The sequence below is a fragment of the Enterobacter cloacae complex sp. IR5384 genome, from assembly GCF_049237265.1.
Taxonomy (GTDB): Bacteria; Pseudomonadota; Gammaproteobacteria; order Enterobacterales; family Enterobacteriaceae; genus Enterobacter; species Enterobacter cloacae.
This window is the reverse complement of the sequence record NZ_JBMKHJ010000006.1, coordinates 115,142-172,812: the sequence shown is the minus strand read 5'-3', so window position 1 is coordinate 172,812 and position 57,671 is coordinate 115,142. Positions and strand designations below refer to the sequence as shown.

General features: G+C 54.9%; 50 protein-coding genes, 1 tRNA gene and 1 pseudogene (2 of these 52 running past the window's edge). 24 read left to right on the top strand and 28 right to left on the bottom strand.

Going from position 1 to position 57,671, the window contains the following annotated elements:
• From trpCF to ACOTX3_RS08120, 7 genes are all read left to right on the top strand, one after another.
• Window positions 1-697: the 3' portion of a bifunctional indole-3-glycerol-phosphate synthase TrpC/phosphoribosylanthranilate isomerase TrpF gene (trpCF, locus tag ACOTX3_RS08150; RefSeq protein ID WP_058679379.1), read on the top strand. 662 nt of this gene lie to the left of the window's left edge; the window shows 697 of its 1,359 coding nt (coding positions 663-1,359); its start codon lies off the left edge, out of view; the stop codon is at window positions 695-697.
• Between the two features lie 10 nt (window positions 698-707).
• Window positions 708-1,901, top strand: a complete 1,194-nt coding sequence (gene trpB, locus ACOTX3_RS08145; protein ID WP_013096356.1) for a tryptophan synthase subunit beta — start codon at window positions 708-710, stop codon at window positions 1,899-1,901.
• On the top strand, window positions 1,901-2,710 hold the full coding sequence (trpA, locus tag ACOTX3_RS08140) for a tryptophan synthase subunit alpha (RefSeq protein ID WP_057071252.1): 810 nt from the start codon (window positions 1,901-1,903) through the stop codon (window positions 2,708-2,710). Before trpB ends, trpA begins: the two co-directional genes overlap by 1 nt.
• 182 nt (window positions 2,711-2,892) lie before the next feature.
• Window positions 2,893-4,104 carry a selenium metabolism membrane protein YedE/FdhT gene (gene yedE / locus ACOTX3_RS08135; RefSeq protein ID WP_029883576.1) on the top strand — a complete coding sequence of 404 codons (1,212 nt, stop codon included), beginning with the start codon at window positions 2,893-2,895 and terminating at the stop codon, window positions 4,102-4,104.
• The gene (gene yedF, locus ACOTX3_RS08130; RefSeq protein ID WP_013096288.1) at window positions 4,101-4,334 is read left to right on the top strand and encodes a sulfurtransferase-like selenium metabolism protein YedF; all 234 of its coding nucleotides are present in this window, start codon (window positions 4,101-4,103) and stop codon (window positions 4,332-4,334) included. The genes yedE and yedF overlap by 4 nt, the downstream gene beginning before the upstream one ends.
• Before the next feature lie 131 nt (window positions 4,335-4,465).
• Window positions 4,466-4,900 (top strand): universal stress protein UspF, encoded by a 435-nt coding sequence (gene uspF / locus ACOTX3_RS08125; protein WP_013096287.1) that lies wholly within the window; start codon window positions 4,466-4,468, stop codon window positions 4,898-4,900.
• Window positions 4,901-4,986: 86 nt separating this feature from the next.
• The gene (locus ACOTX3_RS08120) at window positions 4,987-5,391 is read left to right on the top strand and encodes a cell envelope integrity TolA C-terminal domain-containing protein (protein WP_058679380.1); all 405 of its coding nucleotides are present in this window, start codon (window positions 4,987-4,989) and stop codon (window positions 5,389-5,391) included.
• Window positions 5,392-5,444: 53 nt separating this feature from the next.
• Here ACOTX3_RS08120 and ompW read toward each other — a convergent pair whose 3' ends face one another.
• Window positions 5,445-6,077, bottom strand: coding sequence for an outer membrane protein OmpW (gene ompW, locus ACOTX3_RS08115; RefSeq protein ID WP_013096285.1), 633 nt, complete (start codon window positions 6,075-6,077; stop codon window positions 5,445-5,447).
• A gap of 281 nt (window positions 6,078-6,358) precedes the next feature.
• On the opposite strand from ompW, the gene ACOTX3_RS08110 reads away from it, so the two are divergent.
• The 4 genes from ACOTX3_RS08110 (at window position 6,359) to yciA (ending at window position 8,629) form a co-directional block, all read left to right on the top strand.
• Window positions 6,359-6,763, top strand: coding sequence for a YkgJ family cysteine cluster protein (locus tag ACOTX3_RS08110; RefSeq protein WP_013096284.1), 405 nt, complete (start codon window positions 6,359-6,361; stop codon window positions 6,761-6,763).
• A gap of 25 nt (window positions 6,764-6,788) precedes the next feature.
• Window positions 6,789-7,532 (top strand): YciC family protein, encoded by a 744-nt coding sequence (locus tag ACOTX3_RS08105; RefSeq protein WP_013096283.1) that lies wholly within the window; start codon window positions 6,789-6,791, stop codon window positions 7,530-7,532.
• Window positions 7,533-7,588: 56 nt separating this feature from the next.
• Window positions 7,589-8,128 (top strand): septation protein A, encoded by a 540-nt coding sequence (locus ACOTX3_RS08100; RefSeq protein ID WP_013096282.1) that lies wholly within the window; start codon window positions 7,589-7,591, stop codon window positions 8,126-8,128.
• 105 nt (window positions 8,129-8,233) lie between these two features.
• Entirely contained in the window at window positions 8,234-8,629 is a 396-nt protein-coding gene (gene yciA / locus ACOTX3_RS08095; RefSeq protein ID WP_013096281.1) for an acyl-CoA thioester hydrolase YciA, read from the top strand.
• A gap of 38 nt (window positions 8,630-8,667) precedes the next feature.
• Here the strand turns inward: yciA and tonB are convergent, their stop codons facing one another.
• Window positions 8,668-9,387 (bottom strand): TonB system transport protein TonB, encoded by a 720-nt coding sequence (tonB, locus tag ACOTX3_RS08090; RefSeq protein WP_058679381.1) that lies wholly within the window; start codon window positions 9,385-9,387, stop codon window positions 8,668-8,670.
• Between the two features lie 220 nt (window positions 9,388-9,607).
• On the opposite strand from tonB, the gene ACOTX3_RS08085 reads away from it, so the two are divergent.
• A complete protein-coding gene (locus ACOTX3_RS08085) occupies window positions 9,608-9,904 on the top strand; it encodes a YciI family protein (protein WP_008502794.1) in 297 nt (98 codons plus the stop codon).
• A gap of 36 nt (window positions 9,905-9,940) precedes the next feature.
• Here the strand turns inward: ACOTX3_RS08085 and leuE are convergent, their stop codons facing one another.
• Both leuE and ACOTX3_RS08075 read right to left on the bottom strand, forming a co-directional pair.
• The gene (leuE, locus tag ACOTX3_RS08080; RefSeq protein ID WP_013096278.1) at window positions 9,941-10,576 is read right to left on the bottom strand and encodes a leucine efflux protein LeuE; all 636 of its coding nucleotides are present in this window, start codon (window positions 10,574-10,576) and stop codon (window positions 9,941-9,943) included.
• A 107-nt stretch (window positions 10,577-10,683) separates the two neighbouring features.
• Window positions 10,684-10,857: a YciY family protein gene (locus ACOTX3_RS08075; RefSeq protein ID WP_086528096.1), complete on the bottom strand. Its 174-nt coding sequence runs from the start codon at window positions 10,855-10,857 to the stop codon at window positions 10,684-10,686.
• Window positions 10,858-11,001: 144 nt separating this feature from the next.
• Here ACOTX3_RS08075 and cls point away from each other — a divergent pair, with 144 nt between their 5' ends.
• The gene (cls, locus tag ACOTX3_RS08070) at window positions 11,002-12,462 is read left to right on the top strand and encodes a cardiolipin synthase (RefSeq protein WP_020690926.1); all 1,461 of its coding nucleotides are present in this window, start codon (window positions 11,002-11,004) and stop codon (window positions 12,460-12,462) included.
• 33 nt (window positions 12,463-12,495) lie between these two features.
• Window positions 12,496-12,825 (top strand): HI1450 family dsDNA-mimic protein, encoded by a 330-nt coding sequence (locus tag ACOTX3_RS08065; protein WP_013096276.1) that lies wholly within the window; start codon window positions 12,496-12,498, stop codon window positions 12,823-12,825.
• Between the two features lie 27 nt (window positions 12,826-12,852).
• On the opposite strand, the gene ACOTX3_RS08060 is transcribed toward ACOTX3_RS08065, so the two are convergent.
• From ACOTX3_RS08060 to ACOTX3_RS08030, 7 genes are all read right to left on the bottom strand, one after another.
• Window positions 12,853-13,722 (bottom strand): ion transporter, encoded by an 870-nt coding sequence (locus tag ACOTX3_RS08060; RefSeq protein ID WP_058679382.1) that lies wholly within the window; start codon window positions 13,720-13,722, stop codon window positions 12,853-12,855.
• A 14-nt stretch (window positions 13,723-13,736) separates the two neighbouring features.
• Window positions 13,737-14,741, bottom strand: a complete 1,005-nt coding sequence (gene oppF / locus ACOTX3_RS08055; protein WP_020690924.1) for a murein tripeptide/oligopeptide ABC transporter ATP-binding protein OppF — start codon at window positions 14,739-14,741, stop codon at window positions 13,737-13,739.
• Window positions 14,738-15,751, bottom strand: coding sequence for an ABC transporter ATP-binding protein (locus ACOTX3_RS08050; RefSeq protein ID WP_013096273.1), 1,014 nt, complete (start codon window positions 15,749-15,751; stop codon window positions 14,738-14,740). The genes oppF and ACOTX3_RS08050 overlap by 4 nt, the downstream gene beginning before the upstream one ends.
• 11 nt (window positions 15,752-15,762) lie before the next feature.
• Entirely contained in the window at window positions 15,763-16,671 is a 909-nt protein-coding gene (gene oppC, locus ACOTX3_RS08045) for an oligopeptide ABC transporter permease OppC (RefSeq protein WP_013096272.1), read from the bottom strand.
• 12 nt (window positions 16,672-16,683) lie between these two features.
• On the bottom strand, window positions 16,684-17,604 hold the full coding sequence (gene oppB, locus ACOTX3_RS08040) for an oligopeptide ABC transporter permease OppB (RefSeq protein ID WP_013096271.1): 921 nt from the start codon (window positions 17,602-17,604) through the stop codon (window positions 16,684-16,686).
• A gap of 83 nt (window positions 17,605-17,687) precedes the next feature.
• Window positions 17,688-19,319 carry an oligopeptide ABC transporter substrate-binding protein OppA gene (gene oppA, locus ACOTX3_RS08035; protein WP_020690922.1) on the bottom strand — a complete coding sequence of 544 codons (1,632 nt, stop codon included), beginning with the start codon at window positions 19,317-19,319 and terminating at the stop codon, window positions 17,688-17,690.
• Between the two features lie 770 nt (window positions 19,320-20,089).
• Window positions 20,090-20,737, bottom strand: coding sequence for a YchE family NAAT transporter (locus ACOTX3_RS08030; protein ID WP_020690921.1), 648 nt, complete (start codon window positions 20,735-20,737; stop codon window positions 20,090-20,092).
• 478 nt (window positions 20,738-21,215) lie between these two features.
• Between ACOTX3_RS08030 and adhE the strand changes: the two genes are divergently transcribed.
• A complete protein-coding gene (gene adhE, locus ACOTX3_RS08025) occupies window positions 21,216-23,894 on the top strand; it encodes a bifunctional acetaldehyde-CoA/alcohol dehydrogenase (protein ID WP_013096268.1) in 2,679 nt (892 codons plus the stop codon).
• Window positions 23,895-23,967: 73 nt separating this feature from the next.
• Here adhE and tdk read toward each other — a convergent pair whose 3' ends face one another.
• Window positions 23,968-24,582, bottom strand: coding sequence for a thymidine kinase (tdk, locus tag ACOTX3_RS08020; RefSeq protein ID WP_013096267.1), 615 nt, complete (start codon window positions 24,580-24,582; stop codon window positions 23,968-23,970).
• 549 nt (window positions 24,583-25,131) lie between these two features.
• Between tdk and hns the strand changes: the two genes are divergently transcribed.
• On the top strand, window positions 25,132-25,545 hold the full coding sequence (gene hns, locus ACOTX3_RS08015) for a histone-like nucleoid-structuring protein H-NS (RefSeq protein WP_008502781.1): 414 nt from the start codon (window positions 25,132-25,134) through the stop codon (window positions 25,543-25,545).
• Window positions 25,546-25,744: 199 nt separating this feature from the next.
• Here the strand turns inward: hns and galU are convergent, their stop codons facing one another.
• The 3 genes from galU to rssA all read right to left on the bottom strand — a co-directional run bounded on the left by galU (window position 25,745) and on the right by rssA (window position 28,861).
• Window positions 25,745-26,653, bottom strand: coding sequence for a UTP--glucose-1-phosphate uridylyltransferase GalU (galU, locus tag ACOTX3_RS08010; RefSeq protein ID WP_029883446.1), 909 nt, complete (start codon window positions 26,651-26,653; stop codon window positions 25,745-25,747).
• A 200-nt stretch (window positions 26,654-26,853) separates the two neighbouring features.
• Complete coding sequence (rssB, locus tag ACOTX3_RS08005) at window positions 26,854-27,867, bottom strand: two-component system response regulator RssB (protein ID WP_013096265.1); 1,014 nt, start codon at window positions 27,865-27,867, stop codon at window positions 26,854-26,856.
• Window positions 27,868-27,958: 91 nt separating this feature from the next.
• Window positions 27,959-28,861, bottom strand: a complete 903-nt coding sequence (gene rssA, locus ACOTX3_RS08000) for a patatin-like phospholipase RssA (RefSeq protein WP_013096264.1) — start codon at window positions 28,859-28,861, stop codon at window positions 27,959-27,961.
• A 115-nt stretch (window positions 28,862-28,976) separates the two neighbouring features.
• On the opposite strand from rssA, the gene ACOTX3_RS07995 reads away from it, so the two are divergent.
• From ACOTX3_RS07995 to ACOTX3_RS07985, 3 genes are all read left to right on the top strand, one after another.
• On the top strand, window positions 28,977-29,435 hold the full coding sequence (locus ACOTX3_RS07995) for a YchJ family protein (RefSeq protein ID WP_029883447.1): 459 nt from the start codon (window positions 28,977-28,979) through the stop codon (window positions 29,433-29,435).
• A gap of 48 nt (window positions 29,436-29,483) precedes the next feature.
• Complete coding sequence (purU, locus tag ACOTX3_RS07990) at window positions 29,484-30,326, top strand: formyltetrahydrofolate deformylase (protein ID WP_013096262.1); 843 nt, start codon at window positions 29,484-29,486, stop codon at window positions 30,324-30,326.
• 156 nt (window positions 30,327-30,482) lie between these two features.
• Window positions 30,483-30,567, top strand: a tRNA-Tyr gene (locus ACOTX3_RS07985).
• A gap of 84 nt (window positions 30,568-30,651) precedes the next feature.
• On the opposite strand, the gene ACOTX3_RS07980 is transcribed toward ACOTX3_RS07985, so the two are convergent.
• Window positions 30,652-31,095, bottom strand: coding sequence for an Lrp/AsnC family transcriptional regulator (locus tag ACOTX3_RS07980; RefSeq protein WP_058678633.1), 444 nt, complete (start codon window positions 31,093-31,095; stop codon window positions 30,652-30,654).
• Window positions 31,096-31,202: 107 nt separating this feature from the next.
• Between ACOTX3_RS07980 and ACOTX3_RS07975 the strand changes: the two are divergent.
• Window positions 31,203-32,098: pseudogene (locus tag ACOTX3_RS07975) on the top strand (DMT family transporter).
• Here the strand turns inward: ACOTX3_RS07975 and narI are convergent.
• From narI to ACOTX3_RS07950, 5 genes are all read right to left on the bottom strand, one after another.
• Entirely contained in the window at window positions 32,095-32,772 is a 678-nt protein-coding gene (narI, locus tag ACOTX3_RS07970) for a respiratory nitrate reductase subunit gamma (protein ID WP_013096259.1), read from the bottom strand. The pseudogene ACOTX3_RS07975 and the gene narI overlap by 4 nt on opposite strands.
• Complete coding sequence (gene narJ, locus ACOTX3_RS07965; RefSeq protein ID WP_013096258.1) at window positions 32,772-33,482, bottom strand: nitrate reductase molybdenum cofactor assembly chaperone; 711 nt, start codon at window positions 33,480-33,482, stop codon at window positions 32,772-32,774. Before narJ ends, narI begins: the two co-directional genes overlap by 1 nt.
• Window positions 33,479-35,014, bottom strand: coding sequence for a nitrate reductase subunit beta (gene narH / locus ACOTX3_RS07960; RefSeq protein ID WP_013096257.1), 1,536 nt, complete (start codon window positions 35,012-35,014; stop codon window positions 33,479-33,481). Before narH ends, narJ begins: the two co-directional genes overlap by 4 nt.
• Window positions 35,011-38,754 carry a nitrate reductase subunit alpha gene (locus ACOTX3_RS07955; protein WP_038419839.1) on the bottom strand — a complete coding sequence of 1,248 codons (3,744 nt, stop codon included), beginning with the start codon at window positions 38,752-38,754 and terminating at the stop codon, window positions 35,011-35,013. The genes narH and ACOTX3_RS07955 overlap by 4 nt, the downstream gene beginning before the upstream one ends.
• Window positions 38,755-39,135: 381 nt before the next feature.
• Window positions 39,136-40,533, bottom strand: coding sequence for a NarK family nitrate/nitrite MFS transporter (locus ACOTX3_RS07950; RefSeq protein ID WP_013096255.1), 1,398 nt, complete (start codon window positions 40,531-40,533; stop codon window positions 39,136-39,138).
• A 309-nt stretch (window positions 40,534-40,842) separates the two neighbouring features.
• Here ACOTX3_RS07950 and narX point away from each other — a divergent pair, with 309 nt between their 5' ends.
• Entirely contained in the window at window positions 40,843-42,639 is a 1,797-nt protein-coding gene (narX, locus tag ACOTX3_RS07945) for a nitrate/nitrite two-component system sensor histidine kinase NarX (protein WP_127869001.1), read from the top strand.
• Window positions 42,632-43,282, top strand: a complete 651-nt coding sequence (gene narL / locus ACOTX3_RS07940; RefSeq protein ID WP_058678632.1) for a two-component system response regulator NarL — start codon at window positions 42,632-42,634, stop codon at window positions 43,280-43,282. Before narX ends, narL begins: the two co-directional genes overlap by 8 nt.
• A 3-nt stretch (window positions 43,283-43,285) precedes the next feature.
• Here narL and ACOTX3_RS07935 read toward each other — a convergent pair whose 3' ends face one another.
• The 7 genes from ACOTX3_RS07935 to nasR all read right to left on the bottom strand — a co-directional run bounded on the left by ACOTX3_RS07935 (window position 43,286) and on the right by nasR (window position 55,649).
• Window positions 43,286-44,692, bottom strand: a complete 1,407-nt coding sequence (locus ACOTX3_RS07935) for a YchO/YchP family invasin (RefSeq protein WP_058678631.1) — start codon at window positions 44,690-44,692, stop codon at window positions 43,286-43,288.
• Between the two features lie 137 nt (window positions 44,693-44,829).
• Window positions 44,830-47,307 carry a nitrate reductase gene (locus ACOTX3_RS07930; RefSeq protein WP_058678630.1) on the bottom strand — a complete coding sequence of 826 codons (2,478 nt, stop codon included), beginning with the start codon at window positions 47,305-47,307 and terminating at the stop codon, window positions 44,830-44,832.
• Window positions 47,304-51,293, bottom strand: coding sequence for a nitrite reductase large subunit NirB (gene nirB, locus ACOTX3_RS07925; protein WP_072205104.1), 3,990 nt, complete (start codon window positions 51,291-51,293; stop codon window positions 47,304-47,306). Before nirB ends, ACOTX3_RS07930 begins: the two co-directional genes overlap by 4 nt.
• Before the next feature lie 13 nt (window positions 51,294-51,306).
• A complete protein-coding gene (locus tag ACOTX3_RS07920) occupies window positions 51,307-52,095 on the bottom strand; it encodes an ABC transporter ATP-binding protein (protein ID WP_013096250.1) in 789 nt (262 codons plus the stop codon).
• Window positions 52,096-52,104: 9 nt separating this feature from the next.
• Window positions 52,105-52,986 (bottom strand): nitrate ABC transporter permease, encoded by an 882-nt coding sequence (gene ntrB / locus ACOTX3_RS07915; RefSeq protein WP_058678629.1) that lies wholly within the window; start codon window positions 52,984-52,986, stop codon window positions 52,105-52,107.
• Window positions 52,987-52,988: 2 nt separating this feature from the next.
• The gene (locus ACOTX3_RS07910; protein WP_058678628.1) at window positions 52,989-54,236 is read right to left on the bottom strand and encodes a CmpA/NrtA family ABC transporter substrate-binding protein; all 1,248 of its coding nucleotides are present in this window, start codon (window positions 54,234-54,236) and stop codon (window positions 52,989-52,991) included.
• Window positions 54,237-54,464: 228 nt separating this feature from the next.
• The gene (nasR, locus tag ACOTX3_RS07905) at window positions 54,465-55,649 is read right to left on the bottom strand and encodes a nitrate regulatory protein NasR (protein ID WP_058678627.1); all 1,185 of its coding nucleotides are present in this window, start codon (window positions 55,647-55,649) and stop codon (window positions 54,465-54,467) included.
• Window positions 55,650-55,721: 72 nt separating this feature from the next.
• Here nasR and ACOTX3_RS07900 point away from each other — a divergent pair, with 72 nt between their 5' ends.
• Window positions 55,722-56,075 (top strand): DsrE/DsrF/TusD sulfur relay family protein, encoded by a 354-nt coding sequence (locus ACOTX3_RS07900; RefSeq protein ID WP_020690905.1) that lies wholly within the window; start codon window positions 55,722-55,724, stop codon window positions 56,073-56,075.
• Window positions 56,076-56,181: 106 nt separating this feature from the next.
• Window positions 56,182-57,671 carry the 5' portion of a methyl-accepting chemotaxis protein gene (locus tag ACOTX3_RS07895; protein ID WP_048972371.1) on the top strand. Its footprint extends 295 nt past the window's final position, so the window shows 1,490 of its 1,785 coding nt (coding positions 1-1,490); the start codon lies at window positions 56,182-56,184; its stop codon lies beyond the right edge, outside the window.

Sequence of the window (57,671 nt, the reverse complement as noted above, 5' to 3'; positions counted from 1 at the left end):
CCAGGTGCGTGAGCTGAGCCACTTTGCCAACGGTTTTCTGATTGGCTCCGCGATGATGGCACATGACGATCTCAATGCCGCAGTGCGTCGGGTGCTGTTGGGTGAAAACAAAGTGTGTGGCTTAACCCGCGAACAGGATGCCCAGGCCGCCTATGAGGCGGGGGCTATTTACGGCGGGTTGATCTTTGTGGACGCCTCACCGCGTGCGGTGAGCGATGAACAGGCACGCAAGGTGATAGCGGCAGCCCCCCTCAGCTATGTGGGCGTCTTCCGTAACGCTGATATTGCGGACGTTACGGCAAAAGCCGAAGCGTTATCACTGAGTGCAGTACAACTGCACGGTGATGAAGATCAGGCATACATCGATGCCCTGCGTGCCGGGCTGGCTCCTCAGGTTCAGATCTGGAAAGCGCAGAGCGTGGGCAGCACCCTGCCAGCACGTAACCTGAATCATGTTGATAAATACGTGCTCGATAACGGCCAGGGCGGTACAGGCCAGCGTTTTGACTGGTCACTGCTGAACGGCGAAGTGCTGGACAATGTCCTGCTGGCGGGTGGACTTAGCCCGGACAACTGTGTGGAAGCAGCCAAAACCGGCTGCGCGGGCCTCGATTTCAATTCAGGCGTAGAGTCGCAACCGGGCATCAAAGATGCCAGTAAGCTGGCCTCGGTATTTAAAACTCTGCGTGCATATTAAGGAAGAAAAAATGACGACATTACTAAACCCGTATTTTGGTGAGTTCGGTGGGATGTACGTTCCGCAGATCCTGATGCCCGCACTGCGCCAGCTGGAAGAAGCGTTTGTGAGCGCACAGAAAGATCCAGCGTTTCAGGCTGAATTTACCGACCTGCTGAAAAACTACGCGGGCCGTCCAACTGCGCTGACCAAATGCCGTAACCTGACTGCCGGCACCAAAACCACGCTGTACCTCAAGCGTGAAGACCTGCTGCACGGCGGCGCGCATAAAACCAACCAGGTGTTAGGACAGGCGCTGCTGGCAAAACGGATGGGCAAAACCGAGATCATCGCCGAAACCGGCGCGGGTCAGCACGGCGTGGCATCAGCACTGGCAAGCGCCCTGCTTGGCCTGAAATGCCGTATCTATATGGGGGCGAAAGACGTTGAGCGTCAGTCTCCGAACGTATTCCGTATGCGTCTGATGGGCGCAGAAGTGATCCCGGTTCACAGTGGTTCAGCCACGCTGAAAGATGCCTGTAACGAAGCGCTGCGCGACTGGTCTGGTAGCTATGAAACCGCGCACTACATGCTCGGCACAGCCGCTGGCCCGCACCCGTTCCCGACTATCGTGCGTGAATTCCAGCGCATGATTGGCGAAGAGACCAAAGCGCAGATCCTTGAAAAAGAAGGCCGTCTGCCGGACGCGGTGATTGCCTGCGTGGGCGGGGGATCAAACGCCATCGGGATGTTCGCTGATTTTATCGACGAAACCCGTGTTGGCCTGATCGGGGTGGAGCCAGCGGGTCACGGGATTGAAACCGGTGAGCACGGCGCACCGCTGAAACATGGCCGCGTGGGGATCTACTTCGGCATGAAAGCGCCAATGATGCAGACCGATGAAGGTCAGATTGAAGAGTCGTACTCCATCTCTGCCGGTCTGGATTTCCCGTCCGTCGGGCCACAGCATGCATTCCTGAACAGCACCGGACGCGCGGACTACGTCTCCATCACCGATGACGAAGCGCTGGAAGCGTTTAAGACGCTGTGCCGCAGCGAAGGGATCATCCCGGCACTGGAGTCCTCGCATGCTCTGGCGCATGCGCTGAAAATGATGAAAGAAAACCCGGAAAAAGAGCAACTGCTGGTCGTTAACCTTTCCGGTCGCGGTGATAAAGATATCTTCACCGTTCACGATATTCTGAAAGCACGAGGGGAAATCTGATGGAACGCTACGATAACGCATTTGCACAACTGAAATCCCGCCAGGAAGGCGCGTTCGTTCCCTTCGTCACGCTGGGCGATCCGGGCCCGGAGCAGTCGCTAAAAATTATCGACACTCTGATTGAAGCCGGTGCCGATGCGCTGGAGTTGGGGATCCCGTTCTCTGACCCGCTGGCGGATGGCCCGACCATTCAGAACGCCACCCTGCGTGCCTTTGCCGCGGGCGTCACCCCAACGCAGTGTTTTGAGATGCTGGCCGCGATCCGTCAGAAGCACCCGACCATTCCGATTGGCCTGCTGATGTATGCCAACCTGGTGTTTAACCGCGGAATAGACGAATTTTATGCCGAGTGCGCGCGGGTCGGCGTTGACTCCGTGCTGGTGGCCGACGTCCCGGTTGAAGAATCTGCACCGTTCCGCCAGGCGGCTATGCGTCATAACGTGGCGCCGATTTTCATCTGCCCGCCAAACGCCGATGACGAACTGCTGCGCCAGATTGCCTCTTACGGCCGTGGTTACACCTACCTGCTCTCCCGCGCGGGCGTGACGGGTGCTGAAAACAAAGCCGCGCTGCCGCTGCATCATCTTGTAGAAAAACTGGCTGAATACCACGCAGCACCTCCGCTGCAGGGATTCGGGATTTCATCCCCGGATCAGGTTACGGCGGCAATTGACGCAAAAGCGGCAGGCGCGATCTCCGGCTCTGCTATCGTCAAAATCATTGAGAAGAACGTGGACAAACCCGATCAGATGCTGGCTGAACTCAAAGCATTTGTTACGGCGATGAAAGCCGCAACGCGTAAAGCCTGATCCTTCCACCGTCTGGCGACTCAGCCAGACGGTCTTCCTCTTATATTCCCGCTATCACTTAAGCGTTACGCCAAAATTGATCCCATCGATATTTTCGGCGTGAATGGCTTTTCAAACCTTGCCGTAAGCGTATGATTTGGTCTCTTTTCGGCTTTAAACCTTCTGAGTTCAGAGGCTTACTCATGTCATGGCAATACTTCAAACAGACTTACCTGGTTAAGTTCTGGTCACCAGTACCGGCCGTCATCGCGGCGGGGATCCTTTCCACCTACTATTTCGGCATTACCGGCACCTTCTGGGCCGTAACCGGCGAATTCACCCGCTGGGGTGGGCAACTGCTGCAGCTCGCTGGCGTACATACCGAGGAGTGGGGTTACTTTAAGCTTATTCATCTGGACGGCACGCCGCTGACCCGCATCGACGGTATGATGATTATCGGCATGTTCGGGGGCTGTTTTGCCGCCGCGCTGTGGGCTAACAACGTTAAGTTGCGAATGCCTAAAAGCCGGATACGCGTTATGCAGGCGATTGTCGGCGGCATGATTGCCGGGTTCGGCGCCCGTCTGGCGATGGGGTGCAACCTGGCCGCTTTCTTTACCGGCATTCCACAGTTTTCGCTGCACGCCTGGTTTTTTGCTGTCGCCACGGCGATTGGCTCTTACTTTGGCGCGAAGTTTACCCTCCTGCCGCTGTTCCGCATTCCGGTCAAAATGGTGAAGGTCAGCGCTGCCTCGCCGCTGACGCAAAAGCCTTCTCAGGCGCGTCGTCGTTTTCGTCTTGGCATGCTGGTCTTTTTCGCCATGGTCGCCTGGGCGCTCTGTACGGCGCTCAACCAGCCTAAGCTGGGTCTGGCCATGTTGTTCGGTGTCGGTTTCGGCCTGCTGATAGAACGTGCGCAGATCTGCTTCACCTCGGCGTTTCGCGATATGTGGATCACCGGCCGTACAATGATGGCCAAAGCGATTATTGCGGGCATGGCGGTGAGCGCCATTGGCATCTTCAGCTATGTGCAGCTGGGTGTTGAGCCGAAAATCATGTGGGCTGGTCCGAACGCGGTGATTGGCGGTCTGCTGTTTGGCTTCGGAATTGTACTGGCTGGCGGGTGTGAAACCGGCTGGATGTACCGCGCGGTTGAAGGTCAGGTGCATTACTGGTGGGTAGGTCTGGGGAACGTCATCGGCTCCACCCTGCTGGCCTGGTACTGGGACGATTTGTCTCCGGTGCTGGCCACGAACTGGGACAAGGTGAATCTGCTCAGCACGTTTGGCCCGCTCGGTGGACTGCTGGTGACCTACGCCCTGCTGCTGGTCGCTTTTTTACTGGTTGTCGCGCAAGAGAAACGCTTCTTTCGCCGTGCCACGGTTAAACCTGAACCCCAGGAGAATGCAGCATGAAAGAGATTGTGCCTGACTACCGCCTTGATATGGTCGGTGAACCGTGTCCTTACCCGGCTGTCGCCACGCTTGAAGCGCTCCCGCAGCTTCAAAAAGGGGAAATTCTGGAAGTGGTGAGCGACTGCCCGCAGTCCATCAACAACATTCCTCTGGATGCCAAAAACCACGGTTACACCGTACTGGATATTCAGCAGGATGGCCCGACCATTCGCTATCTTATCCAGAAGTAAACCGCCAGGTGACGGGGGGCGTCCCCCCGTCAAAAAAGCTGCCTCACCTCCCATTTTGATGGCGAACACAGCGCCTCTGTAAATGGTAGCACTACACTTAAAGTGGATAAAAAACAAACAGGAGGTGAGGTATGTTTAATTCAATTTTAGTCCCTGTCGATATCTCTGAAAGTCGTCTGACCGAACAGGTGATTCCCTATGTTCAGGCAAACGCAGCAATCGGTAACGGAAAAATCCATTTTCTGACGGTAGTGCCTTCTTTCCCTTACTATTCATCGCTTGGGCTGGCGTATTCGGTTGAAATGCCAAAGCTGGCGGAGATTCAGGAGGAAGCCCTTACGAAGCTCAAAGAGATGGTTAAGCAGTTTAATTTACCTGCCGATCGTGTGGAGACACACGCCATTTCAGGTGCGCCTAAAGATCAGATCCTGAAGCTGGCTGACAGTATCAACGCTGACCTCATTATCATTGCATCCCATCGACCTGATATCACAACCTACCTTTTAGGTTCAAACGCGGCGGTTGTGGTACGCCATGCAAAATGCCCGGTGCTGGTTGTACGCTAGCGAGGCTGGTGAGAAACTTAAGCCCCGGTATACCGGGGCTTATTTAAAACGTTTTACAATAAAATTTTCGATAAACGGACTTAACAATGAAAAAAGTAGTGATGCTGGTATGCCTTGCCACAGCAATAACGGGCTGTGCTCCTCTCGCGCCTGAAGGTTGTCAGAAGAAAACCGCTCTCGACTCGTGCTCCTATAAGCAGTCCGGTAAAGTCTCCGATAAGGATATCTATGGTCAACAGGCTGCCGCGATAAAGAAAGCGCTGGACTCGGCGCTGGCCGATCCACACGCCTGGAATGGTAAGCAATGCAACATGCATCTCGAATTTACCGTCGACGGGCTACTGCAGAACCTGGAGATAAAAGGCGGAGACAAAGCGTATTGCCAGGCTTTAGCCGACGCGGCAACACGGGCCACCTTCCCGCCCTTCACAGACGAGCGTGTATTTCAGGATATGGGTTCTGCCCGCTGGAACATGGAGGGGCAACCGTAGAGGTAAGCCGGTAGAAAGACTGGCCATGTTCTGGCCAGTCCCGGAAAGTAGAATCAGAAACGATAACCCGCAGAGAACATAAATACCCACGGATCCAGACGGGTACTGATGCTTTGTTGCTGTCCGCCTGCCTTGAAGCGGACATCGGTATCGATATCCATATACCAGACCGAGGCGTTAATTAACCAGTCGCGGTTAATGAGATAGTCCATCCCCACCTGTCCTGCCACGCCCCATGAATCTTTCAGGCTGAGATCGGTCAGTCCGGCCTCTTTACCGGTATCGTTGAATTTCTCATCAAAGAAGGTGGTGTAGTTCACGCCCGCGCCAATATAGGGGCGCAGTTTGCTGCTTGAGTCACCAAAGTACCACTGCGCCATCAACGTTGGCGGCAGATGGTGCACCGTGGCGATATCACCGGTTGGGCCTAAACCTACGCGATGACGGAATGGCGTCGCTGCCAGAAGCTCAACGCCAATGTTATCCGTCGCCATATACGTGAATGTTAAACCTAACTGGGTATTGTTGCTGACGTTAAAGCCACCCATTCCCAGCACGTTATCAGAACCTTCAGTTGGACGTACCGTTGCCGAACCGGCACGAATAAAAAATTCACCTGCTTCATGCGCATACGCGCCGCCAGAGAGACTGCTTAAGATAAGGGCTGCCACCGCTAATTTTTTCATATCCGCTCCATCGTTGTGGTTTTAGCTGCGGATGAGAATATACTCACAAATGAGTAATAAGTGATCTGTCACAGATCACATTAAAACCAGTAACTTAACATTCATTGATCTGGGTTAATTTTTGGTGACACACCGTAAGGCCAAAAGTTGTTCTTACGTCAATTTTTGGCATTTCCCGGTTACAAAATTTTCTGTTTCCCCCCTCTTGCTCTTCGAATGGCGGCTGGATAATTTAGCGCTCTCACAATGTGATTTGATGCGTTCTTTTTTGCAGGTGTGCCATGAGTGATATGAACCCGTGCATGACGTGCGGAGCCTGTTGTGCGTATTTTCGAGTCTCTTTCTACTGGGCCGAAGCCAGCGATGGCGGCGGCACCGTTCCGGTTCATCTCACTGAACCGTTATCCCCCTTTCTGCGCTGCATGAGCGGTACGAATCAAAAGCAGGCCCGCTGTGTGGCGTTACAAGGCGAGCCAGGTGTGTCGACCCGCTGCTCCATCTATGAGGATCGCCCCAGCCCGTGTCGGGACTTTACGATGTCTGGCGAAGAGGGTCAGGTCAACGAAGCCTGTAATCGCGCCCGCGCGCGCTTCGGATTACCGCCGCTTTACAAAGATATGCTTTTCCATACAAGCCTTGATGCTGCCACGACCGCGTTATCCGGTGTACAATTGCCGGCTAATTAACACCTGCAATACTCAAGGAGAGTGCATGTCTATCACGGCGAAGTCTGTCTACCGTGACACGGGAAACTTTTTCCGCAATCAGTTCGTAACCTTTTTACTGATCGCGTTGTTATGCGCCTTTATTACGGTGGTGCTGGGTCACGCGTTCTCTCCGAGTGACGAACAGATCGCCAGCCTGAGCCAGGGCGACCATCTTGCAGGGAGCGTGGGGTTGTTTGAGCTGGTGCAAAACATGACGCCAGAGCAGCAGCAAATCCTGCTGCGGGCCTCTGCGGCATCGACTTTCTCTGGACTGATCGGCAATGCCATTCTCGCGGGCGGCGTTCTGCTGATGATCCAGCTGGTTTCTGCAGGCCACCGCGTCAGCGCCTTACGGGCGATCGGTGCCAGCGCGCCGGTACTGCCTAAGCTGTTTATCCTCATCTTTTTAACCACCCTGCTGGTGCAGATGGGGATCATGCTCGTTGTGGTTCCAGGCGTGCTGCTGGCTATCGTCCTCGCGTTCGCTCCGGTGATGGTGGTGCAGGACAAAATGGGGATCTTTACTGCCATGCGCAGCAGCATCAAACTGGCATGGGCCAATATGCGCCTGGTGGCACCGGCCGTAATTAGCTGGCTGCTGGCCAAAACGCTCCTGCTGCTGTTTGCCCCAAACTTTGCAGTCTTAACGCCGAACGTCGGTGCGGTGGTAGCCAACACGCTGAGTAATCTGATTTCAGCGATACTGCTGGTTTATCTGTTCCGCCTGTATATGTTAATTCGTCAGTAATCCTGTGGCCGGGTGCATCGCAGCCCCCGGCCACACACAGAAGATGGAATCACAGAATGAAGCAGTTTCTTGATTTTTTACCGCTGGTCGTGTTTTTCGCGTTTTATAAGCTGTATGACATTTATGCAGCCACGATGGCGCTGATCGTTGCTACCGCTATCGTGCTGATCTACAGCTGGGTTCGCTATCGTAAAGTCGAAAAAATGGCTCTGATTACGTTCGCACTGGTGGCCGTGTTCGGTGGGCTGACGCTGTTCTTCCATAACGATGAATTCATTAAATGGAAAGTCACCGTGATTTACGCGCTGTTTGCCGGTGCGTTGCTGATCAGCCAGTGGGTAATGAAAAAGCCACTTATCCAGCGCATGCTGGGTAAAGAGCTGACGCTGCCACAGGAAGTATGGTCTCGTCTGAATATCGCCTGGGCGCTGTTCTTTATTCTTTGCGGCCTGGCGAATATCTACATCGCCTTCTGGCTGCCGCAGAATATCTGGGTCAACTTCAAGGTCTTTGGCCTGACGGCGCTGACGCTCATCTTCACTCTGTTAAGCGGTGTCTATATCTACCGGCACATGCCGCAGGATGATAAACACTGATGAATCCCCGACCAGAACGTGCACAACAGGCGTTCTGGTCTATTCTCTCCTGCCAAAAATCATAGTAGCATCCCGCCTGAAGTCTTCAGTTACGAGTTTAAAACAATGACAACAAATGACGCCCCTCAGGGCGAACTGGTTTTACGCACACTGGCAATGCCTGCGGACACGAATGCCAATGGCGATATTTTTGGCGGCTGGCTGATGTCGCAAATGGATATGGGCGGCGCAATTCTGGCAAAAGAGATCGCGCATGGTCGCGTTGTGACCGTCCGGGTGGACGGGATGACCTTCCTGCGCCCGGTCGCGGTGGGTGATGTGGTCTGCTGCTATGCACGTTGCGTCAAGCGCGGTAATACTTCCATTTCCATTAACATTGAAGTCTGGGTGAAAAAGGTCTCATCTGAACCGATTGGACAGCGTTATAAAGCAACAGAAGCGCTGTTTATTTATGTGGCAGTCGATAGCGAGGGCAAACCCCGCCAGCTGCCTCAGGCCTGATCTTCAGGCATAAAAAAGCCTCCTTTCGGAGGCTTTTCTTATTCCATCTGCGCCCCGCCGTTCAGGCGGAAAACAATATTAACGATCAACCCACTGCCTGGTTTGCCTGGCTCATAACGCCATCTGCGCATCGCCGATTTCACCTCACGCTCAAACATATTTGAAGGCTGAGCAGACAAGATTTCCACGTTATCAACACGCCCGTCCGGGGTGACGTCAAATTTGACCCGCACGCGACCTTCAATGCGCAACGCCTGAGCACGAGGAGGATATTGCGGCTGGTTGCGGCTCACGGCGCGCGGGCCAGCGGGCGCAGTTGGCGTCGGTTTTGCGGTCGCGGGCGTGTTATTCATCAACGGACGCGAAGGCGCTGTGTTTTCTACCCTCTGCGTAGCGCGTGGTTCAACCGGACGTTCTTCCCGTTTAGGGCGCTCCTCCACCTTTTTCACCGGTTTTGGTTTCGGCTTAGGCTTCGGTTTGGGTTCTGGCTTATGGATCACCACCGGCGCTTCCTTTGGTGGCTCCGGAACCGGCTCAGGTTCTGGTTCTGGCTCAGCAACCGGTTGCGGCGGTGGTGCAACCTGCGGCGGCTCAAGATCCGCAGGCGAGACCATCGTCACTGAAATGGGCTGCGAAGGCGCTGGCATTTCAATAACCTGATGAACCGAGGTATAGAGCAAACCCGCCACGACAGCACCGTGAATCACGACAGAAAGCAGCGTCGGCCAGGGAAAGCGGCGAGGTAAAACAAGGGTCATCGAAGTCATAATCATCAACGTTAAAAAACCGAACCCTGATTTTAAATGCAAATAGCAATCATATTCAATAAGACACTTTGTTCTGGCGCAATTTAGGCGCGGGAGAGGCCAAAAAAGAGGCATTCAGATCAGGGTATTAACATTGTTTTTATTTTACATTGCAGTCAGTTGTCCTTTCACATAACGTAACTGACACTTTTAATGGTTAAGGAGCTTCACCGTGTTTTACGTGATTTACTCTGAAGATGTCGCTGATTCCCTGGAAAAACGCCAGTCTGTACGCCCTGCTCACCTCGCACGCTTACAGTTGCTGCAGGATGAAGGGCGTTTACTGACTGCGGGCCCTATGCCGGCCGTCGACAGCAACGATCCGGGTGCTGCCGGTTTTTCTGGCTCCACGGTGATTGCCGAGTTTGAATCCCAGGAGGCTGCTCAGGCCTGGGCCGATGCCGATCCGTACGTTGCTGCAGGTGTTTATGCGAAAGTGACGGTTCGACCGTACAAGAAAGTGTTCTGATACTAAAAAAGGCTCCCTCAGGAGCCTTTCTTTCAATCAATGCAGCGATGCTAACCGCGCCGCAAACCCGACAAACAACAGTCCTATCAGGCCGTTCCCCAGCTTTGCCAGTTTCTTTTTCGTTTTCAGATAACGTGTGACAAAAGCGCCTGAGAAGATCAGGAAGCTCATATACATAAAGCTTATTAGCTCAAGCGTGGTCGCGAGGATCAGGAAAGAGGTACCGGTATTCTTCGCATTCACATCGATAAACTGAACAAAGAACGAGACGTAGAACAGAATCGCTTTCGGGTTCGTCAGGCTCAATACCAGCGAGCGTTTCATGATCATGCTGGCAGGCTCGGTACCGCTTTCATGCGTATTATTCTGACGGGTAATGACCGACCAAAGCATTTTGCCGCCCAGCCACAGCAGATAAAAAGCACCTAAATAACGTACGATATTAAACAGTACCGGTGTGGTCTGAATTAACGCGGCAACGCCCGCCCAGGCCAGGAACATCAGTACGGCATCGCCGATAAACACGCCGGTGGCGGCGAGATACCCTTTTTTAACGCCGTGACCAATCCCGGTTTTCAGCACAAACAAAGTATTCGGCCCTGGCACCAGTACGATAAAAAATGCGCCGACAACGTATGTCCAGAAATTCAGTACGCCAAACTCCGCAAACACTTCTCCCTCCTTTTGCTCAACACAACAGGAATAGCGCTGCAAAGACGCTATTCCCAACAACCAGACGCCATAAAATCATTGGGCACCTTGCGGTGCCCTGATGGTTCTCAGAAATCCTGGACTGCGAACAGCAACGCATTGCGGTGCCGGGTCATTCCACATTTCCTGATGGCGTGTATACGCATATTGCGGCGGGATTGTGCTTCCAGCCAACGAGCCTTACGACGGTTCACCTGTCGCAACATGCGCCAGCGCCCTACTTCAGTTCTACTGCGCTTCATGTCTACAACTCTTTCTTTAAAAGAGAGGCCATTATAAACCCAACCCTGCAGCAAACCAGCGCTTTTACCTGGCGTTTTTATTTGCCAGATGATTCCTGATGCGTACACTCATAACAATACGCTTTCAAAAGGATTTTTTTACCTATGACAACCTTCTACACCGTGGTGAGTTGGCTGGTCATTCTGGGATACTGGCTGTTAATCGCGGGTGTGACATTGCGCATCCTGATGAAGCGCAGAGCCGTACCCTCTGCCATGGCCTGGCTTCTTATAATTTATATCCTGCCGCTGGTAGGAATTATTGCCTATCTCTCTTTCGGTGAACTTCATCTGGGCAAGCGTCGTGCCGAGCGTGCCCGGGCCATGTGGCCTTCCACCGCCAAATGGCTGAGCGATCTTAAAGCCTGTAAACACATCTTCGCAGAAGAAAACAGCAGCGTTGCCTCCTCATTATTTAAACTGTGTGAACTCAGACAAGGTATTGGAGGGGTAAAAGGCAATCAGCTCCAGCTGCTGACCTCTTCTGATGATGTCATGCAGGCCTTGATCCGCGATATTCAACTGGCTCGTCACAATATCGAGATGGTGTTCTATATCTGGCAGCCCGGCGGGATGGCAGACCAGGTGGCGGAATCGCTGATGGCTGCCGCACGTCGTGGCATTCACTGCCGTTTGATGCTCGACTCCGCAGGCAGCGTCGCCTTTTTCCGTAGCCCCTGGGCAGGGATGATGCGTAATGCCGGCATCGAAGTGGTCGAGGCGTTAAAGGTCAATTTACTGCGCGTTTTCCTGCGCCGGATGGATCTTCGCCAGCACCGCAAGATGATCATGATCGACAACTATATTGCCTATACCGGCAGCATGAACATGGTTGACCCCCGCTTCTTCAAGCAGGACTCGGGTGTCGGCCAGTGGATTGACCTGATGGCAAGGATGGAAGGACCGATTGCCACCTCCATGGGGATTGTCTATTCCTGTGACTGGGAGATAGAAACCGGCAAACGTATTCTCCCGCCGCCACCGGATGGCAATATCATGCCCTTTGAAGAGGCCAGCGGACATACCATCCATACCATTGCCTCCGGGCCGGGTTTCCCGGAGGATTTAATCCATCAGGCGCTACTGACCGCCACTTACGCGGCGCGTGAATATCTGATCATGACCACGCCCTACTTCGTTCCGAGCGATGACCTGCTGCACGCAATCTGCACCGCAGCACAGCGCGGTGTCGATGTCAGCATCATTCTGCCACGCAAGAATGACTCGCTTCTGGTGGGCTGGGCCAGCCGCGCGTTCTTTAGCGAACTGCTTGCCGCCGGTGTAAAAATCTACCAGTTTGAAGGCGGGCTCCTGCATACCAAAAGCGTCCTCGTGGACGGTGAGTTAAGTCTGGTGGGCACGGTAAACCTGGATATGCGCAGCCTGTGGTTAAACTTTGAAATCACGCTGGTCATTGATGATGCCGGATTCGGCGGTGATCTGGCGGCGGTACAGGACGATTATATCTCCCGTTCACGTTTGCTGGATGCCCGGCTGTGGGTAAAACGTCCGCTGTGGCAGAGAATTGCTGAACGACTGTTTTACTTCTTTAGTCCGTTGCTGTAAAACGTGCCCAACGATGTTTAACAGGTAGTCATCATGGAAATGGATCTGAACAATCGCCTGACCGAAGACGAAACGCTCGAGCAGGCCTATGACATTTTTCTCGAACTGGCGGTTGATAACCTCGATCCCGCAGATGTGATCCTCTTTAATCTGCAGTTCGAAGAGCGCGGCGGCGCGGAGTTATTCGACCCTGCAGAAGACTGGGCTGAGCACGTGGATTACGATCTCAATCCTGACTTCTTTGCCGAAGTGGTGATTGGGCTGGCAGATGAAGATGGTGGCGAAATTAATGACATCTTCGCCCGCGTGCTGCTCTGCCGCGAGAAAGACCATAAGCTGTGCCATATCATCTGGCGCGAATAGTAAAAGGCTGCGAATGCAGCCTTTTTTTTAATCCGGTAGCGCACTCCCGCAACGGTTACAGAAGCGGGCGTTAAGCTCATGTTCAGCCTGGTGACAACCCGGACATTTTCGCTGCTGTTTGGGGCTCTGAAATGCGCTGCTCATATGGGTTGTGATAAGACCTGTCGGAATGGCAATCACCGAATACCCAATCAGAATCAGCACCGATGCGACGATACGTCCAAGCGGCGTATGCGGCGTGATATCCCCGTAGCCAACGGTCGTGACGGTGACAATGGCCCAATACACAGAGGCATTCAGCGTTGTGAAGCCATATTTTGGCCCTTCTATCAGGTACATCAACGCACCGAAAACAATCATGACGATCGCGATAAACGAGTAAAACAGAATGAGCTGATGCCGGGCACTGACTATTGCGCTCCAGAAGACCCGCAGAGACGGCATAAAACGCAGCAATTTCAGAATACGTAATACACGAATAACGCGCATCGCCCGCCATGCAAAGACATAGCTCAGGCTAATTTCCGGCCACAACCACATGACGTAGAGCGGCAGGACGGTGGCTAAATCGATAAATCCCCAGAAGCTGAAAACATATCTCGCCGGGTTGGGCCAGCAGACGACCCGCAGCAGATATTCGGCAGTAAAGACCAGGGTAATAATGAGTTCGATCCAGACAAAAATATGCCATTCATCATAGGTCAGGTGATACTGCGTCCCGGCTCCCGATTCAAAGAAAATAACCACCACGCTGATGAGTGCAAACAGTCCGCAGATCCCTTCGAAGCGGCGTCCGGATATCGTTTTAGGATCGAATAAAAAATGATAAAGCCGCCGACGGGCTGAGGTGAATAGACTCAACACGGTAACCTCGCAAAAAATAAGGGCTGACATCATGTCAGCCCTTGCGATTATAACGGGTCTACTTTCAGGCAGGAAACCGCATGTCGGAAACTGCCTTCCAGAACCGGTCGTGTTTTCGCACACTCCGGCCCGGCCAGTGGGCATCGCGTACGGAACACGCAGCCTGATGGCGGATTAATCGGCGACGGCAATTCGCCTTCCAGCAGCTGGATGGTTTTATTTTTTTCCAGATCGGGATCGGGAATTGGCACCGCGGACATCAGCGCTTTGGTGTAGGGGTGCAGTGGATTGTGGTACACCTCATCATAGGTGCCCAGCTCCACGGCATGGCCCAGGTACATAACCAGTACGCGGTCAGAAATGTGCTTCACCACCGCCAGGTCGTGCGCAATGAAGATCAGCGACAGCCCCATCTCACGCTGCAGCTTCTGCAGCAGGTTAACCACCTGCGCCTGAATCGACACATCCAGCGCGGAGACAGGCTCATCGCAGATGATCAGCTTCGGCTCAAGGATTAACGCGCGGGCAATACCGATACGCTGACACTGGCCGCCGGAGAATTCGTGCGGATAGCGGTTGATGAGGTTTGGCAGCAGCCCCACTTTCATCATCATCGCCTTAACACGATCGCGTACTTCCTGACGTGGCATCTTCGGATGATAGGTCCGCAGCGGCTCGGCAATGATTTCACCAATGGTCATACGCGGGTTTAAGGAGGCCAGCGGATCCTGGAATATCATCTGAATATCGCTGCGTACGTCGCGCCACTCTTCGGGCTTCATCCCCAGCAGATCTTTACCCAGCCATGCCACTTTACCGCCGGTCGCTTTCACCAGCCCGATAATGGCACGCGCAAAGGTCGATTTACCGCATCCGGACTCACCCACCACGCCCAGCGTTTCCCCTTCATACAGACGAAGCGTTACGCCATCCACAGCTTTCAGGGTCTTGGGCGGCTGCCAGAACCACTGTTTACCGTCTTTGATGTCGAAATGCACTTTAAGATCGGCAATTTCGAGCAGCACATTTCTTTTTTCATCTAATGCGTTCATACCAGCTCCTCCTGCGGCTTAAAGCAGGCGCGCAGACGGCCTGGTGCAAACTCTTCCAGCGGCGGAGCGCTGTTACAAATCTCCATCGCGTGCGGGCAGCGCGGCTGGAACGGGCAGCCTTTCGGCAGGCGCAGCAAGTTTGGCGGGTTGCCCGGAATGGTCAACAGGGATTCCCCTTCCGCATCAAGACGTGGCACCGCATTCAACAGGCCGATCGAGTACGGATGCGCAGGCTGATAGAAAACATCGCGCGCTTTGCCATATTCCATCGTACGACCAGCATACATCACCAGCACTTTGTCACAGATACCGGCAACCACGCCCAAATCGTGGGTGATCATGATAATCGCCGTGTTGAACTCACGCTTAAGCTCGTTCAGCAGGGTCATGATTTGCGCCTGGACGGTCACATCCAGCGCGGTGGTCGGTTCATCGGCAATCAGCAGTTTTGGACGACACAGCAGCGCCATGGCAATCATCACACGCTGACGCATACCGCCAGAGAACTCATGCGGGAACATGCGCATGCGCTTACGCGCCTCTGGCATTTTTACCGCATCGAGCATTTTAACGGACTCTTCAAAGGCTTCAGCTTTGCTCAACCCTTTGTGCAGCATCAGGACTTCCATCAGTTGCTCACCGACGCGCATGTACGGGTTCAACGAGGTCATCGGATCCTGGAAAATCATCGAAATCTGCTCAGCACGCAGCTTGTTCAGCTCGTGTTCAGGCAGGTTGAGGATCTCACGTCCGTTGAATTTGGCGGATCCGCCAATCACACCGTTTGCGGCCAGCAGCCCCATCAGCGCGAACGCCGTCTGAGATTTCCCGGAGCCGGATTCGCCCACGATACCCAGCGTTTCACCCGCGCGCAGGTTGAAGTTGAGATCGTTTACGGCGGTGACATCCCCGTCCGGCGTCTTAAAGGTGACGCGGAGATCGTTTACATCCAGCAGAAGGTCACTCCGCTGTTGCGCCTGTGGCGCAGTTGCCGTTTCAATAATTGTCATGACGGCGCTCCTTAACGGTCTTTCGGGTCGAGGGCATCACGCAGGCCATCGCCGATAAAGTTGAAACAGAACAGGGTCACGACCAGGAAACCCGCCGGGTATAACAGCAGCCACGGTGAAACTTCCATTGAGTTTGCGCCATCGCTCAACAGCGCGCCCCAGCTGCTCAGCGGCTCTTGCGTGCCCAGCCCCAGGAAGCTCAGGAAAGATTCAAACAGGATCATGCTTGGTACCAGCAGTGAGGCATACACCACCACCACGCCCAGCACGTTAGGAACAATGTGGCGGACAACGATATTCCCTGTTGATACACCACCCACCTGCGCCGCTTCGATAAACTCTTTGCGTTTAAGGCTCAGCGTCTGGCCACGTACGATACGCGCCATATCCAGCCAGGAAACCATGCCGATGGCCACGAAGATCAACAGGATGTTCTGGCCGAAGAAGGTCACCAGCAGGATCACGAAGAACATGAACGGGAAGGAGTTTAAAATCTCCAGCAGACGCATCATGACCGAGTCCACTTTCCCGCCGAGATAGCCGGAGAGCGAGCCATAGAGCGTGCCGACGATCACGGCCACCAGCGCTGCTGCAATCCCCACCATCAATGAAATACGGCCACCAATGGCAACGCGGACCAGCAGGTCACGTCCGGACGAGTCCGTACCAAAGTAGTGGCCGGACTCCATATCCGGCGCGCTGGACATCATGCCCCAGTCCGTATCGAAATAGGTGAATTGCGACAGCATCGGCGCCAGGGTCACAAACAGCGCGATCAGCACCAGAACAACCAGACTGGCGACCGCTGCGCGGTTATGCATAAAGCGACGGCGGGCGTCCTGCCAGAGGCTACGACCTTCGACTTCCAGTTTTTCACTGAAGTTTTCCAGCGCCTCGCTGTTTTTCTTACTCAACATCATGGCGTGCTCCAGTTAGTAACGGATTTTCGGGTCGATAACGGCATACAGCACATCGACAACAGCGTTAAAGAGAATGGTCAACGCACCCACGAGGATCGTCAGGCTCAGCACCAGAGAATAGTCGCGGTTAAGGGCACCGTTAACAAACAGCTGGCCAATACCCGGCAGACCGTAGATGGTTTCAATAACCATTGAACCGGTAATAATACCGACGAACGCCGGTCCCATGTACGAGAGCACAGGTAACAGAGCCGGCTTGAGCGCATGGCGGAAGATAATCCGGCGCATCGGCAACCCTTTCGCGCGCGCGGTACGGATGAAGTTTGAATGTAACACTTCAATCATCGAACCACGGGTGATACGCGCGATACTGGCGATGTAAGCCAGAGAAAGCGCCACCATCGGTAAAATCATGAATTTCAGTGCCCCGCCGTTCCAGCCACCGCCGGGCAACCATTTCAGCGTGATGGCAAATATCATCACCAGTAACGGCGCGACAACGAAGCTGGGGATAACCACCCCGGTCATTGCGACCCCCATTACCGTATAATCCCATTTGGTATTTTGTTTAAGCGCGGCGATAACGCCTGCGGTGACCCCGAGAACCACGGCCAACAAGAATGCCGCAGCACCCAGTTTTGCCGATACCGGGAAGCTGGACGCCACCAGGTCGTTAACGGAATAGTCTTTATATTTGAATGACGGCCCGAAATCGCCATGCGCCAGTTGCTTCAGATAGTTGAAGTATTGCGTGGAGATAGGATCGTTTAAATGATATTTCGCTTCGATGTTCGCCATCACTTCAGGTGGCAGCGTACGTTCACCCGTGAATGGACTTCCCGGCGCGAGACGCATCATAAAGAAGGAAATTGTAATTAGAATAAATAACGTTGGTATCGCTTCTAAACAGCGACGCAGGATAAATTTCAACATTGCCCGTACCTTCTGGCGTGTGCCTGATGAATGTTACAAAGTAGACACAGTGGGGCAAGCCAGGCCCGCCCCACGTATTGCCATTAATGCTTGATAATATAAAGATTCTTAACGGAAATATTATCCAACGGGTCTTTACCGGTATAGCCGCCAACCCATGGTTTCACCAGGCGGGCGTTCACGTAGTAGTAAACCGGTACAATTGCCGAGTCTTTATCGAGCTGTTGTTCTGCTTTGGCGTACAGGTCTGCGCGTTTTGCATCGTCAGTAACCTGCAGCGTTTCAGCGATAAGCTTATCGAATGCCGGGCTCTTATAGTGCGCCGTGTTGTTCGAGCTGTCGCTGAGCATGGTATTCAGGAAAGATGTCGGTTCATTATAGTCCGCACACCAGCCTGCACGCGCCACGTCAAAGGTGCCCTGATGACGGGTATCCAGGAAGGTTTTCCACTCCTGGTTTTCCAGCTTAACGTTCGCGCCCAGGTTTTTCTTCCAGATAGAGGCAACGGCAATCGCCAGTTTTTTATGCAGATCGGACGTGTTGTACAGCAGGTTAAACGTCAGCGGCTTATCTGCGGTATACCCCGCTTCGGCCAGCAGTTTTTTCGCTTCTTCATTACGTTTTTCTTGTGACCACTTGAACCACTCAGGCTCAACCAGTTTCATGCCGTCGGTGTACGGAGGAGTGTAGCTGTAGGCTGGCAGATCGCCCTGGTTTTTCACTTTGTTCACGATGATATCGCGATCCAGTGCCAGCTTCAGCGCCGTACGGACACGTACGTCGGTGAACGGTGCTTTCTGGTTGTTAATTTCGTAGTAATAAGTACACAGGTATGGATCGACATGAACTTCTTTCGGGATCTCTTTCTTCAGTTTCTGGAACAGTTCAATCGGCATGTTGTTATAGGTCATGTCGATTTCACCGCTGCGGTAGCGGTTCACGTCAGTCACTTCAGAAGAGATTGGCAGGTAGGTCACCTGGTTAATCACGGTTTTGGCGTTATCCCAGTATTGCGGGTTACGCTCCAGAACCATACGTTCGTTGACCACCCAGTCTTTCAGTTTATAAGCACCGTTGGTCACAATATTGGCAGGCTGGGTCCATTTTTCACCGAATTTTTCCACTGCGGATTTCGGTACCGGGGAGACAGACGGGTGAACCAGCAGCTTATAGAAGTACGGAACAGGTTCGCTCAACGTCACTTCAAACGTGTTGGCATCAATCGCTTTTACACCCAGATCGGTGACCGGTTTTTTACCGGCGATGATGTCATCGATATTGGCGATATGGCCATATTGCAGATAGCTCGCATACGGAGAGGCGGTGTTTGGATTCGCCAGGCGCTGCCAGCTGTAAACGAAATCTTCGGCGGTAACCGGTGTACCGTCGGACCATTTAGCATCTTTGCGCAGATGGAAGGTCCAGACTTTAAAATCTTTGTTTTCCCACTTTTCGGCGACACCCGGCGCCGGGTGGCCTTCTACGTCAGTGACCAGCAGCCCTTCAAACAGGTCGCGGTTGACGTTTGACTCTGGCACGCCCTCAATTTTATGCGGATCAAGAGACTGGACTTCCGCCCCGTTGTTACGTACCAGCGTCTGCTTCTCAGCCAGCTGTACCCCTGCAGGCACGTCCGCAGCCATTGCAGCGTTGCCCGCGATTAGCGCAGTTAAAATCCCCGCCGCTACCAGATTTTTTTTTGTGATGATGGACATTGTGTTGGTACTCCACTCATTATAATTACTGGCCTTCGCCAGCTGTGTAATCCCCTGTTGGGGCCTGTACAGCGCAGGAGTTTTTTTTGCTGCTGTCAGGTTCTTTTTTTACTTCTTGCTATCACCGACTTCTTTATTACTGACCGCTCGTATGGCCGTCTTGCGTCGATTCTTTACACGTATCCCCTGTCTGAGACATGTGTTGGATATTCGCGAAGATGACTATATGAAAATAATTCTCATCTTCTTGTTTTATGCTGCAAAATATTAGGCCGGAAAGTATCAAAAGGCGTAAACGCACGCCAATACATTTTGCAAATTTGTTAAGCAATTCTCTTTTACGAAGTGTACTAAATCGTTGAGGGCAGCCCTGCCTGACATGAAAGGACAAGAAAAATCTTTTCATTCAAAGAGATAAAGAAATCAGTCTCTCTGCGCGCGTCGCTGCGCTACCATCACGTCATTTTGTACAAAAATTTAACAACTGATTATTATTTAGCACATTCCTCTAAGGGAACGTTGAATTTACTAATATCATTTCGGTTATCACTCAGCAAGCCCCAGAGTATCGTGTGAGTAAAATAACAGAATGATCGCAGGTTTTCTGTGCAGGCGGGAAACGGTTGGATTAATAACTTGTTGAAATATAAGAATTGAACATTATTAGTAGAATTTATTATGGCAGGTAAGCATTTCAACTTTATTTATATGATTTGCTGATATTCACGTAAAAAAACGGAGCCGTTGGCTCCGTTCTTTCGTATGAAATGTCAGTGCAATAAGCCAGGGAAAATGCTTTTGATGCCGGTCACAATGAATTCGATGCCCAAGGCCATCAATAGCAGCCCCATAATACGGGTAATGACGTTGATGCCTGTCTGCCCAAGCAGACGCACCAGCCAGGGTGCCATGCGGAAAACGCCCCAACAACAAAGCGCAAAAATGGCAATGGCGACAGAAAAGCCAATCAGATGCATCCAATTGTGGTAGCGCGTACCCCAGACAATCGTCGAGCTGATAGCGCCGGGACCGGCCATCAGCGGTAACGCCAGCGGCACTACGCCTATGCTCTCGCGAATGGCGGTTTCTGATTTTTCCTGCTTGTTCTGTTTGTCTTCCCCCAGCTTACCGCTGATCATCGACATAGCGATGGTGACCACCAGGATCCCACCCGCAATACGGAAAGAATCAATCGAGATACCGAACACCTGAAGAATGGCATCCCCAAGGTAAAGGGAGGTCAGGAGAATAATCGCCACTGACAGGTTAGCGGTAAGATTGGTTTTGTTTCTTGCCGCCGCCGTCTGGTAACTGGTCATACTAATGAAGACAGGAATGATCCCCACCGGGTTGACCAATGCAAACAAACCAATAAAAAACTTAAAATATGTAGGAAAATCAAAGAGCGATAAGATCACATTTTGCTCCGCTTATGCGTATGCCCCGGGGCTGACAACTGTCAGTGAAAATCGCGCTGAAGATACGCTTTTTATCAGCATACTTCACCAGAAATCTGTGCCAAAACGTTATCAATTCATGATGTTAAATATTTGTATAAGCAATGATAGCGCCACTTCCAATAGTTACTTAATTATTTAACACTGGAATAATCTCAAAGAAATAACCCTGCTGAAAGGTATCAGCTTGGGGGAAAATTGACGCAGATCATGATTTTCGTACTCAGAAGTGAGTAATCTTGATTACGTCCCCAGGGAGATGACCTGCCAAAAAAGGATGATGCTAAGGTAAGGCTCTTTTAGTAAATTAGTGTGCTGGTGCAGGAAGTAACCCATTGTTTTACTGTGTGTTACGCAAGTCGTATTGGCTCTGTCTATACTGTCTGACGTATCGAGCGCTGGTTTACTAAAAGAGTTTAAACATTATCAGGAGAGCATTATGGCTGTTACTAATATCGCTGAACTGAACGCCCTCGTCGAGCGCGTTAAAAAAGCCCAGCGTGAATATGCCAATTTCACCCAAGAACAGGTTGATAAAATCTTCCGCGCGGCCGCTCTGGCTGCTGCAGATGCTCGAATCCCTCTCGCTAAAATGGCCGTTGCCGAATCCGGCATGGGTATCGTTGAAGATAAAGTGATCAAAAACCACTTCGCTTCAGAGTATATCTACAACGCCTATAAAGATGAGAAAACCTGTGGCGTGCTGTCTGAAGACGACACTTTCGGTACTATCACCATTGCAGAACCTATCGGCATTATTTGCGGTATCGTTCCAACCACCAACCCAACGTCTACCGCTATCTTCAAATCTCTGATCAGCCTGAAGACCCGTAACGCAATCATCTTCTCCCCGCACCCACGTGCAAAAGATGCGACCAACAAAGCCGCTGACATCGTTCTGCAGGCTGCGATTGCTGCCGGTGCACCTAAAGATCTGATCGGCTGGATCGACCAACCGTCCGTTGAGCTTTCTAACGCGCTGATGCACCACCCGGACATTAACCTGATCCTGGCGACCGGTGGTCCTGGCATGGTTAAAGCGGCATACAGTTCCGGTAAACCTGCTATCGGCGTAGGCGCGGGTAATACCCCTGTAGTTATTGATGAAACGGCCGATATCAAACGTGCTGTTGCGTCCGTGCTGATGTCCAAAACCTTCGACAACGGTGTTATCTGTGCTTCTGAACAGTCTGTTGTTGTTGTTGATTCCGTTTATGATGCTGTTCGCGAACGTTTCGCCAGCCACGGCGGCTACCTGCTGCAGGGCAAAGAGCTGAAAGCGGTTCAGGATATCATTCTGAAAAATGGCGCGCTGAACGCGGCTATCGTGGGTCAGCCAGCGTATAAAATCGCTGAACTGGCAGGCTTCACTGTTCCGGCAACCACCAAAATTCTGATTGGTGAAGTTAAAGTTGTCGACGAAAGCGAACCATTCGCTCACGAAAAACTGTCCCCTACTCTGGCGATGTACCGCGCCAAAGATTTCGAAGACGCGGTAGAGAAAGCAGAGAAACTGGTTGCGATGGGTGGTATCGGCCACACCTCTTGCCTGTACACTGACCAGGATAACCAGCCAGAACGTGTTGCTCACTTTGGTCAGATGATGAAAACTGCACGTATCCTGATCAACACCCCGGCTTCTCAGGGTGGTATCGGCGACCTGTACAACTTCAAACTCGCACCTTCCCTGACTCTGGGTTGTGGTTCCTGGGGTGGTAACTCCATCTCTGAAAATGTTGGTCCAAAACACCTGATCAACAAGAAAACCGTTGCTAAGCGAGCTGAAAACATGTTGTGGCACAAACTTCCGAAATCTATCTACTTCCGCCGTGGTTCTCTGCCAATCGCGCTGGATGAAGTGATTACTGATGGCCACAAACGTGCGCTCATCGTGACTGACCGTTTCCTGTTCAACAACGGTTACGCTGACCAGATCACCTCTGTTCTGAAAGCCGCTGGCGTAGAAACTGAAGTGTTCTTTGAAGTTGAAGCTGACCCAACCCTGAGCGTTGTGCGTAAAGGTGCGGAGCTGGCTAACTCCTTCAAACCAGATGTGATTATCGCACTGGGTGGTGGTTCCCCAATGGACGCTGCGAAAATCATGTGGGTAATGTACGAGCATCCAGAAACCCACTTCGAAGAACTGGCGCTGCGCTTTATGGACATCCGTAAACGTATCTACAAGTTCCCGAAAATGGGCGTAAAAGCGAAGATGATCGCCGTTACCACCACTTCCGGTACAGGTTCTGAAGTTACGCCGTTCGCAGTGGTCACTGATGACGCAACGGGTCAGAAATACCCACTGGCTGACTACGCGCTGACCCCAGATATGGCCATCGTTGATGCCAACCTGGTGATGGATATGCCGAAATCACTGTGTGCATTCGGTGGTCTGGACGCTGTGACTCACGCCCTGGAAGCCTATGTTTCCGTACTGGCTTCTGAGTTCTCTGATGGTCAGGCTCTGCAGGCGCTGAAACTGCTGAAAGAAAACCTGCCAGCGTCTTACAACGAAGGGTCTAAAAACCCGGTTGCCCGTGAGCGTGTCCACAGTGCAGCAACCATCGCCGGTATCGCGTTTGCTAACGCCTTCCTCGGGGTTTGCCACTCCATGGCTCACAAACTGGGTTCTCAGTTCCACATTCCTCACGGTCTGGCGAACGCCCTGTTGATCAGCAACGTTATCCGTTATAACGCGAATGACAACCCAACCAAGCAGACTGCTTTCAGCCAGTACGACCGTCCGCAAGCACGTCGTCGTTACGCTGAAATCGCAGACCACCTGGGTCTGAGCGCTCCGGGCGACCGTACTGCTGCTAAGATCGAGAAACTGCTGGCATGGCTGGAAAGCCTGAAGGCTGAACTGGGCATTCCTAAATCTATCCGCGAAGCGGGTGTTCAGGAAGCTGACTTCCTGGCACACGTTGATAAGCTGTCTGAAGATGCATTCGATGACCAGTGTACTGGTGCGAACCCGCGCTACCCACTGATCTCCGAGCTGAAACAGATCCTGCTGGATACATTCTACGGACGTGAGTTTAAAGAAGGTGACGTTGCTGCTGTGAAAACAGAAGCACCCGTCATTAAAGCTGACAAAAAAGCGAAGAAAAGCGCTTAATTGACCGCTGTTAAAAAACCCGCCTCTGGCGGGTTTTTTAATGTCTGAAGATCAGGCTTTGAGTTCTTTGGAACTACTTCCGGTTATCGTGCTGAATCGCCGTCAGGGAGCCCACAGACAACGCCTCTTTATAATGCTTACGACAGACCGACACATAGCGTTCATTGCCCCCTATCACCACCTGCTCACCGTCTGCATAGGGTTTACCAGACTGATCAAGACGAAGCACCATACTGGCTTTACGGCCGCAAAAACAGATGGTTTTCAGTTCGACCAGTTTATCGGACCAGGCAAGCAAATACTGGCTACCGGCAAATAGCTCCCCGCGAAAGTCCGTGCGCAAACCATAGCAGAGAACGGGAATATCAAGTTCATCTACGACCTCTGAAAGCGCATGCACCTGTTCACGCGTCAGGAACTGGCTTTCATCGACCAGAACGCAATGAATGGGCTGGGAAGTATGCTCGGCACGGATATCCTGCAACAGGTCCGTTTGTGGGTTAAACAGTCTGGCCGGAGACGAGAGACCAATTCTTGAACTCACCTTACCTGCACCGAAGCGATCGTCGATTTCAGCGGTGTAAACAACGGTGCGCATCCCTCGTTCCTGATAATTGTAGGAGGATTGCAGTAACGCCGTGGATTTTCCGGCATTCATTGCCGAATAGTAGAAATAAAGTTGTGCCATTGGCCGTCAAACCCTAATCAATGTGTAATATTCCCAATGATTCATTGTACCATATTTTGTCTGGTCATCAGCGATACACCACACAGAGTATGGGGTTCAAGCCGCTGTTAACCACGAGATGTACAGGAAAATAATGCGATAAAACAGGAGGTAAACGGATTCAGCATGCTCTATATGTCGCGACCCCACTAAACATAACACTTCTTTTTATACTGGAATCCACGTTCATTAAAATTCACTATTTATTAACTATTTTTGCCCTGGCAACGCTGGCAGAAACTAATACAAAAGGCTGATATTTATCCGCCGCAACTATAATTCCTGCGGTAAATGTCACAAAAAAAAGATGCAACCGAACGGGTTAAGCAGGTAAGCGTGATAACAAGCGAGCCTGTGTGGGTATGAAATTTAAGTTAGCGTAATTAATAATAGCGCCCATTATTCCGTATTTTTTGAATTCCTTACATTCCCACCTATTGCACAACTGAATTTATCGCTCTATTATTAGGACAACAAACCACCCCCCATTATAAGTTTGAGATTACTACAATGAGCGAAGCACTTAAAATTCTGAACAACATCCGTACTCTTCGTGCGCAGGCAAGAGAATGCACCCTGGAAACGCTTGAAGAAATGCTGGAAAAATTAGAAGTTGTAGTTAATGAACGTCGCGAAGAAGAAAGCGCTGCTGCTGCTGAAATCGAAGAGCGTACGCGTAAACTGCAGCAATATCGTGAAATGCTGATTGCTGATGGTATCGATCCAAATGAATTGCTGAACAGCATGGCTGCAGCGAAGACCGGTACTAAAGCAAAACGCGCTGCTCGTCCTGCTAAATATAGCTATGTCGACGAGAACGGCGAAACTAAAACCTGGACTGGCCAGGGTCGTACACCTGCTGTTATCAAAAAAGCCATGGATGAGCAAGGTAAACAGCTGGACGACTTCCTGATCAAGGATTAATCCTAACGTATTCAGAAAAATCCCGCTTAATGCGGGATTTTTTTTATCCTCAATTCCTGCAAACATCCCCTTACATGCCGTCATATTGGGACATCGTACTATTTAACGTTCCTTACAGACCGGTGTGGTTACCCTGAGTTGTGGGCATAAAAAAACCGGTGGGCATCGCCTCACCGGTCTTGATCATTTGCAGACGGGATTATTTTTTAATACCCACGCTCTCTTTCAGCCAGGCTTTAAATTCTTCACCCAGTGAATTGTGGCGGATGCCATATTCCACGAATGCCTGCATATAACCGAGTTTATTACCGCAGTCATGGCTCTTACCTTTCATATGGTAGGCTTCAACGGTCTCTTTCTCGATCAGCATATCGATGGCATCGGTCAGCTGGATCTCATCTCCTGCTCCTGGAGGCGTTTTCGCCAGCAGTGGCCAGATTTCAGCACTCAGGACATAGCGACCTACTACCGCCAGATTAGACGGCGCTACGTCGGCTTTAGGCTTCTCTACGACGCCTACCATTGGCACGCTTTCACCGGGTTCAAGATTAACGCCTTTACAGTCAACAACACCGTAAGCCGTCACGTCTTCAACAGGTTCAACCATAATCTGGCTGCTGCCCGTTTCGTCAAAGCGCTTGATCATCTCAGCAAGGTTATCCTGAGAGAGATCGGATTCATATTCGTCCAGAATGACGTCTGGCAGAATGACCGCAACAGGCTCATTACCCACAACAGGATATGCACAAAGTACCGCGTGGCCCAGACCTTTCGCCAGCCCCTGACGCACCTGCATAATGGTAACGTGCGGAGGGCAAATAGACTGAACTTCTTCTAACAGCTGACGCTTAACGCGTTTTTCCAGCATGGCTTCGAGTTCGAAACTGGTATCGAAATGGTTTTCGATAGAGTTTTTAGATGAATGTGTAACCAGCACAATTTCAGTGATGCCGGCCGCGATACATTCGTTTACGACATACTGAATTAATGGCTTATCAACCAGTGGCAACATCTCTTTAGGAATTGCCTTAGTTGCTGGTAACATCCTGGTCCCCAATCCCGCTACCGGGATGACGGCCTTTCTGACTTTCGAATTTAGGGCAGCCATTCAAATTCTCCTGAGCTGTTCAAGTTTTGAACTTTTATGCATTAAATAACGCGTTGAGTATATCAGCCTCATCACACAGTCCGGGTCTGAAAAGAACGCGTTGCCGATCAATTAGGATAAATACGCATGAATCTGGGCAGCGATAGTAGCACTCCCCACAAAACACAGGTAAGGCAATCTTAAAATTAAGATCCAACTGCTTATTCCGTGGACAACATTAACCGCAACCGCCCGCCGGCACCCCAAATTTGGCACTGCCAGGAAGAACAGCGATGGCTAATTTGATTAAGATAAGCCGTACCCAATGTCCCCAGCGGGACACCGTTGCTAACCTGAATATGATGTTCCCCGGTATTCAGAGAGGCGTTCAGACCCGCTGAAACGAGGATAAGATTTTTCAATCCACTATGGTAATAGCCAACCAGCAATGGAAATTGTCCTGGTAAATTGGCCTGGCGAAAAAGCTGGTTAACCTGTTTAAGTAAACTGCCTAACTCCGGAAGCCGTTGCCCCTGATGCGATAACTGTTCCTGCAACAGCCCGTTAAATAGCGCACGAAGTAATAATGCTGCTAATACACCATTATCCCCTGCACGGGTAACATCCAGGGAATAAAACGCAAGATCGGAATCCGATAATGGCGCAATATCCAGCACCAGACCGGGCTGATCTGCGGCCACAAGTTGGCGATAATTTATTCGACAGTGTGAAAAGGTCTGTTGTACCGGCGGCTGAAGTTCCTGCAATAGCTTGGCCGCGGCAGGCGGATTACTGACTAAAGCATCCCAGTCCTGGAAAAGGCGCTCTTCTTCCTCGACGCGGGAATTAAACATATTCGGATAAAGGCAGGCCAATACCGTTTCACGCAAACGGTTCAGATCTTTTACTGGTTTCAGCAGAATATCCTGCACCCCCAGACGCAATGCTTTGGCAATATCCGCCATATTTTCCGTCGCGGAGATCACCAGTATGGGCGTCTGGTTGCCCTCATTACGCAGATGTTCAACCAACTTCAGACCATTCATCCGCGGCATTGCAATATCACAGATCATCAGATCGGGCGTGATACTGACCATTTTTTCCAGGGCATCAACACCATCTTCAGCCAGGGCAGTGGTTGCCCCCAGCGAGGATAACCACGAATCCAGTAGCGATCGGAAAACGGGCTCGTCTTCAACAATCAAAATGTGTTTTCCGGCCAATGGCTGCGTCATGGTTCCTCCCCTGGCTGACAGTTACTAAATAGTGGCATGCTATCGGCACTATCGCCTGTCAGATTTTGCTGAAGTAGTCAAAAAAAGGTGCTCAACGTGCGGTTCGCACAAATGGCAATAATTCGTCCATTTTCTTTTCGACGGCTAAAGAGCCCGCTGCGATGGCGGCCTCAGCCCGATGGAAATCAAGGGTAGAGATTTGTGGACAATAGGGTTGAATCAGAATATCCGGTGGGTCGCCCGCCATACGGTTACGTTTGAGGCGGTTTTCCAGCACCTGGATTGAGGTGGTCATAATCTCCATTGCCGTGGGTGCAGCGACCGAGCGGCGCGCGGCTATCCGACCAATTCGCCCGCGTAAGCGCTCATGCCAGGCCAGTTTTTCCGCCTCGGCATCTTCGCTTTGCAAATTGACCGGCATGAGGTCTTGCTGCATCAGGTGAGCGTCGTGTTGTAAATCGACCGCGATCACGATGTCAGCCCCCATTGCCCGCGTCAAAGAGATTGGCACAGGGTTAACGACACCGCCATCAACAAGCCAGTAACCATTATGCGGGACAGGAGCCATAAGGCCCGGCATACTGCAGGAGGCGCGAACGGCAAGGTGGATATCCCCTTCGGTCAGCCACAGCTCACGTCCCGTACTGAGATTCGTCGCCACGGCGCCAAATGGCAGCTGACAATCGCTGAAGTCCTGAAGAGGCATAATCTGACGGAACTGGTTAAAGACGCGTTCACCGCGAAGCAAACCGCCGCGCTGCCACGAAAGGTCCATCAGGCGCAGCACGTCCCAGTAACTGAAGGATCGCACCCACGCTTCAAGTTCGGGCAATTTGCCGCACGCATAGGCGGAACCTACCAGCGATCCAATCGAACATCCTGCAACAATATCGACATCGACGCCCATCTGGTTTAAGGCATTTATCACGCCGATGTGTGACCATCCGCGGGCTGCACCTGAGCCCAGCGCCAGTCCAATTTTAACCTTTCTCATTAGCCCTGTTTTACTTCCCCTGGATTCCCGACATAGCGTCAACGCAACAGCTCAGTTAACATGGTGCTACCCGAAGCGTTTTACGCCCTTAATTTTTTGTTCCAGGAAGAGAATCGTGTCTCAACTCTGCCCCTGTGGTAGCGCTCTGGAGTATAGCCTATGTTGCCAGCGATATCTTTCTGGCGATCAGGTTGCACCAGACCCATCACACCTTATGCGTTCACGGTATACCGCTTTTGTGATCAAAGACGCAGACTACCTGATTAAAACCTGGCACCCCTCATGCCAGGCCGCCAGTTTCAAACAGGAGATCGAAGCCGGGTTCGCCAATACCCAGTGGCTCGGTCTTACCGTTTATGAATCCGCACCCGGTAGTCACGAAAATGAAGGTTACGTCAGCTTTGTTGCCCGTTTTACTGAACACAATAAACCGGGTGCCATTATCGAGCGTTCCCGGTTCTTAAAGGAAAGCGGGCAATGGTATTATATTGACGGAACGCGCCCGCAGTTTGGTCGTAACGATCCCTGCCCTTGTGGTTCTGGTAAAAAATTTAAAAAGTGTTGCGGGCAGTAACGCCCGACAACCGAGTCTTCGCAAATACTCAAACAGGATTTCCCGGCGATGCAATCACTACAACGTAAAGTTCTGCGCACCATCTGTCCCGATCAAAAAGGGCTGATCGCACGAATTACCAACATCTGTTACAAACATGAATTGAATATCGTGCAGAACAACGAATTCGTTGACCACCGTACCGGTCGTTTCTTCATGCGTACCGAACTGGAAGGTATTTTCAACGACACCACTCTGCTTGCCGATCTGGACAGCGCGCTGCCGGAAGGTTCCGTACGCGAGTTGACACCAGCAGGCCGTCGTCGCATCGTAATTCTGGTGACCAAAGAAGCCCACTGCCTGGGCGATCTGCTGATGAAAGCTAACTACGGCGGTCTGGATGTCGAAATCGCCGCCGTTATCGGTAACCACGAGACGCTGCGTACGCTGGTAGAACGTTTTGATATTCCGTTCGAGCTGGTGAGCCATGAAGGCCATACGCGTGAAGAGCACGACAACCTTATGGCAGAGGCTATTGAAGCGCACAACCCGGACTACGTTGTCCTGGCGAAATACATGCGCGTGCTGACGCCCTCCTTCGTGGCGCGTTTCCCGAACAAAATTATTAACATTCACCACTCCTTCCTGCCCGCCTTTATTGGCGCACGCCCCTACCACCAGGCCTATGAACGCGGCGTGAAGATCATCGGCGCAACGGCGCATTACGTGAATGACAATCTGGATGAAGGCCCAATCATCATGCAGGACGTGATTCATGTGGATCACACCTACACGGCGGAAGACATGATGCGTGCCGGACGCGATGTTGAGAAGAACGTTCTGAGCCGCGCACTCTATCAGGTGCTGGCGCAGCGCGTATTCGTTTACGGTAACAGAACGATCATTCTTTAATCGACAGTGAAATGAATTGGTTAGCTTTACAGCTTTGCGGGTAAAAATCAGGCAACCAGTTTATTTTTCTTGTGGTAACGCTTTACAGGGGCGTGTCATTTGATATGATGCGCCCCGCTTCCAGCAGGAAGCAGGCCAGTACAAGCATTACCCCGTGGTGGGGTTCCCGAGCGGCCAAAGGGAGCAGACTGTAAATCTGCCGTCATCGACTTCGAAGGTTCGAATCCTTCCCCCACCACCATTAATTCCAAAAATCATAATAAAACCTAACCGAGCAAACTTTCGTAGGCCGGGTAAGGCGTAGCCGCCACCCGGCGACAGACGGCTACATCGGCGGCAAGCGTCGCTTCACCGGTGAGCTCTTCACAATCGACGTATTACACTGGGCATGCTCCGCCAGCCCGTCCAGCAACACATCCAGTTCTTCAATCGACCGCACCACCAGCCGGATGACAAAACAGTCTTCACCGGTCACTTTGTCGCTTTCAATGCACTCCGGCATCGCCTGGATGTATTTATCCACTTTATGTAACAGTCCAGGCAACGGGCGAACCCGCACCAGCGCCTGCAGCGTATAACCTAACGCCGCCAGATTGACCCGCGCACCGTAACCCTGAATCACTCCACGCTCTTCCAGCCTTTTCAGGCGTTCTGCCGTGCTGGGCGAAGTCAGACCGATACGGCCGCTGAGCACCTTCAGCGACATACGCGCATCCTCGACCAGACAAGCCAAAATTTGCCGATCGATATCATCGAGAAGGTATTCCATCGTTTTCACCTAATTTTAAAAAGCCATTCGCGTATTTAACCTTATCTCAACCCTGTAAAACCCGACAGCAATTTTCGACAATAGCGTCATCAACCAGGAGGTGAATGATGCGTGACTTACATAAAGGCGTCTGGCAAATGAGCCTGGCGATGTTAATTTCCGGCTCGATTGGCGCGTTTGTTTTACTCTCCGGACTGCCAGTGTCAGAAGTGGTTTTCTGGCGCTGTCTGATCGGCGCAATCGCACTGTTCATTTTCATTCGAATGAGCCAAAAGCCCTTTAGTCCCCTCACCCGCACCTCTCTGCTGCTGGCTATTCTCGGCGGGGTAGCATTAGTGGTGAACTGGCTGCTGCTGTTCGCTGCCTATGAACGTATTTCGATTGGCCTTTCCACTGTGGTTTATAACACTCAGCCCTTTATGCTGGTGATGATGGGTATGTTATTAGGCGAACGCGTCAGTCTGGTCAAATGGGGCTGGCTGTTTCTTGCCTTCGGCGGGGTGATAATTTTGCTCTCAGGTGAACTGTCCGGTTCCCATGGCTCAGCCTGGCTCGCGGGGATCGGTCTGGCACTGGGTGCGGCGTTCTTCTATGCGTTGACGGCGATTATTGCCCGCAAACTGAAATCCATCGCGCCACAGCATATAGCGTTTATTCAGGTGCTGACAGGCGTGGTAATGCTACTGCCGTTTGCCCGTATGCCCGCCTTGTCCGCTGATTTTCCGTGGCCAATTTTACTGACGCTGGGCATTGTCCATACCGGTATCATGTATCAGCTGCTGTATAGCGCCATCCAAAAACTTCCGACGCCCATTACCGGTTCATTGTCCTTTATCTATCCGGTAGTAGCCATCGTTGTCGATAATGTGGTCTTCGGGCATTCGCTGGATATTACCCAACTGGCGGGCGGCGCGCTGATCCTGTTTGCTGCGGCAGGCAATAATCTGGGCTGGGGCGAAAAAAACCCCGCGAATGCGGGGTTAGTATCAAAATGACAAATTAGCGACGGGCACGCACAATCTGGTATTTGCGCGTCAGGTACTCCACCGGCGCGCTCCAGATGTGCACCAGACGAGAGAACGGGAACAGCACAAACAGGGTCATACCCAACACCAGGTGCAGGCGGAAGATAAACGCCACCCCGTCCAGATGTTCAGATGCACCACCGTGGAAGGTCACTACGGACTGCGCCCATCCCACCAGCTTCATCATCTCGCTGCCGTCCATATGCTGCGCCGAGAATGGAATGGTCAGCAGACCCAGTGCGCACTGAACCATCAGCAGAGAGAGGATCAGGATATCCGCCGTGGTAGTGGTAGCCCGCACGCGCGGACTGAACAGACGGCGTTTCAGCAGCAGCAGACCACCCACCAGGGTCATCACGCCGCAAGCGCCACCGGCGATCATCGCCATCTTCTGCTTCACTTCGATGGGCAGCCACGCTTCATACATCCAGTGTGGCGTCAGCATTCCCAGGAAGTGACCGGCAAAAATCCCCAGAATACCGATGTGGAACAGGTTAGACGCAACGTGCATCCCTTTACGATCCAGCATCTGGCTGGAGGCAGCACGCCAGGTGTACTGGCCATAGTCATAACGCAGCCAGCTTCCCACCAGGAACACGGTGCCCGCGATATACGGGTAAATGTCAAAGAAGAACATATTCAGGAAGTGCATTAGTGCCGTCCTCCGTTAGAGATATTCAAATATTGCGGGGCAACCGCGCCGGCAAAACGACGCTGGTGAGCCGAAATTTCAGATTCGCCGCAGCTCTGGTCAGCAAAGAATTTCACCTGCTCTTCTTCCCAGACCGCATCCAGCGCCTGTGGCGTGTCGTCGCGGGCTTCGTCCGCAATTTTCTCCGCCACTTTTTCACTGTCGACCGAGGCATTCGCCAGCTTCACCAGCACCCCAAACAGCACCGCATAGCGGCTCTCGCGCTGCTGAAGACGGGCGCTGAGCAACGCCAGAATCGGCGCGATGTCCTGCAGACCACCCAGCGCTTCTTCTTTTGGCAACTGCGCCAGATACTCCAGGTACAGCGGCAGATGATCCGGCAGCTCGCGGCTGTCGAGCTGCAGGCCGTGCTGCTCGTACTGGGCCATCAGGTCCACCATCGCCTGCCCCCGATCGCGGGATTCACCGTGAACGTGTTCAAACAGCAGCAGCGAGGTTGCGCGACCGCGATCAAACAGCTGGCTGTAATCCGCCTGCGCATCGAGAAGATCGCGCGCTAACAGGTCGCGGAGGAAAACGCCCAGTGTCTGGGCATCTTCTTTATCCAGGTTTTCAGAGGACGCGAGCGCATCAAAGAGTTCCTGCTGATGCTGCGCCAGCGCAGCATCCGGGTACTCCAGCAGACGCGAAACAATCACGAGTTCAATCATGGGTGCGGCTCCGTTTTGCTGGTCACATCCATGGCATCGATGCGGCGGCTGTTGAACAGGTTGAATTTGCTGTCAGACCCGTGGCAACCGTCGCCAAAGCTAAAGCCACAACCGTTTTTCTCCGGGAAGGCTTCGCGGGCCAGTTCACGGTGGCTGCTTGGTACCACGAAACGATCTTCGTAGTTGGCAATGGCCAGGTAGCGGTACATCTCCTGCGCCTGCGCTTCGGTCAGGCCGACCTCTTCCAGCGCACGGGTGTCGGTCACGCCGTCCACGGTTTCCGCACGTTTGAAGTGGCGCATCGCCAGCATACGTTTCAGCGCCAGCAGTACCGGCTGGGTATCGCCTGCGGTCAGCAGGTTTGCCAGGTACTGAACCGGGATACGCAGGCTCTCCACGTCCGGCAGAATGCCGTTGCTGCCCAGCTCGCCTGCATCCGCGGCTGACTGAATCGGCGACAGAGGCGGTACGTACCAGACCATCGGCAGCGTGCGGTATTCCGGGTGCAGCGGCAGGGCCAGCTTCCAGTCCATCGCCATTTTGTATACCGGAGACTGCTGCGCCGCGTCGATTACGCTCTGCGGAATGCCGTCTTTCAGCGCCTGCTCAATCACTTTCGGATCGTTCGGGTCAAGGAACACGTCCAGCTGACGCTGGTACAGATCTTTCTCGTTCTCGGTGCTCGCGGCATTTTCAATCGCGTCCGCGTCATACAGCAGCACGCCGAGGTAACGAATACGGCCTACGCAGCTCTCGGAGCAGACGGTCGGCATACCGGCTTCGATACGCGGGTAACAGAAGATGCACTTCTCAGACTTACCGCTCTTCCAGTTGAAGTAGATTTTTTTGTACGGGCAGCCGGTGATGCACATACGCCAGCCGCGGCACTTGTCCTGGTCGATCAGCACGATGCCGTCTTCTTCACGCTTGTAGATGGCACCGCTCGGGCAGGTCGCCACGCACGCCGGGTTGAGGCAGTGCTCACACAGACGCGGCAGGTACATCATGAAGGTGTTTTCAAACTGGCCGTACATCGCCTTCTGCATGTTCTCGAAGTTCTGGTCTTTGGCGCGTTTTTCGAACTCGCCGCCCAGAATTTCTTCCCAGTTTGGACCGCTGGTAATTTTGTCCATGCGCTGACCGGTGATCAGCGAGCGAGGACGGGCGATCGGCTGGTGCTTACTTTCCGGCGCGTTATGCAGGTTCTGGTAGTCATAGTCAAACGGCTCGTAATAATCTTCGATACCCGGCAGATGCGGGTTGGCGAAGATTTTACCCAGCAGCATCGCACGGTTACCCATGCGCGGCTGCAGCTTACCGTTGATTTTACGGATCCAGCCACCCTTCCACTTCTCCTGGTTTTCCCAGTCGGTCGGGAAGCCGGTACCCGGCTTACTTTCCACGTTGTTGAACCAGGCGTATTCCATCCCTTCACGGCTGGTCCAGACGTTCTTACAGGTGACTGAGCAGGTATGACAGCCGATGCATTTATCCAGATTCAGCACCATGCCGACTTGTGAACGAATTTTCATTTTACGCTCTCCTGTACCTGGTCATTACCTTCGCCATCTAACCAGTTAATATTTTTCATCTTACGTACCACCACGAACTCATCGCGGTTAGAACCTACCGTACCGTAGTAGTTAAAGCCGTAGGCCAGCTGTGCATAGCCACCGATCATGTGGGTCGGCTTCGGCGTAATACGGGTCACGGAGTTGTGAATACCGCCGCGCTGCTCGGTGATCTCTGAACCCGGCAGGTTCACGATACGTTCCTGCGCGTGGTACATCATGGTCATCCCGGCCGGTACGCGCTGGCTCACCACCGCACGCGCCGTCAGGGCGCCGTTGCTGTTGAACACTTCGATCCAGTCGTTATCTTCAATACCCAGATCTTTGGCGTCCGCTTCACTCATCCACACAATCGGACCACCGCGGGACAAGGTCAGCATCAGCAGGTTGTCGCTATAAGTAGAGTGGATCCCCCACTTCTGGTGCGGCGTCAGGAAGTTCAGCGCCTTCTCCGGGTTGCCGTTCGATTTCGCGCCCATCACCGCTTTCACGGAGCGGGTGTCGATTGGTGGACGGTAAACCAGCAGGCTTTCACCGAAGTCACGCATCCACTGGTGATCCTGATACAGCGACTGACGACCGGACAGAGTACGCCATGGGATCAGCTCGTGAACGTTGGTATACCCGGCGTTATAAGAGACATGTTCATCTTCCAGGCCAGACCAGGTCGGGCTGGAGATAATTTTGCGCGGCTGCGCCTGAATATCGCGGAAGCGGATTTTTTCGTCTTCTTTGTTGAGCGCCAGATGCGTATGGTCGCGGCCGGTGAATTCACTCAGCGCTTTCCAGGCCTTCACGGCAACCTGGCCGTTGGTTTCCGGTGCCAGGGTCAGGATCATTTCTGCCGCATCAATCGCCGTATTCAGCATTGGCTGGCCTTTGGCCGGGCCGTCCGCTTTGGTGTAATTGAGCTTGCGCAGCAGATCCATTTCGCTCTGGGTGTTCCAGGCAATCCCTTTCCCGCCGTTGCCGATTTTCTCCATCAGCGGGCCGATAGAGGTAAAGCGCTCGTAGGTCGCCGGGTAGTCACGTTCCACCGGAATAATGTGCGGTGCCGTTACGCCCGGGATCAGGTCACATTCACCTTTTTTCCAGTCCTTCACGTCCAGCGGCTGCGCCAGTTCGGCAGCTGAGTCGTGCTGGATAGGCAGCGTCACCACGTCGGTCTCTTTGCCCAGGTGCCCTACGCAGACTTCAGAGAACTTCTTCGCGATGTCTTTGTAGATATCCCAGTCGCTTTTTGATTCCCACGCCGGATCAACGGCCGCAGACAGCGGATGAATAAACGGATGCATATCCGAGGTATTCATGTCGTCTTTTTCGTACCAGGTGGCGGTAGGCAGCACGATATCGGAGTACAGGCAGGTGCTGGAGAGACGGAAGTCGAGAGTCACCACCAGATCCAGCTTGCCGTCGAGACCGTTGTCTTTCCACTCCACCTCTTCCGGCTTCACGCCGCCCTGCTTGCCGAGATCTTTACCCTGGATACCGTTTTCGGTACCGAGCAGGTATTTCAGCATGTACTCGTGGCCTTTACCGGACGAGCCCAGCAGGTTGGAACGCCAGATAAACAGGTTACGCGGATGGTTTTTACCGTTTTCCGGCTGCTCGGCCGCAAAACGGATTGAACCGTCTTTCAGAGACTTAACGGTGTAATCCACCGGCGACATCCCTGCCTTCTTCGCCTCTTCTGCAATACGCAGCGGGTTAGTGCCCAGCTGAGGCGCGGACGGCAACCAGCCCATGCGTTCAGCGCGGACGTTAAAGTCGATCAGATGACCGCTGTAGCGGGATTTATCTGCCATCGGTGATAGCAGCTCCTGCGCGGTAACCGTCTCATAGCGCCACTGGCTGGAGTGGTTATAGAAGTAGGAAGTGCTGTTCATATGACGCGCCGGACGCTGCCAGTCAAGGGCAAACGCCAGCGGCTGCCAGCCGGTCTGCGGACGCAGTTTTTCCTGGCCCACGTAGTGCGCCCAGCCGCCACCGCTCTGACCGACACAGCCGCAGAAGATCAGCATATTGATCAGGCCACGGTAGTTCATATCGAGGTGATACCAGTGGTTCAGACCGGCACCGACAATAATCATTGAACGACCGTGGGTTTTGTCAGCGTTTTCTGCGAATTCACGGGCGATACGAGTGATCTGCGCACGCGGTACGCCGGTGATCTGCTCCGCCCAGGCTGGGGTGTACGCCTTCACATCGTCATAGCTGGTCGCGCAGTTTTCATCGTTCAGACCGCGCTCCAGGCCGTAGTTGGCCAGCGTCAGGTCATACACGGTGGTCACCAGGGCGCTAGAGCCGTCGGCCAGCTGCAGGCGTTTCACCGGCAGTTTATGCATCAGGACGTTCTGTAGCTCAACCTTGTTGAAGTGCTCAGAACCTTCACCGCCGAAGTACGGGAAGCCCACTTCTGCGATCTCATCCTGGCTGCCCAGCATGCTCAGGCGCAGCTCGGTCTCTTCGCCGGTTGTACCGTTACGTTGTTCAAGGTTCCATTTGCCCTTCTCACCCCAGCGGAAGCCGATTGAACCGTTTGGCACCACCAGCTCACCGTTGCTGTTATACGCGACGGTTTTCCACTCAGGGTTGTTTTCCTGGCCCAGCGCGTCCACCAGATCCGCCGCACGCAGCGTACGGCCTGCTGCGTAGTAGCCGTCACGCTCTTCCAGCATCACCAGCATTGGCATGTCGGTATAACGACGCACGTAATCGGTGAAGTACTGGCTTGGTTTATCGAGGTGGAATTCACGCAGCATGACGTGGCCCATCGCCAGCGCCATCGCGGAGTCAGTACCCTGTTTAGGCGCCAGCCACAGGTCACACAGCTTGGCAATTTCGGCGTAGTCCGGGGTCACCGCAACGGTTTTGGTGCCTTTGTAACGCACTTCTGTAAAGAAGTGGGCATCCGGGGTACGGGTCTGCGGTACGTTGGAGCCCCAGGCGATAATGTAGCTGGAGTTATACCAGTCGGCGGACTCCGGCACGTCGGTCTGCTCACCCCAGGTCTGTGGAGACGCTGGCGGCAGGTCGCAGTACCAGTCGTAGAAGCTCAGACAGGTTCCCCCAATCAGGGAAAGATAGCGCGCGCCAGAGGCGTAAGAGACCATCGACATCGCCGGGATCGGCGAGAAGCCTGCCACGCGGTCAGGACCGTAAGTTTTGACGGTATAGACGTTAGAGGCGGCAATCAGCTCATTCACCTCTTTCCAGGAGGAGCGAACAAAACCACCGCGGCCACGCGCCTGCTTGAAGCTTTTCGCTTTGTCGGCGTCTTCGATGATGGATGCCCACGCCTCTACCGGATCGCTGTGCTGCACCTTGGCTTCACGCCACATTTTCATCAGGCGCTTGCGCATCAGAGGATATTTAAGACGGTTCGCACTGTAGAGATACCAGGAGTAGCTGGCACCACGCGGGCAGCCACGTGGTTCATGGTTCGGCATATCCGGGCGGGTGCGCGGATAGTCGGTCTGCTGCATTTCCCAGGTCACCAGACCGTTTTTAACGAAAATCTTCCAGCTACACGAGCCAGTGCAGTTTACACCGTGGGTTGAACGGACGACTTTGTCATGCTGCCAGCGCTGGCGGTAACCGTCTTCCCAGTCCCGGTTGGTATCCAGAACCTGGCCGTGCCCATCGGCAAAAGTTTCACCCTTCTGTTTGAAGTAGCGAAACCGGTCCAAAAATTTGCTCATCGGGTATCTCCTGTGTGGAGCCTGTGGCTCTCTAAATCGACATTGCTGATTTGCAGCGAAGGTAACGTCCTGTAAGAGAGGGAGAATTGATAACGATCAAGACGGAGGGGGACTATGAAGTGAGGTGTTATAACGAATACCACCAAAGCGGTAGAATTTTTATTTTTATATCTCAATGATTTTAAAGGGTATTTTTTATTTATCGTACAATAAGTCCGCCTGTTTTTAACATCTCGGGTATTAAGGGGTAGGCTCGGCTGAAAAGCGATGGCGATCACAGAGTTACCTGCGGGCGGGACGTTAGAAAAGCCAGGAGTATGTTGTAACTACTGAGGAAACAAAAAAACGCGACCCGAAGGTCGCGTAAACGGATAATCAAACTTACTTATTTTTCTTGGAATTACGGCCATATACCAGCCACGTGATGGCGACACAGGCGATATAGAAAACGAGGAATACTTTCATTGCTCCTGCCGGAGAGCCGGTCAGGTCCAGCGAGATCCCGAACGCTTTTGGAATAAAGAAGCCACCGATAGCGCCAATCGCGGAGATAAAGCCCAGCGCTGCCGCTGTATCCGTTGCCGCTTCGCGCATGGCCTGCTCTTCGCTACCGCCCTGCGCTTTCACGCGGTCCATGGTCAGCTTACGGAAGATGACGGAGATCATCTGGAAGGTAGAAGCACTTCCCAGCCCGGCCGTCAGGAACAGCACCATAAACACGCCGAAGAAGGCGATGAAGTTACCGCCCTGTCCGTCGGCTGGCAGGGTCAGGAACAGCAGCGCACAGAAGACAGCCATCACAACGAAGTTAATCAGCGTCACGCGGGTCCCGCCCAGACGGTCAGAGACCATGCCGCCCAGCGAACGCGCCAGCGCGCCAATAAACGGTCCGAAGAAGGCGAACTGCAGAATTTGCACTTCCGGGAACTGGGTTTTCGACAGCATGGCAAAGCCCGCAGAGAAACCAATGAACGAGCCGAAGGTCGCCAGATAGAGCAGCGCCATCACCCACAGGTGGCCGCGCTTCAGCACCGGCAACTGCTCGCTCAGGGATGCCTTCGATGCAGACAGGTCATTCATAAAGAACCAGGCCGCAAGGGTAAAGACCACCAGGAACGGTACCCAGATCCAGGCCGCGTTTTGCAGATAGAGGGAAGAGCCATCTGCCTGCGTCACCCCACCGCCGCCAAACGCCGCGAAGATAGAGACGGAGATCGCCAGCGGTGCAATCAGCTGCATTACGCTGACGCCCATGTTACCCAGGCCGCCGTTAATCCCCAGCGCACCACCCTGCTTCGCTTTCGGGAAGAAGAAGCTGATGTTTGCCATGCTGGACGCAAAGTTTGCGCCCGCAAAACCGCAGAGCAGAGAGATGATCACGAACACGCTAAACGGCGTGGAGGTGTCCTGCACCGCAAAACCGAGCCACACGCAAGGCACGATCATGATACCGGTACTGAACGCCGTCCAGCGACGGCCGCCAAAAACCGGCACCATGAACGCGTAAGGCACGCGCAGCAAGGCTCCCGACAGCGACGGCAGCGCGGTCAGCATAAACAGCTGATCGGTGGTAAAGGTAAATCCGACCTTAGGCAGGTTCACCGCTACCGCGCTGAACAACATCCATACGCAAAACGCTAACAATAAACATGGAACGGAAATCCACAGATTTCGGCTTGCGACACGGTGGCCGCGCTGCTGCCAGAACGCCGGATCTTCCGGACGCCAGTCAGTTATAACGGCACCATTTTCCCTTTCGGGAGCGGATGTGTGACTCATAGACACCTCTGATTCTCGAATGATGCTGCAAACATTAGGGTTTTAGGGCGGCGGTAAGTTGATATAAATCAAAGGAAAAGTGGGAGGATTTGCGGCGAAAAAAAAGCCATCATCCTTAGTGAGTAGAGTAAAACGGTAAAAAAGACGTGGTTTTTCACAGGACTGACGTCTCGCTGTCCATTCCTCCCCCTGAGCCTTACCCCATTGGCAATTTAGAGGTAATCCTTTATTGGTATGGGTATACTCCAGGGTATGCACCAGAATAACGCCATTCCTGCAAGCAGGCCACGTCAGGAGCCCGGCAACTCTATGTTAAAAAGATGTTTATCTCCGCTAACACTCGTCAATCAGGTCGCCCTGATCGTTTTGCTGTCCACCGCCATCGGCGTGACCGGCATGGCGATTTCCGGCTGGCTGGTACAGGGTGTACAGGGTAATGCCCATGCCATCAACGAGGCAGGCTCACTACGCATGCAGAGTTATCGTCTACTGGCATCGGTGCCGTTAACCCAGGACGATCAGAAGCTGCTGGACGATATGGAACATACCGCTTTCAGCACCGAACTGGAAAGTGCCGCGATTCGTGCCGGTCAGGAATCCCAGCTTAAAGCCCTTCAGGGCTACTGGCACACTCAGCTGGAGCCGGGGTTAAAGCAGGCGAAAAATCCTGATACCGTTGCTCATGATGTCGCCGGGTTCGTTTCCCGCATTGATACCCTGGTCTCTTCTTTCGATCAAACCACCGAATTACGCATCGACCGGGTGGTGATGATCCACCGGGCGATGGCGCTGTTTATGGGGCTGCTGCTGATTTTCACCATTGTCTGGCTGCGCGCCCGGCTGCTTAATCCCTGGAAGCAACTGCTGGCGATGGCCCGCGCGGTGACTGCCCGGGATTTTACCCAGCGCACCCACATCAGCGGACGTAACGAAATGGCGATGCTGGGCCAGGCGCTCAACACCATGTCAGATGAACTCGCCGAGAGTTATGCGGTGCTGGAAAAACGCGTACAGGAGAAAACCGCGGGGCTGGAGCAGAAAAACGAGATCCTCTCGTTCCTGTGGCAGGCTAATCGCCGCCTGCATATGCAGGTGCCGCTGTGCGAACGTCTCTCCCCGGTCCTGAATGGCCTGCAGAATCTGACCCTGCTGCACGACCTGGAGCTTCGGGTGTACGACATGGAAGATGAAGAAAATCACCAGGAGTTTACCTGTCAGTCAGACATGACCTGCGATGACAAAGGCTGCCACCTGTGCCCACGCGGCTTACCGCCGCTGACCACCAGCGGCACGACGCTAAAATGGCGGCTGACAGACAGCCACAACCAGTACGGTATTCTGCTGGCGACCCTGCCCGCCGGGCGTCATCTGAGCCACGACCACCAGCAACTGGTGGATACGCTGGTTGAACAGCTGACGGCCACGCTGGCCCTAGACCGCCATCAGGAGAAACAGCAGCAGCTGATCGTGATTGAAGAGCGCGCCACCATCGCCCGCGAACTCCACGACTCTATCGCCCAGTCGCTCTCCTGTATGAAAATGCAGGTCAGCTGTCTGCAAATGCAGGCCGCAGAAATGCCGGAAAGCAACAAAGCGCTGCTGAGCCAGATCCGCAACGAGCTGAACACCTCCTGGGTACAGCTTCGCGAACTGCTGACCACCTTCCGCCTGCAGCTCACCGAGCCCGGCCTGCGCCCGGCGCTGGAAGCAAGCTGCCAGGAATTTAGCGCCCGACTGGGGTTCCCGGTGAAGCTCGATTACCAGTTACCGCCTCGTTTTGTGCCTTCTCATCAGGCCATTCATTTACTGCAGATCGCCCGCGAAGCGCTGAGCAACGTGCTAAAACACGCTGACGCGACGGCGGTCACCGTTACCGTTAGCCAGCACGATAATCAGGTGAAGCTCACGGTTCATGACAACGGCCGCGGCGTGCCGGAAAATGCCGAACGGACAAACCATTACGGTTTAATTATCATGCGAGACCGCGCCCAAAGCCTGCGCGGTGATTGCCAGGTTCGTCGGCGAGAAACAGGTGGCACAGAAGTGGTTGTCACCTTTATCCCCGAAAAACCCCTCACAACTATCCAGGGAGAAACCCATGACTAATCAGGAACCGGCATCCATCCTGTTGATTGACGATCATCCGATGCTGCGTACTGGCGTAAAACAGCTGGTCAGCATGGCACCTGATATCACCGTCGTTGGCGAAGCCAGCAACGGTGAACAGGGCATTGAACTTGCCGAATCGCTTGATCCTGATTTGATCCTGCTCGATCTGAACATGCCAGCCATGAACGGTCTGGAGACGCTCGATAAGCTGCGTGAAAAATCGCTGTCGGGACGCGTGGTGGTCTTCAGCGTCTCAAACCATGAAGAAGATGTGGTCACGGCGTTAAAACGCGGTGCAGACGGCTACCTGCTGAAAGACATGGAGCCGGAAGATCTGCTCAAGGCCCTGCAACAGGCTGCCGCAGGCGAAATGGTACTGAGCGAGGCGTTAACCCCGGTGCTGGCCGCCAGCCTGCGGGCAAACCGCGCCACCTCCGACCGCGACGTCAGCCAGTTAACCCCGCGCGAGCGCGATATTCTGAAGCTGATTGCCCAGGGTCTGCCGAACAAAATGATCGCCCGTCGTCTGGATATCACCGAAAGCACGGTCAAGGTGCATGTGAAACATATGCTGAAGAAGATGAAGTTAAAATCCCGCGTTGAAGCCGCCGTGTGGGTGCATCAGGAACGCATTTTCTGAGGATTACTCATCCGGGAGTAACTTCCAGCGCGGGTCATCGTCAGGTAACGCGACAAGCGGCTGAACCACGGTAAGCGTGATCTCATTGGATGAGACGCGCTGTCCTTTTTCATCTTCAACCACCGCCGACAGGTGCCAGCGGTTCTTCGCCCCGTCACTGTCATCCCAGGCAGGCATAATCACACTCCAGCCATCGCTGCTGTGCGTGTTGGCAGGCGCAGTCAGGCTCAATGCCTGGGTATCGCCCTGCCAGTGGATCTGCCGAATACCGTGAGTGCTGCGTACCTGAAGCTTGAGCATCACGGTCTCGCCCCCTTTCAGATCCCACGGCGGGGTCGCCAGCCAGACGGAGAGCGTTTTGCGCTGGCGGAACTCCATTACCGGCAGATTATCCCGCTCCGGTGAATCATAGCGACTGCCGCGCAGGGAGCGCGTGGCGGCAACTTCGCTGGCAGAAAGCTGCTTGGCAAGGGGCACACCAAAGCGGTAGTTGAGCTTAAGCCCGAGGTTGTTCTGACTCGCACCGCTCTCCCCCTGCTTATGCGCCGCCGTCAGGGTGACCAGCGGAACAGGCGTATAGTTAAGCCCCAGGTTGACCGCCACCGGGTTGTGATAGCCGGTTCCACTGTTGAACAGGTCAACGTTGTCACCAAAGTACTGCTCAAAGCTGACGCTGGTGTTGAAATGATGAAACCACGGCAGCCAGGCTTTAGCGGTCACGTCATAGCCACGCGCCATGCGCTGCTCCTGCACGTCCGAACTCTCGCGCCAGCTGGCCAGCGGTTGATAGTAATTGGCAGACAGACGCAGATTCTCGCCCCACGCCTCCGCACCCAGCCCGGCACGCTGCAGGTTTTCATCAAGCATATTATCGTAAAAGGTGTTGTAGCCGAGCAGCCATTTTCCGGCAACCCAGCGCTGACCGATGCCGGCATTGCTCACCAGGCCGTCACTCTGCTGCGTCAGCCCCAGCTGGCTCCAGCTCAGGTAACGGTTGTTATCATTCCAGGGGATGAACCAGCTCCCGCTGCTGCCGTTAAAGTTCCCCTCGTCATCCACCAGTAAATTGACGCTGGCGTTGCCCCAGGGCGAGAGCCAGGACTCAATCTGCTGATTCACCTCGCCGCTCACCGCGTCACGCACCTTACCAAACGCAAACTGACGCGCCTGCTCGCCGGTGGTGAGGCCGTTATCGGTCATACTGGCTTCGCCAAAGGCTTTTGCCATTTCGGCCAGGTGCTTTTCCCCCTCGTCTGTTGGCGTCGCCATGCCGAGATCGGGCAAACTGTCCCCGTTGTTATCAAAGGGGTTTTCTGCCTGATGCATAAAGGAATTCGGGGCACCGTGAACGGCACCCGCCGTAAGAAGTGGGAGTAATAACAGAAAGCGAATGCGGGACGATACAGCCATCAACGTCGTAAATAAGAACCTGTGTTTATGAGGCAACGCTTTTAATGTTAACGCGATAAGCTGTGAAATGCAGTCTTAGCGCAAATTTCAGGAATATCCTGAACATTATTGTCGCCTTACCCGACACTCTTAGACCATTATCCAAACAGCCCTTTCAGCTCCGGCACGCAGGAGCCGCAGTTGGTGCCACATCGTAGTTTCGCCCCCAGCGCTGCAACGGAATCGCACCCGCCGACAATCGCCTCCCGTATCGCATTTTCCCCGACGCAGTAACAGCTACAGATAATGCGTCCCGGATCGACACTCTCCCCCGCGCCCGCGCCGTTCAGGAGCGCATGCCGCTCCGCAAGCGTCTCTGGAGCCCGACGAAAAGCCTCTTCAATAGTCGCATGCGCCAGCGCTGGCAACGTAGTCCCTTCCCAGAATCCGAGCATCAGCTCGCCGTTATGCCATGCCAGTACGCTGCTGCGCGCATCCGTCCGGGCAAGTTGCAGCTGCCAGCCCTGCTGTTCAGCATACTCTTTCACCCACGGCATCAACGGTTCGTCAGCCGCCACCGTCAGGCGTGATGCTTTGCGCCACCGGTGTACCGAAGGCGGCAGTTCCGGCAGCACACGGGCATACAGCTCTCCCTGCCATTCAGGCTGCCATGGCATGATCCTGACGGCGGTCTGTTTACTCTCCGGCTGGCCAGACTGCGGATCGCAGCGCCCCTCCACCAGCGTATTGACCTTTCCCTGACGGGCAAACTGCGCATTCCAGTGCATGGGCGCGAATACTTCACCCTCCCTTTGTCCATCGTTGATACGTACTTTTGCCACCATCACTCCACGCGGAGAGCTGATCCGTGCCAGTTGCCCGTCGCAAAGGGCGAAACGCGCGGCATCTGCAGCGCAGATCTCAACGCAGGGCTCAGAGATATGCTGCATCAGCCCGGAAACATATCCCGTACGGGTCATGGTATGCCATTGATCGCGGATGCGTCCGGTATTCAGCAGCAACGGATATAACGCATCTGGCGCCGCGCCGTGCGGACGCGGGTCAACGGGCACCACATTCCGGTGGGGAAAATCGCCCGCCGCCCACTGATAAGGCTCAAGCTGATCCCAGGCCTCATGGGTAAGCCCCGCCAGCGCATGCAGATTAAACGCCCGTGCCCCGTCATTCTCAAACGCCGACAGTGCCGCATGTTCACAAAAAATCTCCTGCGGATGTTCCCAGGCAAAGGCCTCACCATAGCCCAGCTGTTTCGCCACCTGGGCAACAATCCACCAGTCCGGTTTTGCCTGGCCCGGGGCAGCCAGAAAGGCGCGCTGGCGCGAAATCCGCCGTTCGGAGTTGGTGACCGTACCGTTTTTCTCTCCCCAGCCCAGCGCCGGGAAACGAATATGGGCGTAGCGGCTGGTGTCAGTCTCCTGCATCACCTCAGAGACAATGACCAGCGGACAGTTCGCCAGCGCCTGGCATACCGCGTGACTGTCCGGCAGCGAGACAGCCGGATTGGTGCCCATGATCCATACCGCCTTTACCTCACCGCGGGCAATGGCGTCAAACAGATCAACGGCCATCAGGCCCGGCGTTTGCGCCAGCCGTTCGGTTCCCCAGAAACGTGCCACCCGCGAGAGATCGTCCGGCTCGAAGTTCATATGCGCCGCCAGCTGATTCGCGAGTCCCCCCACTTCCCGTCCCCCCATCGCGTTTGGCTGGCCGGTCAGCGAAAACGGCCCGCAGCCCTGACGGGCAAATTTCCCGCTGGCAAGATGGACGTTAATGATGGCGTTGCACTTGTCGCTGCCGCTGGAAGACTGGTTGATCCCCATGGTGTAGAGCGTAATGGCACGCGGCGCCGTGAGGAACCAGTCGTAAAACGTGGCAATCTCCTGTGCATCAAGACCACAAAACCCGGCCACGCGGGCAATCGGCCAGTCGTCGGTACCCTGGATCAGGTTGAGCAAACCGACAAACAGCCCGGCGTCACTGCCGGGCGCGAGTGCCAGATGCAGGTCGGCGATATCACAGGTGGCGGTTTTACGCGGATCGATCACCACCACTTTCATTTGCGGATTGTTTTGCCGCGCCTGAACCAGCCGCTGATAAAGCACCGGATGCGTCCATGCCGCGTTTGAACCCACCAGCACCACCAGATCGCTGTTCTCCACGTCCTCATAGCTGCACGGCACCACATCTTCGCCAAATGCGCGCTTATAGCCTGCTACCGCCGACGACATGCAGAGCCGCGAGTTGGTATCGATGTTCGCCGCGCCGATAAACCCTTTCATCAGCTTATTGGCAGCGTAGTAATCCTCGGTGAGTAGCTGGCCGGAGGCGTAAAACGCCACCGCCTGCGGCCCCCAGGTGTCGATAATCGCCCGCAGCCGCTCGCCAGCCGCGCTTAACGCCTGCGGCCAGTCCACCTCCAGCCCGTCCACCACCGGGTGCAGCAGCCGCCCCTGCAGGCCCGTGGTTTCACCTAACGCCGCGCCTTTGACGCACAGCCGTCCAAAACTGGCGGGATGGTGTTCATCGCCGCGCACCGTGACCTTGTCGTCCTCAACCCGGGCCACCACGCCGCAACCGACGCCGCAGTACGGGCACGTTGTTCGGGTTCCATTCATGATGCCTCCGCACGGACCAGCAACGCGTCGTTCCCCACCCACACCTTGCCGTTTTCGATTTTCACCGGCCAGGCGCGCACCGCAGGCTCACCGTTATCCACCTGGCAGCCGTCGCGCAGGCGAATACGCTGTTTGTAGAGCGGCGAGATGACCACCGGCTCACCCGCCGCATCGCCAAGAATACCGCGTGACAGTACGTTCGCTTCGCTGCCTGGCTCCTGATCGTCAAGGGCATAGACCGATTTGCCAAAACGGAACAGCGCGATCGGCTTACGCCCCAGCCGGGCGCCGATCCCCGCCTGCTCCGGGATCTCATCCAGACCGCAAATTTCCTGCCAGCGTTTACTCTCTTCCGCCGCCGGACCGTTCACCGCCGTGCGGAACAGCGCCAGACGGTTCGGATCGTTAAGCGTGGTCTGCCATTCACACTGATACGTTTCCACCACACGGGCCATCTCCTGCTCCAGCTCCTGCGCAATACCGAGGCTATCGTCGAGGATCACCTCCCGCAGATAGTCGAGACCGCCTTCAAGGTTGTCCATCCAGGTGCTGGTCCGCTGCAGGCGATCCGCCGTGCGAATGTAGAACATCAGAAAACGGTCGACGGTACGGATCAGCGTCTCTTCATCCAGATCGCTGGCGAAGAGATCCGCGTGTCGCGGCTTCATGCCGCCGTTGCCGCACAGATAGAGATTCCAGCCCTTGTCCGTGGCGATCACGCCGACATCTTTGCTTTGCGCCTCGGCACACTCGCGGGTACAGCCGGACACCGCCATTTTGATTTTGTGCGGCGCGCGCAGCCCCTTGTAACGGTGCTCCAGTTTGACCGCAAGGCCGGTGGAGTCCTGCACGCCATAGCGGCACCAGGTTGACCCGACGCAGGATTTCACGGTACGCAGGGATTTACCGTACGCATGCCCGGTTTCAAATCCGGCCTCCACCAGCGCCTGCCAGATCTCCGGCAGCTGCTCCAGCGTGGCACCAAACAGGTCAATACGCTGGCCGCCAGTGATCTTGCTGTACAGCCCGTAGCGCTTTGCGATCTGCCCGATAGCAATCAGCCCGTCGGCCGTTACTTCCCCGGCGGGCATGCGCGGCACGATGGAGTACGTTCCGTCCTTCTGAATATTGGCAAAGTAGCGGTCGTTGGTGTCCTGCAGCGGCAGATGCGCCGGTTTCAGCAGGTATTCGTTCCAGCAGGAGGCCAGCACTGACCCCACCAGCGGTTTACAGATCTCACAGCCGTGCCCTTGCCCGTAGCGGCTAATCAGCTGGTCGAAGGTACGAATATGGTTGACGCGCACCAGGTGGTATATCTCCTGACGCGAGTACGGGAAGTGCTCACAGATATCTTTTTTCACCTCCACGCCCTGCTCAGCCAGCTGGAACTCCATCACCTGTTTCACCAGCGCGCTGCACCCACCGCAGCCGGTCGCCGCTTTGGTGCACTGCTTGATGGCGCCGATCTCCGTCGCACCGGCGCTTACTGCCTGGCAGATATCGCCTTTGCTGACGTTATGACAGGAGCAGATCTGCGCGCTGTCCGGCAGCGCCGCCACCCCCAGCGCTTTTGGCGCGCTACCGGAGAAGGCTGGCAAGATGAGCGTTTCAGGCTCTTTCGGCAGGCTGATTCCGTTAAGCATCATCTGCACCAGCGTGGCGTATTCGCTGGCATCCCCCACCAGCACGCCGCCGAGCAGGGTTTTGTTGTCATAGCTGACGACAATTTTTTTATAGATTTGCTGCGGGCCGTGGGTCCACTGGTAGCTCAATGCCCCCGGCGTACGGCCATGGGCATCCCCAAACGAGGCCACGTCCACGCCCAGCAGCTTAAGTTTGGTGCTCATATCCGCGCCGGTGAAGGACTTCTCCTCACCCGCCAGCGTGGCCGCCGCCACGCGTGCCATCTGGTAACCCGGCGCCACCAGACCGAAGATTTTACCTTCCCACAGCGCACACTCCCCGATGGCGAAGATGTCCTTATCTGAGGTCTGGCAGGCGGTATCAATGCAGATCCCGCCACGCTCGCCGATCGCCAGGCCGCTGCTGCGCGCCAGCGCATCCTGCGGGCGGATCCCGGCAGAGAAGACCACCATATCGGTGTCCAGCTGTTCACCGTCGGCAAAACGCAGGACCAGCCCGTCGTCGGAGGCCGCAATTTCAGTGGTGGCTTTGCTGGTGTGAACCCCGACGCCGAGCGCTTCTATTTTTTTACGCAGCATCGCCGCGCCGTCGTTGTCGAGCTGTACCGCCATCAGGTTGGGGGCGAATTCCACCACGTGGGTTTCAAGCCCCAGCTGTTTGAGGGCGTTGGCCGCCTCCAGCCCGAGCAGGCCACCGCCAATGACTACGCCGCGTCGGGAGCCCTTCGCATGCGCGGCAATGTTATCGAGATCGTCCAGCGTACGGTAGACAAAGCAGCCCGGCAGCGTGTTGCCCGGCACCGGCGGCACAAACGGATATGAGCCGGTCGCCAACACCAGTTTGTCCCAGTGGATTTCGTGACCGCTGGCGGTACGCACCACGTGCGCGTCGCGATCGATGGCGATAATTTGCTGCGACAAACGCAACTCTATGCCGTGTCTGGCAAAGAAATCGCCCTCCACCAGCGAGAGGGACTCCGCGCTGCGGCCGCCAAAATACTCTGAGAGATGTACGCGGTCGTAAGCGGCATAACGCTCTTCGCCAAAGACGACAATCTGGTATTGCTGATGCAGATTGCGGTTTACGCAGTCTTCAAGAAAATGGTGGCCGACCATACCGTGCCCAACCACCACCAGAGTAGGTTTTGTCATAGCGTTCTGTCCTGCAACCTGCGGTTGCGTCGTAGTGAATCGATCGAACAGCCAGTCCACGTGTGCGGGCGCAGCCGTTGCCAGTAAATCGGTAAATGTTGCCGCGCTGCGGCAATCTCCCATCAGCAGTACGCCAGCCAGCGCACCGCGATGAATCAGTAAGCGACGGTAGTGACGGGTCAGCGGATCCCACGCGTCCCAGACCGTATCCTCCGGTTGCGCCGTTACGCGCCCGGCGCTGAAGAGCTCCACACCGGTGACCTTCAGGCGCATCCCGCTGTCGGTGTGGGCAAAAGGCGCTGGGGCGTCCCCTGCCAGCCGGGCGGCGAGAATGTCCGCCTGTGCCAGGCAGGGGGCAACCAGGCCAAACGTCTGACCGTCGATTTCGCAGCACTCCCCAATGGCGCTAATAGCCGGGACGGAGGTCTGCATCTGCTGGTCGACCACAATGCCACGGGCGCAGTGAATACCGCTGGCGCTTGCCAGGGCGATGTTGGGCAGTACGCCGGTAGCCAGCACCACGCGCGCGGCGCTAACCTGGCGTCCGTTGAGCAGCGTTACTGAATCCGGCGCGATTGCCGCGATCCCGGACGACAGCTCGCAGCGCACGCCGCGCTCCGCCAGCGCAGCCTCCAGCAGCAGCCCCGCCTGCCGATCCAGCTGTTGTTCCATCAACCACGGTCCGCGATGCACCAGCGTGACGTTGTCACAAGTTTGTGCCAGCGCCGCTGCCGTCTCAACGCCCAGCACGCCACCGCCCAACACCACCGCTGGCCCCGGGATCTGCGCAATGGCTCGCGTATCCTCAAGGCGGCGGAAGGTAAAGACGTGTGGCGCATCGCCCCCGGGGATCGGCGGCACGAACGGTATCGACCCGGTGGCGAAGACCAGTTCATCCCACCCCAGCGTGGTCTGCGCGGTACGGATTTCCCGTTTCGCCACGTCCACGGCGAGCACCTTTTGCCCCCTGAGCACCGTGACGCCGCGCTCGCGGTACCAGTCATCGTCCTGCAGGCGGATCTGTTCCGGACGTTTTTCCCCACCCAGCACCGGCGAAAGCTGGATGCGGTTGTACGCATGCTCAGGCTCCTCACCCAACACGGTGATCGCGAAGCGGCCAGGCGCACGCCCGGTCAGCGAGGCAATCAGCCGTGTTGCTGCCATTCCATTGCCGATAATGACCAGTCGCATCGTGGTGCCCCCACTACGCCGCTTTGGGCTGTTTTTCATAGAGGAAATGGAGGATCTGCTGGCGCATGTGGTGGTAGCGGCTGTCGTCCGCCAGCTGCACCCGGTTACGCGGACGCGGCAGGTCAACCTCCAGGATTTCGCCGACGGTCGCCGCCGGGCCGTTGGTCATCATCAGCACGCGGTCAGAGAGCAGCACCGCTTCGTCCACGTCGTGGGTGATGAGCACAATGGTGGTGTTGAGCGCCTGCTGGATTTGCATCACGGAGTCCTGCAGATGGGCACGCGTCAGGGCATCCAGCGCGCCAAACGGTTCATCCATCAGCAACACTTTCGGCTTCATCGCCAGCGCACGGGCAATGCCCACGCGCTGCTTCATGCCGCCTGAGATCTCCCCCGGGCGTTTATGCAGGGCGTGCCCCATCTGCACGCGATCGAGGTTGTGTTCAATCCACTCACGACGCTCCGCCTTGCTCATGGTGTGGCGGAACACCTGATCGACCGCCAGCGCAACGTTGTCGAAACAGGTCAGCCACGGCAGCAGGGAGTGGTTCTGAAAGACCACCGCACGCTCCGGTCCCGGACCCGCAATTTCACGGTTGTCACAAATCAGTCCCCCTTCCGTCGGCAGGGTGATCCCGGCGATCAAGTTCAGCAACGTTGATTTGCCGCAGCCGGAGTGGCCAATCAGGCTCACGGTTTCCCCTTCGTGGATATCAAACGAGACGTTCTGCAGCGCCAGAAATTCACCGCTGGCGGTAGAAAAACGCTGGCTTACGGCCTGGACCTGAATGATTGGTTTCATGTTCGCACCTTATTTTTCCTGCCAGCTAAAGCGACGGGCGATCAGCATCAGCCCCTGCTCCAGCAGTAACCCGACCACGCCAATGATGACGATGGCGATGAGAATGTTTTCGACGTTGAGGTTGTTCCACTCATTCCAGATCCAGAAACCGATCCCTAAGCCGCCTGTCAGCATTTCGGCGGCGACAATCACCAGCCAGGCGATACCGATGGAAAGACGTACCCCGGTCAACACCGCAGGCAGCACCGCCGGGAAGAGGATCCGACGCAGAATGGTCCACTCAGAAAGCTGCAACACGCGGGCGACATTGAGGTAATCCTGCGGAATACGGCGTACCCCTTCGGCGGTGTTAATCACCATTGGCCAGATCGAACAGATAAAAATGGTCCAGCTGGAAGCAGGCTCTGCTTTCTGGAACAGCAGCAGGCCGATAGGCAGCCAGGCCAATGGGCTGACCGGGCGCAGCAGCGCAATCAGCGGGCTGAACATGCGTGAGAAAAAGGTGAAACGGCCAATCAGAAAACCGAGCGGGATACCGACTAACGCGGCCAGGCCAAAGCCCACCGCCACGCGCTGCAGGGAGGCAAGCACGTTCCAGCCGATCCCCATGTCGTTTGGCCCGTCGCGATAAAACGGATCGGCGAACAGGGTGATGGCAGAATCCAGCGTGCTCAGCGGCGTCGGAAAGCCTTTGCTGTTGATTGCCGCCAGTTGCCAGAGCACCACCAGCAGCCCCAGCCCCAGCAGCGCCGGAATGATACGCTGGAGCACGTTGTTAATCCGGCGGGCAATCGCCGGAGGACGACGGCGAACCTGAACCGGTGGCAGGGTAATCACCTCGCCACTCACCGGCGTCTCGTGTTTTGCTTTCGTGCTGTGCAGATGCTGCATAATCAGGCCCCTTTACGGTGAATAGCGAAGCGGTTGGCATAGCCTTCAGGATCGGTACCGTTCCAGACGGTGCCGTCCATCAGGGTGCTACTGCGTAGTGGTGAAGTCGGTGTGGTAATGCCCCCCACCGCGGTGGCGGCATCCTGCCAGACCGCCGTCTGGTTGATACGCCGGGCAATTTCGACATAGTCCGGTGCAGATTTAAGCAAGCCCCAGCGGCGGAACTGGGTTAAGAACCACATGCCGTCGGAGAGATACGGGTAGCTCACAGCCCCCTCGTTGAAGAAACGAATCGGATGCGCGTCCTGCCAGCGCGTGCCCACCCCGTTGTCGTACTCACCCAGCATCCGTCCGGTGAGGTACTGCTCTTTGGTGTTCAGCCATGCGCGACGCGAGAGGATCTGCGCCGTTTCACGTTTGTTTTCCGGTGAAGCGTCGATCCAGCGCGCGGCTTCCAGTACTGCGCTCACCAGCGCCCGCGCGGTGTGCGGATTTTTCTCCACCCAGTCGCGACGGGTACCGAGGATTTTTTCCGGGTGGTCAGCCCAGATAGACTGCGACGTTGCAGCGGTAAAACCGATGCGATCGTTAATGGCCCGGGCATTCCACGGCTCGCCGACGCAAAAGCCGACCATATTGCCAATGCGCATGTTCATCACCATCTGCGGCGGCGGTACCACCACGGTGCGAACATCGTCAAACGGGTTAATGCCCGCACTGGCCAGCCAGTAGTAGAGCCACATGGCGTGCGTGCCCGTCGGGAAGGTATGCGCGAAGGTGTACGTGCCCGGTGCCTGCTGACCAATCAGTTTCTTCAGCCCGTCGAGATCGCGAACCCCCTTCTCTGCCAGATCGGCAGAGAGCGTAATCGCCTGGCCGTTCTGGTTGAGGGTCATCAGATTCGCCATCTGCTGTGGCTTACCGGCGATCCCCAGTTCCAGTCCGTACAGCAGACCGTAAAGAATGTGCGCCGCGTCCAGCTCCCCCGCGACTAACTTGTCGCGCACGGCCGCCCAGCTCGCCTCTTTGGTGGGCACGATGGTAATGCCATGCTTTTTATCGAACCCTTTCAGCGCCGCGATGACCACCGGAGCGCAGTCGGTCAGCGGGATAAACCCGATGCGCACCGTCTCCTGCTCGGGTTTATCCGAGCCTGCCGCCCACGCGGCCTGCATGACACCCGGTAACAACATTGCACTGCTCGCCAACACGCTGGCCTGCAAAAAACGCCGTCTCGACAAATCCGCCATGACCACTCCTGAAAAAAAGACAAAAAAAAGCGCCCGACAGTGCCGAAGCACCGCTGGACGCCTTTATCCCGAAGACTGATGCACCGCCGTTGGCGCACCGTCAAAATTGGTTACTGAAATAATGCAAAGCGAATGCCAGGTTTTAATGCCTTGTTTTTATGGCTTTTGCCCCACTGGCTCTGCAAAAACGCACCTCAATCAGGCACAACGTGCCCACTGATTGTGCAGCTACTCCTTAGGGGTTAGCTGCCACAATCGCTTCACGGTAAGCAGCGCGCGGGCGATATCCACCATGCGCTGGTTCTTGTCCATCGCCATTTTGCGCAGCGCCGTCCACGCCTGTTCCTCACTCATGTTGTGGTGGGTCATCAGCACGCTTTTGGCTTTATCAATGGTCTTGCGCTCTTCCAGCGTATCGCGCAGCGTCGCGAGCTGGCGGGAAAGCTGTTCTATTTCACGAGCCTGCTGGCGAACCAGCGGCAGCAAAGGTTTGTCCGGATAAAGCGCGAGCGGATCGTCATTCTCATCGGCACTTACCGGATGTTGAGGGTCATGATGGATACGCTCATCAACCGCCAGCATCAGGTCGGCGATAACCATCTCCTCCAGGGTGCGCAGGTGCTCAAGACGCGACGTTTGCAGGGCGAACCAGTTCAGCGCCGTATCGCCATTATCCGCAGCAGGCTGGCGGGTACAGGCCACACGCCGGAGTTGCTCCGTCTCGCGGTCGGGCTGGCAGTCCCGGGAAAAGGTGCTCTGCACATCCGCCGGGCTGTGGCTTAAAAAGATCTCAAAACAGGCCTGCTGCCCGTCAATGCGATCCACCAGCCTCTGGCGGGTGACATCATCAAAAAAACCCTGCGTGAAGCCAATGGCCCCCAGCGCCCGCTCTTGTCCCGCCAGCTCTTTGCCCTGCATCAGGCTGTACAGGGCAACAAAACGCCCCGCCAGATGCGGATCGTCAATGCTGTCGTTGAGCTGCGGCACGATACTGAGCAGATGGCGAAGCATGCGACAGTAATGCTCCATCGCCTGCGGGGCGGTAACGGTTTGTTGATTCACCCCTTCTCGCAGGGCGGGGAGTGATTCAAGGCTCTGCAACGCAGCGGCGATGCGCTCACATACGGCGCTGCCCGGCACTGGGGAGTGTTTATCCAGAATGCCATACAGTATGGTGAGATTTTCATCCACCAGCGCCCGGCTGGCTTTGCATTCGGGGGCATAGAGCTTACCCTGTGAGCAGAGCCAGACGTTTGATGCACCGCGCTCGCACTGTAGCATATGCACCAGTTGGCTAATGCCATTCACCAGTACGCCCAGCTGTGACAGCTTGCTGAGCTGCTCCTGGCGCAACGCTTTTGCGCGCTGGAGCCATTCGGTTGCACCCGACGAATTGCCAGCCATTAATGTCATGCTTACTCTCCCGGATAACCCTACCTGGGAGAATCAAGCAATATTCGTGCCTTAATATAAACAGGAGTTAACATGCAGAAGATTGTGATCGTCGCCAACGGGGCGGCCTACGGCAGCGAATCCCTTTTTAATAGCCTGCGTCTGGCCATAGCATTGCGCGATAACGCGAGCGAGCTGGATCTGCGGATCTTTTTGATGTCCGACGCAGTCACCGCTGGCCTGAAAGGCCAAAAACCGGCAGAGGGCTACAACATTCAGCAGATGCTGGAGATCCTGACGGCGCAAAACGTGCCGGTTAAGCTTTGCAAAACCTGCACCGACGGGCGCGGTATCACCGGGCTGCCGCTGATTGACGGCGTGGAAATTGGCACACTTGTCGAGCTGGCCGAGTGGACGTTAGCCGCCGATAAAGTATTAACTTTTTAATAATAAACCCGTAAAAATATTATTTTCTTATGGACGCGGTTTCAGCATCAAGTTTACCTGCGGGGTTGCCGATAGGCATGGAAACAACACAGCAGGTATTTCACTTATGTTCAGATCGATTCGTGCTCGCATCATTGCCGCGACGACAGGCTGCCTGGTCGTCGCCCTTCTTCTCAATACCGTCATTAATTTCCAGGTCACGCGCCAGGATAATCAGCAGTCGCAGCGTGACATTCTGACCAGCACCAGCGCCAGCCATAACATGGCGATTGCCGACTGGGTTAAAAGCAAAATGACGGTCATTACCTCCGCCCAGAGCGTGGCGCTGAGTGACGACCCGGTACCGGTCTTTAAACAACTCGCCCAGGCGGGAGGCTTCACCAACGTCTATGTGGGCTATGCCACTAAAACGGCGAAATTCTCTGAGCCTGCGGGCGTGCCTGCGGATTATGACCCGACCATTCGCCCCTGGTATCAGCAGGTGGTCAGCCAGGACGGACCGGTGGTGACCGCGCCTTACGTGGACGCCGGAACCGGAAAACTGGTGGTAACTTTTGCGGTACCGGTAAAAGAAAACGGGACCCTGAAAGCAGTGGTGGCGGGCGATGTGGCCATGGATAGCGTGGTCGCTAACGTGCGCGGCATTCACCCGACCCCGGCCAGCAGCGGGTTACTTCTGAACAGTGACGGCAGCGTTATCGCCGCCAACGATCCGGCCCTGACGTTAAAACCGTTTGCAGAAACCATTACCGGCACCGATTTAGTGACCCTGAAAAGCGGTGAACCGGTTGATGGCACATTTGACGGCGGTGATAAAACCCTCGTGGCCACGGCCGTTCCGGGAACAAACTGGATGCTGGTGGTCGCGCTCGACAATAACGACGCCACCTCCGGCATGCGCTCGCTGCTGAAAGCCTCGGCGCTCTCGCTGGTGATCCTCGCCCTGCTGAGCGGCGCGCTTGTCCACATTCTTATTGCCCGCCTGCTCAAGCGGTTGTCCGATATCCGCGACGCGATGCATAACATCGCCAACGGTACCAACGATCTCTCCCAGCGCCTGCCGGAGAGCGGTAACGACGAAGTGGCGCAAATCGCCCAGGCGTTTAACGCCTTTAGCGATAAGCTCTCGGTGGTGATGATCCAGCTGCGTGATGCCAGCGCCTCGGTGAAAAATGCCGCCCAGGAGATTGCGGCTGGCAACCAGGATCTCTCCGGGCGCACCGAGCAGGCAGCCTCCAGCCTGCGTGAAACCGCCAGCGCCGTAGAGCAGATCACCGCGTCGGTGACTCAGTCAAATGAGTCCGCGGCAGAAGCGAATGAACAGGCCAGTAAAGCCTCCGCTGCGGCCTCACGCGGCGGTGAGGTCGTCTCTCAGGCCATCAGCACCATGCAATCCATTGAAGTGGCTTCGGCAAAAATTGGCGATATCACCAGCGTGATTGATGGCATCGCCTTCCAGACCAATATCCTGGCGCTGAACGCCTCGGTGGAAGCAGCGCGCGCCGGTGAGCAGGGCCGCGGATTTGCCGTGGTGGCAGGCGAAGTGCGTAACCTGGCGAGCCGCAGCGCCCAGGCGGCGAAGGAGATCAAATCGCT

Coding starts and splice junctions, on each gene's coding strand:
- trpB (WP_013096356.1), top strand. CDS start 708: ATGACGACATTACTAAACCCGTATTTTGGTGAGTTCGGTGGGATGTAC.
- trpA (WP_057071252.1), top strand. CDS start 1,901: ATGGAACGCTACGATAACGCATTTGCACAACTGAAATCCCGCCAGGAA.
- yedE (WP_029883576.1), top strand. CDS start 2,893: ATGTCATGGCAATACTTCAAACAGACTTACCTGGTTAAGTTCTGGTCA.
- yedF (WP_013096288.1), top strand. CDS start 4,101: ATGAAAGAGATTGTGCCTGACTACCGCCTTGATATGGTCGGTGAACCG.
- uspF (WP_013096287.1), top strand. CDS start 4,466: ATGTTTAATTCAATTTTAGTCCCTGTCGATATCTCTGAAAGTCGTCTG.
- ACOTX3_RS08120 (WP_058679380.1), top strand. CDS start 4,987: ATGAAAAAAGTAGTGATGCTGGTATGCCTTGCCACAGCAATAACGGGC.
- ompW (WP_013096285.1), bottom strand. CDS start 6,077: ATGAAAAAATTAGCGGTGGCAGCCCTTATCTTAAGCAGTCTCTCTGGC.
- ACOTX3_RS08110 (WP_013096284.1), top strand. CDS start 6,359: ATGAGTGATATGAACCCGTGCATGACGTGCGGAGCCTGTTGTGCGTAT.
- ACOTX3_RS08105 (WP_013096283.1), top strand. CDS start 6,789: ATGTCTATCACGGCGAAGTCTGTCTACCGTGACACGGGAAACTTTTTC.
- ACOTX3_RS08100 (WP_013096282.1), top strand. CDS start 7,589: ATGAAGCAGTTTCTTGATTTTTTACCGCTGGTCGTGTTTTTCGCGTTT.
- yciA (WP_013096281.1), top strand. CDS start 8,234: ATGACAACAAATGACGCCCCTCAGGGCGAACTGGTTTTACGCACACTG.
- tonB (WP_058679381.1), bottom strand. CDS start 9,387: ATGACCCTTGTTTTACCTCGCCGCTTTCCCTGGCCGACGCTGCTTTCT.
- ACOTX3_RS08075 (WP_086528096.1), bottom strand. CDS start 10,857: ATGAAGCGCAGTAGAACTGAAGTAGGGCGCTGGCGCATGTTGCGACAG.
- cls (WP_020690926.1), top strand. CDS start 11,002: ATGACAACCTTCTACACCGTGGTGAGTTGGCTGGTCATTCTGGGATAC.
- ACOTX3_RS08065 (WP_013096276.1), top strand. CDS start 12,496: ATGGAAATGGATCTGAACAATCGCCTGACCGAAGACGAAACGCTCGAG.
- ACOTX3_RS08060 (WP_058679382.1), bottom strand. CDS start 13,722: ATGATGTCAGCCCTTATTTTTTGCGAGGTTACCGTGTTGAGTCTATTC.
- oppF (WP_020690924.1), bottom strand. CDS start 14,741: ATGAACGCATTAGATGAAAAAAGAAATGTGCTGCTCGAAATTGCCGAT.
- ACOTX3_RS08050 (WP_013096273.1), bottom strand. CDS start 15,751: ATGACAATTATTGAAACGGCAACTGCGCCACAGGCGCAACAGCGGAGT.
- oppC (WP_013096272.1), bottom strand. CDS start 16,671: ATGATGTTGAGTAAGAAAAACAGCGAGGCGCTGGAAAACTTCAGTGAA.
- oppB (WP_013096271.1), bottom strand. CDS start 17,604: ATGTTGAAATTTATCCTGCGTCGCTGTTTAGAAGCGATACCAACGTTA.
- oppA (WP_020690922.1), bottom strand. CDS start 19,319: ATGTCCATCATCACAAAAAAAAATCTGGTAGCGGCGGGGATTTTAACT.
- adhE (WP_013096268.1), top strand. CDS start 21,216: ATGGCTGTTACTAATATCGCTGAACTGAACGCCCTCGTCGAGCGCGTT.
- tdk (WP_013096267.1), bottom strand. CDS start 24,582: ATGGCACAACTTTATTTCTACTATTCGGCAATGAATGCCGGAAAATCC.
- hns (WP_008502781.1), top strand. CDS start 25,132: ATGAGCGAAGCACTTAAAATTCTGAACAACATCCGTACTCTTCGTGCG.
- galU (WP_029883446.1), bottom strand. CDS start 26,653: ATGGCTGCCCTAAATTCGAAAGTCAGAAAGGCCGTCATCCCGGTAGCG.
- rssB (WP_013096265.1), bottom strand. CDS start 27,867: ATGACGCAGCCATTGGCCGGAAAACACATTTTGATTGTTGAAGACGAG.
- rssA (WP_013096264.1), bottom strand. CDS start 28,861: ATGAGAAAGGTTAAAATTGGACTGGCGCTGGGCTCAGGTGCAGCCCGC.
- purU (WP_013096262.1), top strand. CDS start 29,484: ATGCAATCACTACAACGTAAAGTTCTGCGCACCATCTGTCCCGATCAA.
- ACOTX3_RS07980 (WP_058678633.1), bottom strand. CDS start 31,095: ATGGAATACCTTCTCGATGATATCGATCGGCAAATTTTGGCTTGTCTG.
- narI (WP_013096259.1), bottom strand. CDS start 32,772: ATGCACTTCCTGAATATGTTCTTCTTTGACATTTACCCGTATATCGCG.
- narJ (WP_013096258.1), bottom strand. CDS start 33,482: ATGATTGAACTCGTGATTGTTTCGCGTCTGCTGGAGTACCCGGATGCT.
- narH (WP_013096257.1), bottom strand. CDS start 35,014: ATGAAAATTCGTTCACAAGTCGGCATGGTGCTGAATCTGGATAAATGC.
- ACOTX3_RS07955 (WP_038419839.1), bottom strand. CDS start 38,754: ATGAGCAAATTTTTGGACCGGTTTCGCTACTTCAAACAGAAGGGTGAA.
- ACOTX3_RS07950 (WP_013096255.1), bottom strand. CDS start 40,533: ATGAGTCACACATCCGCTCCCGAAAGGGAAAATGGTGCCGTTATAACT.
- narX (WP_127869001.1), top strand. CDS start 40,843: ATGTTAAAAAGATGTTTATCTCCGCTAACACTCGTCAATCAGGTCGCC.
- narL (WP_058678632.1), top strand. CDS start 42,632: ATGACTAATCAGGAACCGGCATCCATCCTGTTGATTGACGATCATCCG.
- ACOTX3_RS07935 (WP_058678631.1), bottom strand. CDS start 44,692: ATGGCTGTATCGTCCCGCATTCGCTTTCTGTTATTACTCCCACTTCTT.
- ACOTX3_RS07930 (WP_058678630.1), bottom strand. CDS start 47,307: ATGAATGGAACCCGAACAACGTGCCCGTACTGCGGCGTCGGTTGCGGC.
- nirB (WP_072205104.1), bottom strand. CDS start 51,293: ATGCGACTGGTCATTATCGGCAATGGAATGGCAGCAACACGGCTGATT.
- ACOTX3_RS07920 (WP_013096250.1), bottom strand. CDS start 52,095: ATGAAACCAATCATTCAGGTCCAGGCCGTAAGCCAGCGTTTTTCTACC.
- ntrB (WP_058678629.1), bottom strand. CDS start 52,986: ATGCAGCATCTGCACAGCACGAAAGCAAAACACGAGACGCCGGTGAGT.
- ACOTX3_RS07910 (WP_058678628.1), bottom strand. CDS start 54,236: ATGGCGGATTTGTCGAGACGGCGTTTTTTGCAGGCCAGCGTGTTGGCG.
- nasR (WP_058678627.1), bottom strand. CDS start 55,649: ATGACATTAATGGCTGGCAATTCGTCGGGTGCAACCGAATGGCTCCAG.
- ACOTX3_RS07900 (WP_020690905.1), top strand. CDS start 55,722: ATGCAGAAGATTGTGATCGTCGCCAACGGGGCGGCCTACGGCAGCGAA.